The following is a 52329-nucleotide window of genomic DNA, read 5'->3' as shown; positions in this document are numbered from 1 at the left end:
GAAGCTAAGCCTTTCAGCGCCGATGGTACTGCAGGGGGGACCCTGTGGGAGAGTAGGACGCCGCCGAACAATCATTGTGGGAAAGCCCCGCACCTCATGGTGCGGGGCTTTTCTGCGTTTACGGGGCGGCCGGGGGCCGGGGGCCCCCGGCCCCCGGTAGGGGTCAGGAGCCGGCGGGGGGCTGGGCGGCGGCTGTGGTGGCTTCGTGGAGGGCTGTTTGGGCTCGGGCGGGGTTTACCTCGGTGCGGGCGATGACCGTGGGGACCGCGATGCCGGGCATCAGGAGGCGCCACATGCGGGTGACGCGGTCGACCAGGTCGGCGCGGTCCTCGCTCGCGACGGCCGAATAGGTCTGCATGCCCGTGCAGGACTCGACGACGAATTCGGCCAATTCCGTGGGCTCGATCCCCGACAGGAGTTCGCCCTTCTCGACCGCGACCCGGAGGCAGTCCGCCATGATGCGGCTCCAGTCCTGGTACGGGGCGATGTCACGGAAGCCGAAGGAGCCCTGCTCGCTCGTGAGGCGGACGCCGGCCCTCAGGAGGACGTCCGTCTGGAGCTGGTGGGCCCAGACCAGCGTGATGTCGACCAGGCGCTGGAGGCCCTCTGAGGTGAGCCAGGGGACGATCGAGTCCGGCTGCGCGTTCATCACGGCGCGGGCCAGGTCTTCCTTGGACTTGAAGTGGAAGTAGAGCGCGCCCGCCGTCAGGTCGGCCTCCGCCAGGATGCGGTTGATGCTCGCGCCGGCGAAACCCGACTTGTCGAAGACGACAGCCGCCGCCCGCAGGATCTCCTTGCGGGTCTGGATGGCCCTCTCCTGCTTCGGCTGCTGCGCCACGGTACCTCCTAGAACAAACAGAACATTTCTTATGTTACGCAGGGATTGATGGTGCTGCCAACCTCTGCGTGGGGGCGGGGTGTTCGTAGGGGGGTATTGGTGAGCATGTCCGGAAATCTAGGGTCTGGCTGAAAACGCTTGGGTAAGCAATGAGCCTTCCTTTACTATCTCTTTGCTCAAAACAAAACGAGCATTCTTTATTTTCGTCACTGGAACAGCGTCTGTCACTCGCACCAGCTCTATTCCATGCTTCTCAGGGGGAAACCGCATGTCCGTCACCGTCGCCAGCGAGAGCCCAAGCCACCTGCACGACCTGCTCGCCACCTCCATACCTCGGGAGTTCGTCCACAAGACCGTCCAGTCGGAGGTCCTGCTGACCGGCTGGTTCCCGGTCGCGCCCGACCGGTTCCGGGTCACCGCCGAGTGGCCGGTCGACCACTCCTTCTACGGGCCGGTCAACGGCCACCACGACCCGCTGCTCATTGCCGAATCCGTGCGCCAGACCGTGCCGTTGCTCAGCCACGTCGCGTACGGAGTGCCCTTCGGACACCGCCAGACCTGGAGCACCTTCCGGTACGAGATCGACCCCGCCGCCCTCGTCGCCACCGGTGGTCCGGCCCGGGTCGAGATGGACATCCGCTGCTCCGACGTCGTCCGGCGGGGCGGCCGGCTCGTCTCCGTGCGCATGTACGTCGAGATGGCCGTCGACGGGGTCCCGCTGGGGTGGGTCGAGACCGCGTTCTCCAACATGTCGCCGGCCGTGTACCCGCGGCTGCGCGGGCCGTACGCCGACATCGACGAGGCCGTCCGGCGGTCCGTGCCGCTCGCCCCGCCGATGGCTCCCGGCCAGGTCGCCCGCTCCCGCTTCGCCGACGTGGTGCTCTCGCCCACCAACGCCCCGCTCCGCACCGAGCTGCGCGTGGACCACTCTCACCCGTTCCTCTTCGACCACCCGGTCGATCACGCCCCCGGGATGCTGCTCCTCGAAGCCGCTCGGCAGGCCACCCACGCCGCCGCCGGCGACCGGGCCGTGATCGCCACCGCCATGGACGTCGTCTTCACCCAGTACGTCGAGTTCGACGCCCAGTGCTGGATCCAGGCCGATGTCGGGGAGGGGGAGGGTGTGGCTGCTGGGGGGCGGGTGCGGGTCAGTGCCGAGCAGAACGGGGTGTCCGCCTTCAGTGCCGTCGTCACCGCCACTCCGCTCCGGCCGTCCCGGCGGACCGGGAAGATTCCTGGGCCTCGCTCCTGCCGGGGTCGGTGACAGGATCGTGCCTGCCTTGTACGTCAGTTGAGTTCAACAGGGGGAAATTTCATGGGTCAGTCGCTCGGGCATCTGCGTCTCTGTGCCGTCAACATCGACGGGGTCATGCTGGAGGACACCTTCAGCCCGGTCATCCACCACTTCCTCGTCAGCCGGGGTGTCGCCTACACCGCCGACGTCGAGCGCAGCATCTTCTCCCAGCGGCGTGCCGTCGCCGGCCGGCTGATGGCCGAGGCGATCGGCGGGTCGATGACCGGGGAGCAGGCGCTGGAGGAGTACTTCGAGGAGCGGGCGCGGTTCGTCGCCGAGCATCCCGTGCGGATGAGTGACGGGGCCGTCGAGCTGCTCGGGCGGCTGCGGGCGGCCGGGCTCGCGACCGTTTGTTACGGCGGGCTCGCGAAGGATCACTTCGATACGTTCCTCGGTGCGCATGCGGGGCTCTTCGACGAGCCCGGCTACGTCTGCACCGACGGGTTCCGGCCCGGGCTGCGCGAGATCGCCACGGATCACTTCGGGCTCTCCTTCGACCAGGTGCTCGTCATCGACGACGTGGCCCGGGTGGGGGAGGAGGCCGGGCGGCTCGGGATGCCGTTCATCGGGCACCCGAGCTCCTTCGAGCACAGCTTCCAGCGGCAGTTGATGGGCGAGGCCGGGGTGCGGCACATCGTGGACTCGCTGCACGCGGTCGACGAGCGGCTGCTGAGGACGCTCGACGCGGAGGCGGCGGCCTCCGTGTCGGGGCAGTGATTCCGACGGTACGGGCGAGGGGCAGGGGGAGCGCATGAGCGGGATGGGCTTGCTGGACGGCAAGGTGGCCATGGTCACGGGGGCGTCGAGCGGCATCGGGGCGGCGGCCGCCCGGCTGTTCGCCGCCGAGGGGGCGGCCGTGGTCCTGGTGGCCCGGCGGAAGGAGCGGCTGGACGCGCTCGTCGGGGAGATCCGCGCGGCCGGCGGGCGGGCCGTCGCCGCGGTCGCCGACGTGACGGACTCCGTGGAGATCGAGCGGGCCGTCGCGACGGCCGTGGAGACCTTCGGCGGGCTGCACGCGGCCTTCAACAACGCGGGTTACGCCACGGCGGGGGTGCCGCTGCACGAGATCGACGACGAGACCTATGAGCGGACCGTCGACGTGAACCTGCGGGGGGTGTGGAACTGCATGCGGCATCAGGTGCCCGTCATGCTCGGCTCGGGGGTGGGCGGTTCGATCGTCAACACGTCCAGCGTCGCCGGGCTGAAGGCGACCGGGGCGTCCGCCGCGTACGTCGCCGCGAAGCACGCGGTGATCGGGGTGACCAAGGCGGCGGCCCTGGACTACGCCCGGCAGGGGATCCGGGTCAACGCGCTCGTCGTGGGCGCGACCAGGACCGAGATGATGGACGGCGTCCTCGACGCGTACCCCTCGCTGGAGGAGACCTTCCTGGCGGACTCGATGCAGCACCGTATGTCCTCGCCCGTCGAGGTCGCCCAGGCGGCTGCCTGGCTGTGCAGCGACCGGTCCTCCTTCGTCACCGGGACCGCGATGGCCGTCGATGGCGGGTCCACCGCCTTGTAGGGGGAGTGCGCGCGGCAGGGGCGGCCGGGGTTTCCCGGCCGCCCCTGCGTGCTTCCCGGGCCCCTTCGTTTTCCGTCAATGCCATCCGTGGCACACAAAAATACAGAACGCTTGCTATTTTTTGGGGGTCAGAAGAAGCGGGGGCATCGGAGGCTATGGAAGGGAAGCACGTGGATGGCGATCCAGGGGAGGGCCGTGCGGACGCGCGGCGCGCTTGTCCGGGCAGCGGCCGCGGAGTTCGACGAGGCCGGCTACGAAGGCGCCAGACTGTCGCACATCAGCGAGTTGGCGGCCTGCTCGATGGGGGCCCTGACCTTTCATTTTCCCGCGAAGGCGGCCTTGGCCGACGCCGTCGAGGAAGAGGGGCTGGCCATCACGAAAGCCCTGGTGGACCGCTTGTGCGAGGGCCGGGCGCCCGGGCTTGAGGCGGTCATCGGGCTGACCGTGGGGCTCGTCGGGCTGCTGGAGGAGGACCTCGTCGTGCGGTCCTCGGTCCGGCTCGCGCGGGAGCGGCCCGGGGGTGTGGGCCGGTGGGTGGAGGTCTGGCTGCCGGCCGTGCGGGACCAGCTCGGCCGGGCGTACGAGGGGGGCCGCTCGCCCCGTGTCGAAGAGGTCCGGCAGACCGTGGCGGACATGGTCGTGTATCTGCTCGCCGGTGCGGAATCGCAGGTCAGGGCGGGTTCGGGTGGGCCCGTCAGTGTCACGCGCACGGTCGCCGAGCGGCTGGAGCGGATCTGGCGGCTGGCTCTCGCCGGGGTCCTGTTCGACGACTCCTGACGCGTTCTGGTGGGTGCCCCCGGGGGGTTTCCTGGGGGCTCGCGGTCTGTGGGCGGCGCGGGAAACCACTAGAAAAACAAAGCGAACGTTCTGTATGGTTCAAGGCGTCGGGGGTGATCCGGCCTCCGGGGCGCGTGCCCATCGGGCGTTCGCTTGGCGCATCGCAGAGAAACGGGGAAGTCCGTGAAAGTAGCGGTGGTTGGGGCCGGCGGCATCGGCGGCTACTTCGGTGGCCGTCTCGCCGCGGCCGGACATGACGTCCGGTTCGTGGCGCGGGGACGCCACCTGGAGGCCCTCCGGCGCGACGGACTCACCGTCGAGGGGCCCGAAGGCGCCGGCTCGTCCGGTGGCTTCACCGTTCCGGCCGCGGCGCTGCGCGCCACCGACGACACCGCCGGGATCGGGCCGGTGGACTATGTCCTCCTCGGCGTGAAGACCTGGCAACTGCCGTCCGTCCTGCCCCTGTTGAAGCCGCTGGTCGAGGACGGTACGGGGGTCCTCACCACGCAGAACGGGGTCGAGGCGCCGGCCGAGGTCGCCGAGGCGGTCGGCCGGGGCGCGGTGCTGCCGGGCAGCGCGAAGATCATCACGTATCTGGCGGGGCCCGGGCGGATCCGCCACGTCGGCGGTCTCGGCTCGCTGACCTTCGGCGAGTGGGACGACCGTCCCTCGGACCGGGTGGAGACGCTGCGCCGGGCGCTCGACGAGGCCGGGGTGCTGGCCGTGGTGCCGAAGGACGTCTGGGCCGAGCTCTGGGCCAAGTTCCTCTTCGTCGCCCCGTTCGGGGGGCTCGGCTCGGTGACCGACGCGCCGATCGGCGCGCTCCGCTCCCGGCCGGGCACCCGGCGGCTGCTCGCGGACGCCATGACCGAGATCCACCGGGTCGCGCGGGCGGCGGGCACCGTTCTGCCGGACGACATCGTCACCACCACCCTCGACTTCGTCGACCGGCAGCCGGCCGAGGCGACCTCGTCGCTCCAGCGCGACATCGCCGCGGGTCTTCCCTCCGAACTGGAGGCGTGGACCGGTGCGGTGGTCCGGCTCGGCGGCAGCCACGGGGTCGCCACGCCGGTCAACGGCTTCCTCTACCAGGTCCTCGGTCTGCGCGAGGCGCGCGCGGCCGAGCAGCGTGCCGCGGAGCGGCGGGCCGCCGAGCGCCGGACCGAGGGGAGTGCGGCATGACGGCCCGTACCGGATCCGCCGAGACCACGGTGGACGTCGCGATCGTCGGGGCCGGGCCCGCCGGGCTCTACGGGGCCTATTACGCCGGGTTCCGCGGTCTTTCGGTCGCCGTGATCGACGCGCTGGACGAGCCGGGCGGTCAGGTCTCGGCGATGTACCCCGAGAAGCTGCTCTACGACGTGGCCGGGCACCCCGGCATCAAGGGCCGGGACCTGATCGACAACCTGCTGGAGCAGGCGGCGCCCTTCGGCACCACCCACCTTCTCGGGCGTACGGCCGTCAGCCTGACCCCGCGCGGGCCCGGCTGGACGCTCGGCGCCGACGACGGGACCCGGGTGCACGCGGGCGCCGTCGTGATCGCCGCCGGGCTCGGGCGCTTCGTACCGCGCAAGCTGCCGTGCTCCATCCCGTACGAGGGGCGCGGCGTCGCCTACCACGTGCCGCGGCTCGCCGACCACGCCGGGCGTGACGTGGTGGTCGTCGGCGGCGGTGACAGCGCGGTGGACTGGGCGCTGGCCCTGGCGCCGATCGCCCGGAGCGTGACGCTGGTGCACCGCCGGGACACCTTCCGCGCCCACGACTACAGCGTCCGGCAGTTGCACGCGTCCCCGGTGCGCGTGATCACCGACGCCCAGGTCGTCGCCTGCCACGGCGCGGACCGGCTCGAAGGGGTCGAGGTCCGCGCGGGCGAGGGGACCCTGGAGCTGCCGGCCGAGGCGCTGGTCGCGGCGCTCGGCTTCTCGTCCGGGCTCGGCCCCGTCGCCGACTGGGGCCTGGAGCTCGAACACCGGCGCGTCCGCGTCGACCAGTCCATGCGGACCAACCTGCCGCAGGTGTACGCCGTCGGGGACGGGTGCACCTACCCGGGCCGGGTCCCGCTGATCTCCGTCGGCTTCGGCGAGGCGGGTACCGCGGTCAACCACGCCGCGGTGGCCCTGCGGCCGGGGCAGCGACTCGCGCCGGAGCACTCGTCCGACACGACGCCCGGGAGCGTGCCGGGGGCGGCGGCGACGGCGGTCGCCGAGCCGACCCAGGGCGTCGGGACCGTGCCGCTCGTCGATGCCGCCCCGGTCGCCCCCGCCGTCGACACCCCGCCCGTCGCCGTTCCCGTCTGACCCGCCCCGTGGTGGATCCCACCACTTCGACCCGTCCAAAGGGGACTTGGAAGCGATGAAGCTCAACACACTCACGCTCATGCCGGACGGCGTGGAGATAGCCCTGCCGCAGGGATCGCCGTTGACGGACATCGAGTACGAGACGTCCGAGCCGTTGATTCCGTTCGGCTGCCGCTCCGGTGCCTGCGGGGCCTGTGTCGTCGAGGTCATCGACGGGGCCGAAGGGCTCGGGGAGAGCGATCCCGAGGAGACCGACTTCCTGGAGGACCTGGGGTGGGCGGACGGTAATCACCGTCTCGCCTGCCAGTGCCGCCTCCTGGACTCCGCGACCGTCCGTGTCGTGGACAACTGACCTGCCCACCGTACGTATTCGACGAGGAGAGTCATGAAGAACCGCGTGTCCCACGTGGGTTACGGAAACCGTAAGCCCTTCCTCAGCGCCGCCGCCGCGGTGGAGCTGCGGGCCGAGATGGACCGGCAGATCGACGCCCAGGTCGTGGAGTGGTACGCCAACGTGCCCGAGGCCGCGCACCTGGAGAGCAAGAACGTCGACTCCGCGTACTACAAGCGCAACCTCATAGAGACCGCCTGGCGCATCCGGCTGCTGCGCGTCGCCGAGTCGAAGGCGCTCACCGAGATCGCCAAGCAGAGCCCCGAGGCGGCTCAGGTCTGGGCGAACTACGAGATGGAGGAGATGCTCCACGACGAGCTCTTCATCCAGGACCTCGCCAAGGTGGGCGTCTCGCGCGAGGAGTTCCTCGCCACCGAGCCGTACCTCTCCACCAAGCTGCTCGCCGGCTACTTCTCGTACCTCCTCGATCACGAGGGTCCGCTCGGCGTCGTCGCGTACTCCTACCTGGTCGAGTACGTGAACGTGAAGCTGGAGCCGCGCAAGCTGGTCGCGCTGAAGGAGTCGATCGGCGAGAAGAACATCGGCGGCCAGATCAGCCACTCGCACACGGACATCAACGACGACCACCCCGGCGAGGTCTGGGCGGCCGTGCGCCACCTGATCCGTGACGAGCAGGACATCGCGGCCTTCCGGAAGTACCTGGAGGAGCACCAGACGGTGCTGGCCCTGTACTTCAAGGAGCTCGCCGACGACACCATCGGCGCGGACGAGAAGACGGCCGTCTGATCCCGCCCGGTCCGGCAGGCGCGTGACGCCGTCGCCCCACCGGCGGCGTCCGCGCCCGGCCCCTCCGTAGAGGAGCAAGGAGCATCGTGCACAAGCAGCACACGGGCGGGGGGATCCTCCTTCTCAGCCACGTCGGGTTCTCCTTCGTGGAGGACCTCGCCGAGGCCCTGCGCGCAAGGGGCCTGAAGACCTTCGTCCTCAGTTCGCGGCCCGAGCCGGCCCACCCCGGCAGGCTCGACGACCTGCGGCACCTCGCCGACCACCTGACCGCCGCCCCGGAACACGTCCTGACCCACCGGGACGTGGAGTCCTGCCTCGCGGAGCTGCGCGAGCGCGGCGAGTCCGTCCTCGCCTGCGTCACGGTCTGGGAGGGCTACCGCCATCTGATGGCCTTCGCCAACGAGACGCTCGGGGTGAGCGACCTCGGCGAGAAGCAGATCCTCGGACTGCGCGACAAACTCGCCCTGCGCAACCGGCTGTTCGACGCGGGCCTGACCCGCGTCCGGGCCGCCGAGCTCACCCCCGCCTCGCTCGCCGACCGCCAGCGCGCCGAGGGGCGCTACTTCGTCAAGCCGGTCAGCGGCATCGCCTCGTACGGGGCCTTCCCGCTGACCCCCCGTACCACCTGGGTGGACATCGAGCGGATCACGGCCGAGTCGCGCGACGACACCGTGTACGCCTCGGCCTTCGGCGACGACGGTCTGACCTTCCTCGTCGAGGACTACCTGCCCGGGCGGGAGTTCAGCTTCGAGGTGGTCGTGACCGACGGCACGGCCCATGTGGTCGCCCTGCACGAGAAGTGCGAGGTGACCGAGACGGCCGGCACCGTCCTGGAGAACGCCTGCACCAGCCCGCCGGTCGGGGTCGGCGAGGCGGAACGCGCCGCCGGGATCGGCTGGGTGCGCGGGCTGCTCGCCGAACTCGACCTGAACTGGGGCTGCTTCCACATCGAGGCCCGGTACGAGGACTCCCGCTGGGACCTCATCGAGGTCAACCCGCGGGTCGGCGGCAGCCTGATCTCCCACAGCACCAGGGAGCTCACCGGCGGCGCGAGCCTGCTCGACCTGTGGATCGACTCGCTCCTCGGGCCCGAGGGGTTCACCGAGCGGCTCGCCGCGCTCTCCTACACCGCCGACGGCGCGACGCCGACGCAGAACGCCACCTTCTTCCGGGTCTTCTTCGCGGAGAAGGGGCGTATCGCCTCGGTCCGGGTGAGCGAGGAGCTGCCGCTCGCGCCCGTGGTCACCCACCTGCTGCTCAAGGCGGGCGACACGGTCGAGGCCACCGCCCGCGAGGTCTTCCTCGGGCAGCTGCTGTGGAGCTACCCGCGCGGCGAGGCCGAGCGGATCCTCCCGGAACTGGCGCGCGCGTCCGCGCACGCCATCGACATCCAGTACGAGAGCCAGGAAAGAGGGGGTCCGCGGTGAGCCGATCGACCGGCCGGTTCCTGATCATCGACTACAACCTCTCCCGCGTGGACGACGTGCGTCACATGAGCGCGTACGCCCGCGAGCGGCACGGCACCGACGTCACCCTGATACGGGCCGACCCGGGCGCCGTCGACGCCGAGATCTGCGACGAGGTGATCGACCTCGACCCGCTGAGCCCCGACTTCGTCGAGACCGCGCTGCGGCTCCTCGGGCCGCGGCGCGCGGAGTTCCGGGCCGGGGTGGTCTTCTCCGACAACGCCGTGCAGAGCGGGGCCGTGCTCCTGGAGCGCCTCGGGCTGCGGATCGACTCGGCGGAGCTGGCGGGCGGGGCGTTCTGCAAGCACGAGTACCGGCTGAGCGAGGCGGCGCACCGCAAGCTGCTCGCCGCCCAGCGGCTGCTCGTGCCCGACTTCGTCACGGTCGACTCCCGGGACGGGCTCGCGGCCTTCGCCCGCAGCCACCCCGAGGGCTTCGTGGTGAAGCCGACGAAGGAGGGCAACAACCGGGGCGTGGTCGTGGTCCGGCCCGGGGACTCCCTGGACGCGGCGTTCGCGGAGGTGGGCCCGTACCTGGAGGGCGGGGTCATCTGCGAGGAACTGCTGCCGTACCGGCGGGAGTACTCCTTCGACGGGCTCGGCCAGGTCTCCTTCGTCACCGAGAAGGTCAGCGCCACCGGGCGCTACCCGGTGGAGGTCGCGCAGATCCTGCCCGCGCGGCTGAACCACGCCGAGCGGTCCGCCGTGGAGCGGGCCGGGCGGCAGGTCAACTGGCTGGTCGGGCAGGTCGACGGGCCGTTCCACAACGAGATCCGGCTCAGCGACGACGCCGGCGGCACGGCGGTCGTCGAGCCGAACCGGCGCCCGGCCGGCATGAAGATCTGGTCGCTCGCGCGCTGGGTCTACGGCATCGACTTCTACCACCGCTGGGTCGACGCGGCCTTCGGGCTCACCGCCGGCTCCGCGCTGCCCGAGCCGCTGTGCTCGGCCGCCACCGTGATGCTGGGCGTGCGGACCGACCGGTCCTTCGCCCCGGCGGACGTCGTCCCCGGCGCGGCCCCCTTCGAGGCGGCGGTCGCGGCGACCGCCGCCGCCCACGGGCTGCTCCCGCACGAGCTCGCCGTGAAGGAGTTCGGCTGGCTGTCCCAGGACCGGCGCGAGCTGCACGCCGTCGCCCGCGACAACGCGGACTTCGCGGCCCAGGGCTGCGTGGTCCTGACCGCCGCCGGGGCCGACATGGGGGAGATCGTGCGGACCCTGCGGGAGGCCTGGTCCGACGCGCTCGACGCGAGCAGCGGCCGGGGACCCGGCGCCCTGGAGCCGTCGGGCGCGGGATCCCGCGTCCAGGAGTCGCCGAGCGCGGCATCCCGTGCTCCGGAGCCGCCGGCCCCGGCACCCCTCGACCCGTTCACCATGATGGAGGCAGCCCGATGAGGATCCTGGTCCTGCACCGCGTGCCGTACCCGAAGATCGCCTACCACCGGGGGATCGACCACGACCTGCACGAGGTCACCTACTTCGGGAAGCGGGCCGCGCTCGACACCCTCCCGGACGGTCTGCGCTGCGAGCGGGTCGAGCGGGCCGGGACGGGCGCGCCGTACGACGAGGCGCGGGCGTGGCTCGACGCGGAGCCGCGCGGCTTCGACCGGGTGATCTCGATGTCGGAGTACGAGCTGCTCGACGCCGCCCGGCTGCGCGCCGACCTCGGGGTCGAGGGCGCCACGGTCGAGCAGGTCGAACTCGCCCGCGACAAGGTCCTGATGAAGCGGGCGGTCGACGCGGCCGGGCTGCGGGTGCCGCGCTTCCTGCCGGTCGAGGAGTTCCTCGCGGCCGGCGGGGCGTCCCCCTGGGCCGGGAAGACGGTGCTCAAGCCGCACCGGGGCGCGTCCAGCGTGGACGTGGTCGTCTTCGACAGCGCGGCCGAGGCCCACGCGGCCCTCGCCGGGCGGCGCAGCGGCGTCCCGTCGATCGACGAGGACGGGCGCGGGCTTGCGGAGTTCGAGGTCGAGGAGTTCGTCGAGGGACCGATCCTGCACTTCGACGGCCTGGTCGAGCGCGGCACCGTGCTCGCCGTGGGCGCCAGTGAGTACGTGGGGACCTGCCTGCGGTACGCGCAGGGCAGCCCGATGGGCTCCTTCCAGTTCGCGCTCACGGACGAACTGCGCGCCTGGGTGTCCGCCGCGCTCGCCGCCGTACGCATCGAGGACGGCAGCTTCCACCTGGAGGCGATCCTCGACGGGACCGACCCGGTCTTCCTGGAGGTCGGCAACCGGGTCGGCGGCGCCGACGTCGTCGACACCTTCGAGCTGGCCACCGGCATCCACCTGCCCTCCTTCGAACTGCGCGTGCTCACCGGCGAGTCCGTCGCGGGCACGCTGCCCGAGCCGCCCGCCGAGCGCTCCTGGTACGGCTGGTTCGTGCACCCCGGGCACCACCTCGGGGCCGGTTTCTTCGAGGGCTTCGACGGGGCCGGGTCCTTCCGGGCCGACCCGCGGACCGTCACCTGGTACGAGCTGCCGGCCGGAGCCCCGCTGCCCGACCACATCACGTACGGCGCGCACGAGACCGCGCTCGCCGGGATCGTCGGCACGAACTCGCCGGAGGAGACGAGGAGTTGGCTGACGCGTCTGTTCGCGTCGCTGGTCCTGCGGACCTCCGCGAGCCCGCGCGTGCCCGATCCGGTCGCGTAGAGCCCCGCCGGAACGCGCGACCACACCCGAGACCGAGAGAGAAGAAGGAAGATGTCCGAACTCAGGTTCCACTGGGGCTCTTCGCTGGACAGTGGGCAGAAGAAGTCGACGCAGAAGTACCGGTCCGACCTGCTCGACCTGGACGGCGCGGTCGAGTTCGCCCAGGACGCGGACGCGCTCGGGGTCGAGTCGCTGCTGATGGCGCAGAGCTACACCCTGCCGGACCCGCTGCCGATCATCGGCGCGCTGGCCCGGGAGACCGAGCGGGTCAAGTACATCCTGGCGTACCGCCCGGGGCTGCTCGCGCCGACGCTCTTCGCCCAGATCGTCAACACCGTGTCGTGGATCTCCGACGGCCGGGTCGCGCTCAACATCGTCGCCGGCACCTCCCCGGTCGAGCAGGGTTACTACGGCGACTTCCTGGCCCACGACGAGCGCTACGCCCGGGAGGGCGAGTTCCTCGACATCCTGCACCGGCTGTGGGGCGACGGGGGCCCGGTGTCCTTCACCGGCGAGCACTACAAGGTCGTCGACGCGCAGCTCGGTCTCGGCCACAAGGGCGGCGGCCGCCCCGAGATCTACATCAGCGGCAACTCGGCCGTCGCCCAGCAGACCGCGATCCGCTACGGCGACTGCTGGTTCCGCTACGGGGACACCCCCGAGGAGATCGCCAAGGCGGCCGCCCCGCTGGTCGCCGCGGGCACCGACGTGGGCCTGCGCATGCAGGTGCTGGCCCGCGAGACCCGCGAGGAGGCGCTCACCGAGCTCGCCGAGATCATGAGCGAGACCGACGAGAACCACCGCGCCTATGTGAAGGCCTTCGTCGAGGCCGGCGACTCCGAGGCGGTCAAGAACTCGATGCGGCTCGCCGAGCGGGCCGGGCACGGCTGGCTCTCGCCGGTCCTCTACTCCGGCGCCGTCGCCTACCGGGGCGGCCCGGCGCTCTGCCTGGTCGGCAGCTACGAGGAGGTCGCCGCCTACCTGCTGGAGTACAAGGCGGCGGGCGTCGGCCAGTTCATCCTCTCCGGCTGGCCGGCCCGCGACGAGATGCGGATCTTCTTCCGTAAGGTGCTGCCCGTCGTCCGCGCGTACGAGAAGGAGCGCGAAGGCTCCCTTGCGGGCGCCCGATGACCGGCGAGAAGGCGCGCCGGGGCCTGTTCGGCTCCGGTGTCCTGATCGGTCTGATGGCCGAGCAGGTGGTGATGTTCAGCGTCCCGCTGCTCATCTTCCAGCACACCCGCCAGGTCTCCTCGCTCGGCGTCGCCTACGCCGTCGAGTGGCTGCCGTGCCTCCTCGCGTACCCCTTCGCGGGGCTCGTCGCGGACCGGGACGGCGGCCCCCGGCTCTTCTCGCGGGCCAACACCGCCCGCGCGGTCGTCGTCGCCTGCGCGGTGCTGCTGGTCGCGCTGCGGCCGGAGTGGACGGTGCCGGTCCTGATGGCCACCGGCGCCCTGCTCTCCACGCTGGTCGCGCCGATCCGGATGTCCATCGAGAAGGTCGTCCCGCAGCTCGCGCAGGGCTCCGACCTGGCCAGGACCCAGTCCCTGGTGCAGAACATGGAGCTGCTGGCCATGGCGCTCGGGCCCGGCATCGCGATGGTGGCGGTGCTGTTCCTCGGCAAGATCTGGCTGCTCGCCCTCGCCGGCGCGCTGTTCGCGACCGCCGCGAGCTGCTGGCTGGTGCTGCCGCGCACGGCCGCCGCGGCACCGGGCGGAGCACCGGCCGAGGTCCGCGGCGCCGGGGCGATCGTCGCCGAACTGGCCCTCGGCTGGCGGCTCCTGGTGGGCAACCGGCCGGTCATCCTGCTGGCCGGCCTGAACTTCGCGATCAACCTGGTCTTCTCGACCGTCCTCGCCGCCAACGCGGCCGTGGTCACCGGCGTCCTGAAGGCCCCCGAGTCGCAGTTCGCCCTGCTCAACATGTTCGTCGGGGTCGTCGGCCTGCTCAACCTGCTGCTGACCCCGCTGCTCCTTCGGAAGTTCGACGTGAACTTCCTCGGCTGCCTCGGCTACACCGTCCTGACCGGCTGCCTGCTGCTGCTCGGCACGGCCTCGTCCTTCTGGCTGTACGCGGCGGCCTTCGTGGTCGCGATGTCCGGGGTCGCGTACTTCAACATCTTCAACCGCACCCAGCGGGTGAAGGCCATCCCCCGGGAGCACCTGGGCAAGGTGATGGGCCCGTTCTTCCTGGTCGGCCTGCTCTCCTACCCGATGGGCGGCCTGCTCATCAGCGCCTTCGGGGCGTCCGTAGGACCGCAGCGGCTCGTCGCCGCCCTGGCCGTCCTGCTCGGCCTGTACGGAGCGGTCTTCCTGCCGCTGACCATCCGCAGCTTCCGTGCGAAGGAGGTGTCCCGTGTCGGCGCTGGAACTGAGCCCGCCCTGTCCGGTGGACAGTGACACGTTCCGCGAGGCGATGGCGCACCTCGCGGCCCCGCTGACCGTGGTCACCACCCGCGACGCGACCGGCCGCCGCTGGGGCTTCACCGCCAGCGCGGTGACCTCGGTGTCGATGGACCCGCCGCTCGTCCTGGTCGGCCTGGGCAACGACTCCAGCTGCCGGGAGGCGATGGGCTCCTCGCCCGAGTTCGTGATCAACGTGCTGGGCGAGCAGCACACCGAGGTCGCCGGACGCTTCGCCCGCCGGGGCGTGGACCGCTTCGCCGAGGGCGGCTTCACCACCTGGCCGGAGAGCGGACTGCCGTACCTCGCCGACGCTACCGCCGCGTTCCGCTGCACGGCCGTCGACCTGATCCCGATGGGCGACCACCAGCTGCTCATCGGCGAGCTCACCGGTCTGCGCACCCACGGGGAGGCCAAGCCGCTCCTGTGGTACCGGCGGGGCTTCCGCGCCGCGGGCCCGACACCCGCGGGAGGTGCCCGATGACGGCCACCACGGCGGCGATCTCCGGGGTGGTGGACGGCACCGTCACCCCCACCGTGGACGCCGAGGGCAACCTCTCCCTCCACATCGAGGTCCGCCACGGACCCGGCCGAGCCGAGTGCGGCGACTCCATCGAGATCGTCCTCACCGGCGCCGACGCCCGCGCGCTGCTGTCCGCGCGGACCCCGGCCGGCACCCAGGTCTTCCCCTGCTCGGTCGGCGTGCGCCTCCAGTCCGGCCCCTCCCTCTCCCGCTAGGAGTCCTCATGTCCGTGATCAACCCGGAAGCGCCCGCCGCCCGCCGCACCGCCCCGGCACGGCCCCGGCCGCCCGCCGCCGTGGAGCCCCGGCAGAGCATGGCCGCGCTGCCCGGCTTCCTCCAGTACCCGCTCACGGTCTTCACCGGCCGGGCCCTGCCGCAGCAGCGCTCGCTCGGCTGGACGCCCACCTTCCACCTGGTGACCGCGACGGCCTCGCTGCTCCTCGGGCTCGCGGTCAGCGTCACGGGGTACGCGCTCGGCGGCCTCGGCCTGCTGTTGCTGCTGCCCGGCTGGGCGATGACCCTGCACGGGATGCGCAACCTCCGGATGATGATCTACCACCAGTGCTCGCACCGGAACATGTACCGGAGCCGAAAGCCCGACAAGGCCATCGGCCACGCGATATCGAGCCTGCTGGTCATCCAGAACTTCGCCCGCTACAGCCGTGAGCACGTCGCCGACCACCACGCCACCGGCCACATGACGCTCCAGGACCCCACCGTCCAGGCCTTTCTGGTCAGCCTGGACATGCACCCGGGCATGACCCGCCGCCAGATGTGGCGCCGGCTGCTGCTCAAGCTGGTCTCGCCGCGCTTCCACTTCGCCTTCTCCGTCTCCCGGATCCTCTCCTTCTCCAAGGAGTCGGCCCGCAGCGAGAAGGTCACCGCGCTCGCCCTGTACGGCACGGCCGTCGCCGCGACCGTCCTGACCGGCACCTGGCAGGCCCTGCTCGTCGTCTGGTTCGTGCCGCTGGTCCCGCTCTTCCAGATCAGCAACACCCTGCGCCTGTGCGTGAAGCACACCTTCCCGGTCAAGGGCCTGGAGGACCGCCGCAGCCGCGCCTACTTCACCTCGCTCACCAACGCGATCTTCATCGGCGACCGGGCCCCGTCGCCCGAGCTGCCGGCCGCCCGGCGCGCCCTGGCCTGGGGCCGCTGGACGCTGCGGATGCTGTTCGTGCACGCCCCCTCCCGCTACCTGGTGCTCACCGGCGACACGGTCGTCCACGACTACCACCACCGCCACCCGCGCAGCGCCGACTGGTCCAACTACATCTTCGCCCGCCAGCAGGACGCCGAGGAGGCCGCCGCCGCCGGCGACCCCAACCGGCCGCCGTACCACGAGGTGTGGGGCCTGGTGCCCGCGATCAGCTACGTCTTCGACTCGCTGGCCGTGGCCGACGCCGAGGAGTTCGACGTGAAGCGCCTGAAGTCGGTCAGCAAGCGCGAGCTGTTCGCCGCCTTCGACGACTGACCGTCCCGCCGCACCCCCGCCACCCACCGCCTCCCTCCGGACTCAGGAACCCATCGATGCGAACCACCTCCCACCAGGAACAAGCGGCTCGTACGGTCATCCTCGGCGTCGCCGCCAGCGACAGCCACGCCGTCGCCAACCACCTCATCGCCTACTCGCTGCGCGGCCTCGGCTTCGACGTCGTCAACCTCGGCACCTGCACCCCCGTCGACGAGTTCGCCGAGGCGTGCGCCAAGCACCCCGAGGCCGAGGCCGTCGTCATCGGCAGCCTCAACGGGCACGTCCACGAGGACCTGCGCGGCCTCGACCGGGCCAAGCAGTCCGGCCGGATCGGCTGCCCGGTGATAGTCGGCGGCAACCTGTCCGTCGGCAGCCACAAGGACGGCTCCTCGCACGAGCGTCTGTACGCGGCCGGGGTCGACCACATCCTCTCCGACCCCTCCGAACTGCCGGGCCTGCTCGACGCGTTGCGCGCCGAGCGGGAGCGCACGGCCGTCACGTCCGGAAGGGCGGCGTCATGAGCCTGACCTCGCTCCCGGCCCGGGGCACCGCCCCGCACCCCGACCTGGCGGCGGCCCCGCTGCCCACGCCGGCCGAGTCCGCCGCGTACATCCGCGCCCTCGGCAAGCCCACCGCGGCCGAGGTCCTCGACCGCTGCCGCGCGCAGGGCCGGGTGGCCATCCAGCCCCGCTGCGGCGTCGGCGGGCACGAGGAGATGAAGGCGCTCCTCGCGACCCTGGAGGCCGAGGCCTCGCCCGACATCCTGACCCTGACCATCGACTCGCACACCCGGCTGCTGCGCTTCGAGGAGGCGCTGCGCACCCTCAACCTGCGCCCCGGCGACCTCAACGGCTACCCGATGGTGGCGCACGGCTGGCGGCGCGGCCGCGAGCTCAACGAGCTGGTCGCGGCGCCGCTGGAGATCCGGCACGGCTCGCCGGATGCCCGCACCCTGTTCGACGTCTCCGTGGCCTCCGGCATCACCTCCTTCGAGGGCGGCGGCATCTCGTACAACCTGCCCTACTCGAAGGCGGTGCCGCTCGCCGAGTCGCTCGGCGCCTGGCAGGACGTGGACCGGCGCTGCGGCGAGCTCGCCGAGCACGGCGTGGTCGTCGACCGGGAGCTGTTCGGCACGCTCACCGCCGTGCTCGTGCCGCCGTCGATCAGCCTCGCCATCAGCGTCCTGGAGGCGGTGCTCGCCGCCCGGGCCGGGGTGCGCTGCGTCTCCGTCGCCTACCCGCAGGGCGGCCACCTCGCCCAGGACGTCGCGGCCCTGCGCGCCATCGCCGTGCTCGCCGAGCGCTACCTGCCGGCCGACGTCACCGTCCACGCGGTGCTCCACGAGTTCATGGGCGTCTTCCCGCGCGACCGGGGCAACGCCGAGGACCTCATCTTCTACGGCGCCCTGGTCGCCCGCCTCGGCGGCGCCTCCAAGCTGATCACCAAGACCCACCAGGAGGCGTACGGGATCCCCGACACCGCCGCCAACGTGGAGGGCCTGCGGCTCGCCGACCGCGCCAACTCGCCGCTGCTGGACTTCATCCGGGTCGACGAGGGGCAGGTCGCCCAGGAGCTGGAGTGGATCCTCGCGGAGGTCGCCGACCTCGTCGAGCCGCTGCTGGCCCGGCCCGACCTGATCGGCGCGGTCGTCGAGGCCTTCGCCGAGGGCCGGCTCGACATCCCGTTCAGCGCCAGCCGGTACGCCCGCTCCGACCTGATCCCGCGCCGCGACCGCTCGGGCGCCATCCGCTACCTGTCCACCGGCGCGCTGCCGTTCTCCGCCGCCCACGTGGCCCGCAACACCGAGCTGCTGCACGCGGTGGACGGCCCGGACCCGGCCCTGGACGCGCTGATGCGCGGACTGACCGGCGACATCAACCACTTCCGCCATGTGTTCCAGGAGGAGGAGCGGCCCCCGGCCGCTGCCGCCCCCGCCGCCCCCGTCCCCGCCGCCCCCGTCCCCGCCCCCGTGCTCACCGAACCGAGGAACTGATCCGATGCGAGCCGTCCATGTCACCGAGGCCGGTGCCCCCTCCGCCCTCACCCCCGCCGAGCTGCCCGAACCGGCCGCCCTCCCCGGCCAGGTCGTCGTCCGCAACGCCGCCATCGGCCTCAACTTCATCGACGTCTACTACCGCAACGGCACCTACCCCGCCGCCTACCCGCTCGTCCCCGGCCAGGAGGCCGCCGGCATCGTGACCGCCGTCGGCGAGGGCGTCGACGAGATCACCCCGGGCGACCGGGTCGCCTACGCCACCCAGCTCGGCGCCTACGCCGAGTTCACCGCCGTCCCGGCGGCCAAGCTGGTCTCCGTCCCCGAGAGCGTCACCCTGGACGACGCGGCCGCCGTGCTGCTCCAGGGCCTGGCCGCGCACTACCTCAGCCACACCACCCACCCGATCGCGGCCGGCGAGACCGTCGTCGTCCTCGCCGCCGCCGGCGGCCTGGGCCAGCTGCTCGTGCAGCTCGCCGCCCACCGGGGCGCCACCGTCGTCGCCGTGGCCTCCACCGAGGAGAAGCGCGCGACCGCGCTCGCGGCCGGCGCCCACCACGCCGTCCCCTACGAGGACTTCGCGGCGGCCGTACGCGGACTCACCGGCGGCGAGGGCGCGCACGTGGTCTACGACTCGGTCGGCGCCGCCACCTTCGAGACCAGCGTCAAGGCGCTGCGCCGCCGGGGCTCCCTCGTCGTCTGCGGGCTCTCCAGCGGCCCCGTACCGCCCTTCGACGTGGAGCTGCTGCGCACCTCGGGCTCGCTCTACCTCACCCGCCCGACCCTCGCCGACCACGTGCCGGACGCGGCCTCGCTGCGGGCGGCGGCGGCCGAGCTGTTCCGTTACGTGGCCCAGGGCGTCGTCCGCCCCGAGGTGCGGGCGCGGCTGCCGCTGGCCGACGCGGCGAAGGCCCACGAGCTGCTCGAAGGCCGTGGCACCACCGGCAAGGTGCTGCTGACGCCATGAGTGTCGACATCGGAACGAGCGCGCCTGCGGGCGTGAGCAGCGGAACCCCGGCGGGCCCGGCCGCCCGCCGGGGCCTCGGCCTCGGCGTGGTCCCCGCGCCGGTGCTCATGCTCATCGGCATGGTCAGCACCCAGCTGGGCGCGGCCTTCGCCAAGCAGCTGTTCGGCACGGTGGGACCGGCGACGGTCACCCTGATGCGGCTCGGCTTCTCGGCCCTGGTCCTGCTGCTGTGGTGGCGGCCCTCCATGCGCCTGGACCGGCGTACGGCGGGCGCGGTGGCGGCGCTCGGCGTGGCCATCGCGGGCATGAACATCTGCTTCTACCTGGCCATGGCCCGGATGCCGGTCGGCGTGGCGCTGACCGTCGGGATGGCGGGCCCGCTCGCCGTCGCGGGCTTCGCCTCGCGCCGCGCCGCCGACCGGCTGTGGATCGTGCTCGCCGCGCTCGGCATCGCGCTGCTCGGCTGGCAGGGCGGCGCGGCCGGGCTCACCGGCCTGCTGATCGCGCTGGCCTGCGCCGTCTTCTGGGGCTCGTACGTGCCGCTGTCGGCCAGGGTCGGCAAGGTGCTGCCGGGCGGCGGCGGGCTCGCGCTCGCCATGGCCTTCGGCACGCTCTGCTCCCTGCCGGCCGGGCTGGCCGAGGGCGCGGACGCGCTGGCCAGGCCCGAGGTGCTGGCGTTCGGCTTCGGTGTCGCGATGCTGTCCTCCCTCGTCCCGTACACCTGCGAGATGGAGACCCTGCGCCGGGTCTCCGCCACGGTCTTCGGGGTGCTGCTCAGCCTGGAGCCGGCGATCGGCGCCCTGGTCGCCCTGGCGGTGCTGAGCGAGACGCTCTCCCCGGCCCAGGTGGCGGGCCTGGTCGCGGTCGTCGTGGCCTCGATCGGCGTCATCCGGGGCTCGCGTAAGGCGCAGGCCTCCCCGCCACCCGAGCACGTCCCTCCCGCTCCTCCCACCCTCACCGAAGGAACCGACAAGTCATGATCTCCACCGGCAGCAACGCAGCCCTCGCGGGTCGTCCCGAGGGCCTGGAGCAGCTCAGGAGTCTTCTGGACACGGCGCTCGGCGCCCTCGGTGACGCCGCCCTCAAGCGCGGTGGCCCGGTCGCGCCCGGCGGGCCTGAGGCGGCGGTGGCCGCGGTGGGGGAGGTGCTGGGCGGGGGGCGTTTTCTCGCCGAGGAGCCGAGCGCCGAGCGGGTGACGGAGCTGTTCGAGGCGTACGCGCGCTGGTCCGTCGACCTCACGCACCCCTCGGCCGTGGCCCGGATGCAGTGCGCCCCGACGGCCGCCTCCGCCGCCGCCGAGCTGCTCGCCGCCTCCCTCAACCAGTCGCTGCACGCCTGGGAGAGCGGCCCCTTCGCGCTCGAACTGGAGCGGCGGCTCATCGCGGAGATGGCCTCCTGGGTCGGCTTCGGCCCGGAGGCGGGCGGCACCCTGACGCCCGGCGGCTCCATCTCCAACCTGATGGGCCTGCTCTTCAGCCGGGACCGCGCGCTCAAGGACAGCGGCGAGGTGTCGGCGACCGGGCTCGCGGGCCGGGCGGTCCGCCCCCGCGTCCTGTGCTCCGCCGCCGCGCACTTCTCGGTCGCCCGCGCCGCCGGATTCCTCGGCCTCGGCCGCTCCTCGGTGGTCAAGGTGCCGGTGGACGACCGGGGCCGGATGCTCGCCGACGAGGCCCGCCGGATCGTCGAGGGCTTCGCGCCCGACGAGGTGCCCGTCGCGATCGTCGCCACGGCCGGCACCACCGACCACGGCTCCTTCGACCCGCTGCCCGAACTGGCCGATCTGGCGGCCGAGTTCGGGATCTGGCTGCACGTGGACGCCGCGTACGGCATCGGCGCGCTGTTCTCGCCGAGCCTCGCCCCGCTCCTGGACGGTCTCGGCCGGGCCGACTCGGTCGCCTTCGACCTGCACAAGTTCGGCTGGGTGCCGGCCTCTTCGAGCGTGGTCGTGGTGCGCGACCGGCGGCACATGGAGTGCCTCGACGAGCAGGCCGTCTACCTCAACCCGTCCGACGACGAGGCCCTCGGCTTCACCGCCCTGCTCGGCACCTCGCTCCAGACCACCCGCCGCTCCGACGCCCTCAAGATGGCCGCCACGCTGCTCACCGTCGGCCGCGAGGGCATGGGCGCCTGGGTGGACGCCTGCCACGAGCAGGCCCGCTACGCCGCGCGCCGGATCGCCGCGACCGACGGCCTTGAGCTCGTCGCGGACCCGCTGCTCAGCACCGTCATCTTCCGCTGCGCGCCCGCCGAAGGGAGCCCGGTGGACGACGAGAGCGCCTGGAACGCGGCGGTGCGCCGCAGGCTGATGACGGACGGCCGCGCCCTGCTCGCCCGTACGAAGATCGCCGGCCCGGACGGCACCCCGCGGGTGCATCTGAAGCTGGTCTTCCTCAACCCGACGACCACCGAGGACGACATCGACGCCCTGCTCGCGGACGTCTCGGCCGCGGCCCGCGGGCTCGCCCAGGAGGCGGCAGCGGGGCGTTAGCGGTACGCAAGCGGGACGGCAGGACCGGGCGGGAAGGTAGATGGTGTCGGCATCGAACGCGGTGCCGGCGGACCGACCGACCTTCTGTTCAACGGGGGAGCTCCACCATGCGTACCAAGCGTCAGAACACCGTCCTCGCCGTCACCGCCGCCGCCGTCCTCTCGCTCGGCCTCAGCGCCTGTGGCGGCGGCGACGCCGGAAGCCGCGACGAGGGCGCCGCCGCCCAGTCCCAGGGTCAGGCGGGCGGCACGGCCGGCGGCACCGGGGGCAGCACCACCGGCGCCTCCACGAAGGGCGCGTCCTCGACGGGCGGCTCCACCGGCGGCTCCACGGCGGGCGGCTCGACCGGCGGTTCGACCGGTGGTTCGACCGGCGGGGGCACCGCGAAGACCGCCGCCGCCTCCAAGTCCTCGGCCAAGGCCTGCGCCTACAACGATGTGAAGATCACGGCGGCCAAGGCCGACGAGACGCCCACCGAGCACATCACCCTCACCGCCACCAACACCTCGGGCAAGGCCTGCCGCCTCGACGGCTACCCGCTGATCGCCTTCGGCCCGATCCAGACCGCCAAGGACGTCCCGGCCGTCGCCAAGAGCAAGCCCGCCGCCCCGGTCGTCCTCCAGCCGGGCGCGCCCGCGTACGCCAACGTGCGGATCGCGCTGGGCGGCGCGCACGAGGACAACAAGGTCGTCACCAGCTTCAACGTGAACCTCTTCGCGGGCACCGACCCGGCCGAGGGCAGCGTCGTCGTCAAGGCCCCGGCGGGCGGCCTGGCCGTCGACGAGGCCGTCGCGAAGACCGGCTACTGGACGTACGAGCTCCGCAACGGCGCCGACGAGTTCTGACCGGTCCCCGCCCGGGGCCCCGCAAGGGCCTCAGGCGGCGAGCCCCGTCTTCGCCCCCGCCCCGCACAGCGGCAGGACCGTGCTGCCGGGGCGTTCGGCGGCGGCGCGGACGGCCGCCCAGCAGGCGACGCCGGTCGGCTCGACGTACAGCCCGCGGCGGGCGAGGTCGAGCTGCGCGGCGCGGATCTGCTCCTCCGTCACGGTGCGGAAGGTGCCGCCGGAGGCCCGTACCGCGCGCAGGATCTGGGCGGCCCTCGGCGGCGCGGGGATGGCGATGCCCTCCGCGAGGGTGGGGCGCACGACGGCCGGTCCGGCCGGCTCCTCGGCGCCCGCGTGGAAGGCGGCGGCCAGCGGGGAGACGGCCTCGGCCTGGACGGCGACGAGGGCGGGGCGCCGCTCGATCAGCCCGTGGCCGTACAGCTCCTCGACGGCGAGGGCCGCGCCGAGCAGCAGGGTCCCGTTGCCGACGGGCAGGAAGAGGGTGTCGGGGAGCAGGCCGCCGAGCTCCTCCCAGAGCTCGTAGACATAGGTCTTCGTGCCGTGCAGGAAGTGCGGGTTGTACACGTGCGAGGCGTAGAAGACCCCGGGCGCGTCGGCCGCCGCGCGGGCGGCCCGGGCGGTGGCCTCGCGGTCGCCGGGGACGACGACGGTACGGGCGCCGTGGGCGCGGATCTGCTCCAGCTTCTTGGCGGAGGTCCCCTCGGGGACGTACACGGCGCAGTCGAGTCCGGCGCGGGCGCAGTACGCGGCGACGGCCGTGCCCGCGTTGCCGCTGCTGTCGGCGATCACGGTGTCGGGACCGAGGCGGCGGGCGAGTTCGGCGAGCATCACGGCGCCCCGGTCCTTGAAGGACAGGGTCGGCATGAGGAAGTCGAGTTTGGCCGAGACGGTGCCGCCTGCTGTGGCGCCTTCGGTGCCGGTGAGCGGGACCAGGGGCGTGCGGCCCTCGCCGAGGGTGACGTGGGGCGCCTGGGGCGGTTCGGTCGCGAGGGGCAGGACCTCCTCGTAACGCCACAATGAATTCACACGTGACGTGAGGGACGCGAGGGACACCGGTGCTCCGGTGAACTCCAGGTCCCACGGGCCGCGGCACCGCGGACAACACCAGGTGAGGGCGGTTCCAGGGGCGCGGACCCGGCAGCGGGGGCACACGTAGTCGCTCATGGGCGCCAGCATGGCAGCGGTGTGACGCGCGTGTGGCGTGGCGTCATGCGCTCTTGTGCGTTGCGTATGGATCAGGCAAATTTTCGGTCGGCACCCCGGCACGACCCACGGACGGCCTCCTTCGGCCGTTGTTTGTCATGCCCCTGCCGTGCACCCCCCACATCGCAGCGCACCACCAATGAGGAGGACCCCTCACATGTCCGTGATGCGTGATTCCAGGCGCAGGCTGGCCGCCGCGAGCGCCATCGCCGTCGCCGCCCTGGCGCTCGGCTCCCTCTCCGCCGTCCCGGCCACCGCGGCCGGATCCGCGCCCGAAGGCGTCATCCTGAACGCCGGGGCCGAGGGCACCGTGGCCAACAGCTACATCGTCACCCTCCGCGAGTCCGCCGCCCAGGCGGAGACCGCGCGGGGCCGGGCGGTCGCGGCGAAGTTCGGCGCGAAGATCAAGCGCACGTACACCGCGGCCCTCAACGGCTACGCCGTCGAGCTCTCCGAGGCGCAGGCCAGGAAGCTGGCCGCCGACCCGGCCGTCGAGACCGTCAGCCAGAACCGCGTCTTCCACATCGACGCCACCCAGCCCTCCCCGCCGTCCTGGGGTCTCGACCGGATCGACCAGAAGGCCCTCCCGCTCAACCAGAGCTACACGTACCCGGACAGCGCGGGCCAGGGCGTCACGGCGTACATCATCGACACCGGCGTACGCATCACCCACGGCGACTTCGGCGGGCGCGCCTCCTACGGCTACGACGCCATCGACAACGACAACACCGCCCAGGACGGGCACGGCCACGGCACGCACGTCGCCGGCACCGTCGCGGGCGCGTCGTACGGCGTCGCCAAGAAGGCGAAGATCGTCGGCGTCCGGGTCCTCGACAACTCCGGTTCCGGCACCACCGACCAGGTCGTCGCGGGCATCGACTGGGTGACGGCGAACGCGGTCAAGCCGGCCGTCGCCAACATGAGCCTCGGCGGCGGGGTCGACACCGTCCTCGACGACGCGGTGCGCCGCTCCATAGCCTCCGGCGTCACCTACGGCGTCGCCGCGGGCAACGAGACCGACAACGCGGCCAACCACTCGCCCGCCCGGGTCGCCGAGGCCATCACGGTCGGCGCCACCACCTCGACCGACGCCAAGGCCAGCTACTCCAACTACGGCGCGGGACTCGACCTGTTCGCCCCCGGCTCGTCCATCACCTCGTCCTGGAACACCAGCGACTCGGCGACCAACACCATCTCGGGTACGTCGATGGCGACCCCGCACGTGGTCGGCGCCGCCGCCCTCTACCTGGGCGCCAACCCGACGTCCACCCCGGCGCAGGTCGCCACGGCGCTGACGAGCGCCGCGACCCCGAACGTCGTCACCAGCCCCGGCACCGGCTCGCCGAACCGGCTGCTGTTCGTGGGCGGCGGCACCACCACGCCGCCCGGCCCGAAGTTCGAGAACACCGCGGACTACGCGATCAACGACAACACGACCGTCGAGTCCCCGGTCACCGTCAGCGGCGTCACGGGCAACGCCCCGGCCGCCCTCCAGGTGCCGGTGAACATCGTGCACACCTACATCGGTGACCTCCAGGTCCAGCTGATCGCCCCCGACGGCTCGGCGTACACCCTGAAGGCCTTCGGCACCGGCGGCAGCGCGGACAACATCAACACCACCTACACCGTCAACGCCTCCTCCGAGGTCGCCAACGGGACCTGGAAGCTGCGGGTCACGGACAACGCGGCCGCCGACACCGGAAAGATCGACTCCTGGGCGCTGCAGTTCTGACGCGAGGTCTGACGCGGCTCACGAGCGGGTGAGGGGCGGTCGCCGGGATCCGGCGGCCGCCTCCCGGCTGTCCGGCAGCGCCACCCAGCCCGCCGTCAGGACCAGCCCCGAGGCGCGGTGGACGGCCAGGAAGCCGAAGGGGCGGTCGAGCTCCACGACGACGATCCTGACCGTGTACGGGGAGGGCGGCGCACCCGCGCCGACCGCGCCGAAGGCCGTCGCCGTCGCCGCCTCGAAGCCCCGCGCCGTGAACTCCGCCGTCGCCGCCTGCCGGCCCTGCCCGATCGCCAGCGGGGCGTCGGCGACACCGGGGAAGTGCCCGTGGCCGGTGTCCCGCGCGGTGGTCAGGCCGAACAGCCCGTGGTGCGCCAGCAGGTCGTGCCCGGCGGAGAGCGCGAAGGCCGGGACCGACGCCACGAGGCGCGGGTCGGGCGTCGTGCGGCGCACGGTGCGGACCTCCAGGCCCGGGCCCGGGGAGCCGGCCGGGAGCCGGTCGCCGGGGACGGCGGGGGCGCGGCCCTCCAGGACGTCGATCCCGGCGCGCAGGACGGCGCCGGACGCGGCCGCCGGCTCGCCCAGCAGGAGGTGGACGTCGACGCCGGTGTCGCCGCGCACCCGGAGCACCGTGAGCGGACCGGCCTCGGTCTCGGCGAGGGCGGCGTCGTCGAGCGCGGGCGTGGAGCGGTGCAGCCACATCACCCTCCGGCCCGACCAGGGGCCGCTCGCCATCCGGGTCGTGCGGGACCAGAACGGCTCGGTCCAGGCCGTCCGCACCGTCTGGGCCGAGGCGAGGACGAACGGCGTCTCCTCGTCCAGGGCGACCGGCAGCGCCGGGACCAGGCCGCCGGTGCGCTCGGCCGCCCAGGTGTCCAGCGTCTTCCGGTCGGCCTCGGGGTCGCCGGTGAGCCGGCCGAGCGCCGCGTCGGGCAGGCCCGCCACCCAGGAGTCGCGCAGCGGCAGGTCCGCGCGGGCCCACAGGCCGGTGGCCGAGGCCACCCCGGGGATCGCGCCGAGTCCGGCGGCCAGTTCGCGGGCCGCCCCGGCGGCCTCCTCCGCCGGCAGGCCGAGCGCGTCGGCGAGTTCGGCCCGGGCGGCTCCGGCGGCGCCGTCCGCGAGAGGGGCCAGCAGGGGCCAGACGCCCGCCGCCGACAGGACGGTGCCGGCGCCCGGCGGCAGGGCCGCCGCCCAGCGCGCCGTCATCCGGTTGACCGCCCGTACCGTTCCGCCCCGCATATCGCCCCCGTCCCCCGGACCACGTACGATGCGCGCGCCCGTTCGATTGCCCGTGCCGTGTCTGTCGCGGCCGTCGCAGTCGACGCGGCCGTCACCGTCGTCGCCGCCGTCCCCGCCGTCCCGATCAGGAGCACCGTACTCGTGGACCCGTCCCAGCCGCCCCAGGATTCTCCGGCCCCGGGGACCCCGACCCCGCCCCCCGCCGGACCGCCCGCCGGGCCGCCCTTGCCCGGACCGCCCGCGCCCGGGCCGTACGGTGCCCCCGGGCCGTACAACGCTCCGGGGCCCTACACGCCCTACGGCCCCTACGGTCCTCAGGGGCCCGGCGGCGTCGGCCCGTACGGGGAGCCCCGGCCCGGCACCAACGGTCTGGCCGTCGCCTCCTTCGTCTCCGGCATCGTCTGCTGTCTGCCGCCCCTCGGCCTGATCCTCGGTCTGGTCGCCCTGCCGCAGATCAAGAAGAAGGGACAGAAGGGCAAGGGCTTCGCCATCGCGGGCATATCCCTGTCGGCGGTGAGCTGCCTCCTGATCGCCCTCGGCTTCGCCACCGGCGGCTTCAACTCGTTCTGGGAGGGCTTCAAGAGGGGCATGGACGAGGCGGGCTCCTCCAAGTCGGCCCTCTCGCTGCGCAAGGGCGAGTGCTTCAATGTGCCCGGCGCGATGGAGTCGTACACCGCGTCCGTCGACATCGTCGACTGCGCGAAGCCCCACGAGGGCGAGGTCACCGGCAACTTCAAGATCACCGGCCATGACAAGTGGCCCGGCGAGAAGGCCCTCGACGGCCTCGCCGAGGAGCGCTGCCAGCAGATCAACGACGCGTACACGCTGGACAAGTGGGCCGTCCCGGACGACGTCTGGACCTACTACTACCTGCCGAGCAGCCTCTCCTGGAAGGGCGGCGACCGCACGGTGACCTGCACCTACGGCACCGACAAGAAGCGCTTCTCCGGCTCCCTGCGCCGGGACGGGCTTACCCTGAACGCCGACCAGCACGCCTTCCTGCTGGCCGTCAACGCGATCGACGCCGCCGTGATGAAGGAGCCCGAGGAGGACGTCGACGCCGACCTCGCGGGCAACAAGACCTGGGCCCGGGAGGTCCTGTCGACGGTCACGAGGGAGAGCCAGGGGCTGCGCACCCGCGGCTGGCCCTCCACGGCGACCCCGTCCGTGACCGAGCTGGCGGGGAAGCTGGACGCCGCCGGGAAGAAGTGGCGGAAGCTGGCCGAGGCCACGGACGCCGAGACGTTCTGGGCGGAGTACGACAAGGCCTACGACGCGCTCGACCCGACGATCGAGTCCGAGGCCCGCCGGGCGCTCGGCCTCGCCGCCACCCGCGTCCACGACAGCGAGAAGGTCTGACGGCCGCCCGCACCCGTAGGTAGGGGCCCGGTCTCGCACGAGACCGGGCCCCTTCCTGCTAGCTGTCCCCTAGGGATCTCAGGGATCTCAGCGGCGGCCGCCCAGCACACCGTTCACCGCGCTGATCAGCTCGCCGTCCGGGGTGTCCCCGTCCAGCGACCAGAACATCGCGCCGCCGAGCCCCCTGGCCCGTACGTACGCCGACTTGGTCCGCAGGACCTGCGGGTCGTCGTACGTCCACAGGGTCGTGCCGTCGAAGAGCCAGGCGTGGCCGTTGCGGCGGTCCCGGTGGACGGTGGACGCCCCCGATGCGGCCAGCTTCTTCAGAGCCTCGTAGTCCTCGGATCCCGCGCCCCAGGTGCCGGCGGCGGGGCCGGTCGCGGGCTTGCCGAGGCCGTTGCCGCCGCCGGTGACACCGGTCCAGCCCTGGCCGTAGAACGGCATGCCGACCACCAGCTTGCGGGCGGGCGCGCCGCGCCGCAGCCAGTCGTTCACGGTCTGGTCGACGCTGAAGTCGCCCTCGGGGGCGAAGAGCGCGGACTGCTGGGCCGTGGTCGACTCCCAGCTGCCGTGGAAGTCGTAGCCCTGGAGGTTGACGAAGTCGAGGTCGCGCATGATCTTCGGGACCTCGAAGCCCGCGTCGATCTTGGCGGGCGCGGTCGGCACGAACGCCGAGAGCTCATAGTGCTTCCGCTTCCGCTCGGTCTTCGCGTACGCGTCGAGCTGGGTGCGGAACTCCCGTACCAGAGCGGTGAAGTTGGGCTTGTCCTCCGGCCGGAAGACGGTGTCGGTGTCGCCCGCGGAGCCGGGCCACTCCCAGTCGATGTCGATGCCGTCGAAGAGACCGGCGGCGGCTCCCGCGCCGCCCCGGGCGCCGTCGACGGGCAGGTTGCCCTTGATGTAGAGGTCGACGCAGGAGGCGACGAGCGCCTTGCGGGAGGCGGGGGTGCGGGCCGCGTCCGAGAAGTGGGTGGACCAGCCCCAACCGCCCAGCGAGATCATGACCTTGAGGCCGGGGTGCGCGGCCTTGAGCTCGCGCAGCTGGTTGAAGTTGCCGGCCAGCGGCTGGTCCGGGGTGTCGGCGACGCCGTCGACGGATCCCGCCGCGTCGATCGGGCGCACGTAGTCGGCCCAGGGGTCGGCCTCGCCGGGGACGTTCCCGGTGAAGCACTTGCCCTCGGCGCTCACATTGCCGAAGGCGTAGTTGATGTGGCTCAGCTTGGCGGCGGTGCCGCTGGTCTCCAGGTCCTTGACCTGGAAGTTCCGCCCGTAGACGCCCCATTGGGTGAAGTAGCCGACGCGCTTGTACGCGGGCTTGGCGGGCTTCTCGTGCGTGGGGGCCGCGCCCGCTGCGGGGGCGAGGGCGGCGAGCAGGCCGAGGGAGACGGCGGCGACGGACATCCGGGAAAGGCTTCTGCGACGCATGGGGCGGAAACTATTGGTCTGGACCATCAACGTCAAGGATTCCGACGGGAGTTCGGTTGCTATACCCGCGGTAAGCGCCTGCGTAAAGGCATGTCATCACTTCGAGTGAATCCTTGGCCCATGCTTGCGGTCGCGCACCCTCGGTTGTCACTCTGTAGCTGTAAGTCAACCTGAGGGGAGTGTCCAGTGACGTTCGGTGAGCAGCCGGCCTATCTACGTGTGGCGAGCGATCTGCGGGAGAAGATCGCCAACGGCTCGCTTCCCCCGCACACCCGGCTCCCCTCCCAGGCGCGCATCCGCGAGGAGTACGGGGTGTCGGACACCGTCGCGCTGGAGGCGCGCAAGGTCCTGATGGCCGAGGGCCTGGTCGAGGGGCGTTCGGGCTCGGGGACCTATGTGCGCGAGCGGCCCGTGCCCCGCCCCATCGCCCGCTCCGGCTACCGGCCGGCCGCCGGCGCCACCCCCTTCCGGCAGGAGCAGGCCGCCGAGGGGGCGCGCGGCACCTGGGAGTCGACCAGCGAGCAGGAGCCGGCGAGCGCCGAGACCGCCGCCCGGCTCGGCATCGCGCCAGGGGAGCGGGTGATGCGCACGCGGTACGTCTACCGGGACGCGGGCGAGCCGATGATGCTCTCCACCTCCTGGGAGCCGCTCTCCGTCACCGGCCGCACGCCGGTGATGCTGCCCGAGGAGGGGCCGCTGGGCGGCTGCGGGGTGGTCGAGCGGATGGCCGCGATCGACGTGGTCGTGGACAACGTGGTGGAGGAGGTCGGCGCCCGCCCCGGCCTCGCGGAGGAGCTGCTGACCCTCGGCGGCGTCCCCGGCCATGTGGTGATGGTGGTCGAGCGGACGTACTACGCCTCCGGGCGGGCGGTCGAGACCGCCGACGTCGTCGTGCCCGCCGACCGCTACCGGATCAACTACCACCTGCCCGTGCGGTAGGCGGCGCCCATGGCATGACCACCGGCCGCCCTCCGCCGGTTACTGGCCAGATAGATGTCTCTTCGTGAAAACCCGTATCCGCTGTGTAAGGGTCAGGCGTAAGCTCCGGCATATGCGGATTGCGATTTCCTGGAGATCGTCAGAGATGCCCGGCCCGGCGGAGGGAGAAGCGCGATGAGCGACAGCGGCCCCGTCCTTCCCTGGCTGGTCATACGGCAGGACGACAACGGCAACCGCTACCGCGTCGGTCGGTACGCGACGGAGGCCGAGGCCCAGCGGATCGCCGACAGTCTCGACGACCGAGGTCACAAGCAGCTCTACTGGGTCGAGCGGATCGGCGAGCCCGCGCTCTGACCGGGTTACGCTCCGCCCCATGACCGAACGCCCCGCCCGTCCCGCCGCCCCTACCCCCGCCCCCGTGGTCGTCGTGGCCGGGGCGCTCTGCGACCGGGGGCGGCTGCTCGCCGCCCGCCGCAGCGCCCCCGCCGAGCTCGCCGGCCGCTGGGAGCTGCCCGGCGGCAAGGTGGAGCCGGGCGAGAGCCCGGAGGAGGCCCTGGTCAGGGAGCTCCGTGAGGAGCTGGGCGTCGAGACCGAGCCGGGCGAGCGGATCCCCGGCGAATGGCCGCTGAAGCCCGGCTACGTGCTGCGGGTGTGGACCGCCCGCCTGCTCTCCGGCGAGCCGCGCCCGCTGGAGGACCACGACGACCTGCGCTGGCTGGCCCGCCATGAGCTGGACTCCGTCGACTGGCTCGACCAGGACCGGCCCGCCGTCGCCGAGGCGGCCCGGCTGCTGCCCGCGATCCCCGCCGAGGGCGCGCGCGACTGAGCCCTACGCCGTTCGTGCCACCGTGCGCCCAGGCGGCCGCCCGGCGCGATATCCCACTCCGAATATCGGGTATGTGCTGATTAACCCCCCGAAATAGGACGTGGGCCTCGTGATCGACACCGAAGGCGACTGCGCCGAGTGGCACTTTCCGGCGGAGGCCAACGCCGTGCGCACGGCCCGCCACGCGGTGCGGGACACCCTGAGGGCCTGGCAGCTCGATTCGGTGATCGGTGACGTGACGATCCTGCTGGTCAGCGAGCTGGTGACCAACTCCCTGCGGTACGCGTCGGGGCCCATCGGCGTCCGTCTCGTCCGGCTCGGGCCCGACGGAACCGGCCCAGGACACGGTCCCGCGCTCCTCGTGGAGGTCTCCGATCCGCTTCCGGATGGACCCACCGAGCGCCCCGCGGGACCCGAGGACGAGGGGGGGCGCGGACTCCAGCTCGTGGCTTGTTCCGCACGTCGCTGGGGCACCCGCGCGGGCAGGACGGGGAAAACCGTGTGGTTCGAGCTGGCCCTGCCTGGTGAGTAAAGAAGGTGGGACGACGATCAGCGGGCCTCGGCCGGAGACGAACGAGACCACCCTGTGATCGTGAACGTCGTGCCGACGGGGGCCATGGTGCTGAATACTGCGGTCATGGCCGGTCCGGTGCGGTGAGCTGGAGGGGACGGTCGCGTGAGCGAGATACCTGAGACGCCGAGCGGTGTCGTGTGGCAGAGCAGCCCGCCCGGGTCGATCTACGACTACATCCGGGTCGCGTCCTTCTCGATAGGCCCCGACGGGCTCGTCGACCAATGGAGCAGACGGGCCGTCGAGCTGTTCGGCGTGACCGCCGAGGACGCCAGGGGCAAGGATCCGGTCGAGGCGTTCATGCCCGCCGACCTGCGTGAGCGCGGCCATCGCAGGGTCAGGGAGATCCTCGACGGCAAGGAGTGGACGGGCCTGGTCCCGTTCCGCATGCCGGGGGAGGACCGCCCGCACGGCATCGCCGAGATGTACGTGATGCCGAGCGAGACCGAGTCCGGTGAACGGGCCGCCCTCTGCATCGTCGTGGATGTGCGCGCGCTGCGCAGGATCGAGACCGACCTGGCCGCCTCGCAGGCCATTTTCGGCCAATCCCCGTTCGGCTTTCTCCTCTTCGGCACCGACCTGACGGTCAAGCGGGCCAACCGGCGCTTCGCCACCGTCTTCGGCGGCTCCGCCGACGACCACCGCGGCCGCACCGTCCACGACTACCTGCCCCGCGCCGAGGCCGACCGGATGACCGACGCGCTGCGCAGGGTCCTGGAGACCGGGGAGTCCGTCGCCGACCTCCAGATCGTCGGCGCCGCCCCCGGCTCCACCGACCGGCGCCAGTGGTCGATCAACCTCTACCGCGTGCACAGCGGCTCCGGCCGCCCCGTCGGCGTCGCCGGCCTCGGCATCGACGTCACCCGCCGGCACAACGCGGCCCGCGAGGCCGCCAGCGCCCGCCGCAACCTCGCCCTGCTCAACGAGGCCGGCGCCCGCATCGGCACCACCCTCGACCTGGAGGCCACCGCCCGCGAGCTGCTCGACGTCGCCGTCCCCGGCTTCTGCGACCTCGCCGCCGTCGACCTCTACCAGGGCCTGCTCACCGGGGACGAGGCCCCGCCCGGCCGCATGGGCAGCCCCCACGACGTCGGCTACGGCGCCGGCAGCGCCGAACTGCGCAGGGTCGCCGTCGCCAGCGCCGTCTCCGACCGGCGCGTCCAGATCGGCAGACCGCGGGCCGCCGGGGACGACACCGCCGCCCGGACCGCCGGGGCGGACCGGGAGATCTGCTGCGACGACGGCCCGATCGAGGTCGGCTCCGTCCACCGCTACCCGTTCAACTCGCCGTGCGCCGACGCCCTGCGCGCCGGCCGGATCCGCACCGTCCCCGGCGCGGACGGCAGCCTCGTCCAGTCCACCCTCGTCGTCCCGATGGTCGCCCACGACACCGTCGTCGGACTCGTGCAGTTCTCCCGCGCCAGGGGCAGCGAACCCTTCGGCGAGCGGGACCGGGCCCTCGCCGTCGAGCTGGCCGCCCGCGCCGCCGTCTGCATCGACAACGCCCGCCTCTACCGGCGCGAGCACGAGCGGGCCCTCATCCTCCAGCGCAGCCTGCTGCCGCCCGGCGACCCCGAGGCGGCCGGCCTCGACATCGCCTGCCGCTACCTCCCCGGCACCACCGCCACCGAGGTCGGCGGCGACTGGTTCGACGTGATCCAGCTGCCCGGCCACCGCACCGCCCTGGTCGTCGGCGACGTCATGGGCCGCGGCCTGCGCGCCGCCGTCGCCATGGGCGAACTGCGCACCGCCGTCCGCACCCTGGCCCAGCTCGACCTCGAACCCGCCGAGGTGCTGTCCCACCTCGACGAGATCGCCCGCGGCCTCGGCGCCCCCGGCGGCGCCCAGCAGTCCGCCCGCGCGCACAAGGCACGCGGCCCCGAACTCTCCGAGGTCTACCTCGCCACCTGCGTGTACGCCGTCTACGACCCGGTCACCCGGCGCTGCACCTTCGCCAACGCGGGCCACCTGCCGCCCGTGCTCGTCGAACCCGGCGAGGAGGCCCTGCTGCTCGACGTACCGCCCGGGATGCCGCTGGGCGTCGGCGGCGAGCCTTTCGAGGAGGTCGAGGTCGAGCTCCCCGAGGGCGCGCTGCTCGCCCTCTACACCGACGGGCTCGTCGAATCCCGCGACCATCCGCTCGACGAGGGCCTGAGCGCGTTCCGCAGCGCCCTCAGCGACCCCGGCCGGCCCCTGGAGGACGTCTGCGACCACGTCCTCAGCACCCTCGACACCCGGCACGGCGAGGACGACATCGCGCTCCTGATGGCCCGTATCCAGGGACTGCCCGCCGAGGCCGTCGGCGACTGGCGGCTGCCCAGGGAGCCCCGCTCCGTCGGCCGCGCCCGCGAGCTGGCCCGCGCCCAGCTGACCGCCTGGGAGCTCGAACCCCTGGTGGACACCGTCGAACTGCTCGTCAGCGAGCTCGTCACCAACGCCCTGCGCTACGGCGAGGGGGAGATCAGGGTGCGGCTGCTGCGCGACCGGACCCTGGTCTGCGAGGTGTGGGACGCGGGCCTGGTCCAGCCCCGGCGCCGCCGGGCCAAGGACACCGACGAGGGCGGCCGCGGGCTCCAGCTGGTCGGACTGCTCAGCGCCGGCTGGGGCTCGCGCCGCACCCCGCGCGGCAAGACCGTCTGGTTCGAGCTGGCGCTGCCGGACGGCGACGGCCTCGCCGAGCCGACGGTGGACCAGCTGCTCAGCATGTTCTGACCGGCCGGCCACCGGGCCCGGCTCAGCCCTTCAGGGCCGCGAGCCGGGCCTCGATCTCGGCCTGGTCGCCGAGCGCGTCCAACTGCTCGAACTGCGCGTCCAGGGAGGAGGCCGCGAGCTCCTGCTTGCCCTGGGCCCTCGCCTCCTCGCGCCGGACCTTGTCCTCGAAGCGGTTCAGCTCGCTCGTCGGGTCGAGCACGTCGACGCTCTTCACCGCGTCCATCATCCGGTTCTGCGCCTGCGCCGACTTCGCCCGCGCGACCAGCTCGTCCCGCTTGGCCTGGAGCTCGCCCAGCTTGGCCTTCATCTGCGTGAGCCCGCTCTTGAGCTTCGCCACCACCTCGGTCTGCGCGGCGATCGTCGGCTCCGCCGTCCGCGCCTCCTTCTCCGACTGGAGCTGGCGGCCCAGCGCCACCTTCGCCAGATTGTCGAAGCGGTCCGCCTCGGCCGCCTGCCCGCCCGCGCGCAGCTCGTCCCCCTTGCGGCTGGCCGCCAGCGCCTTGCCGCCCCACTCCTTCGCCGCGTCCACGTCCTCCTGGTGGTCCTGCTCCATCAGCCGCAGATTGCCGATGGTCGCGGCGACCGCCTCCTCCGCCTCCGCGATGTTGCTCGCGTAGTCGCGGATCAGCTGGTCCAGCATCTTCTGCGGATCCTCGGCCTGGTCGAGGAGCGCGTTGATGTTGGCCTTCGCGAGCTGGGCGACCCGGCCCAGGATGGTCTGCTTGCTCATGGTCGGTCTCCTTGGGATGGGACAACAGGGGGGACGCGCGAGCGCGCGGTCAGAAGCGGCCGCCGCCGCCCAGCCGGCCGCGGGTGCCCCCGCCGCCGAAGCTGCCGGGGCCGCCGCCGAAGCCGCCGCCCCCGAACCCCCCGCCGTGCCCGGCCCCGCCGTGCCCGCCCCCGCCCCGGCCGCCGCCGAACAGTCCGCCGAGGATGATGCCGCCGAGCACCGCGCCGCCGAGCCCGCTGCCGCCGATGCCGCCGGCCCCGCCCGCCCCCGTGGCCCCGCCGAGCCCGTCCGGGTTCCCGTACGTCCGGACGTCCCGCTCGGCCAGCTCCTGCGCCCGCCGGGCCAGCGCGTCCGCCTGGGACGCCTCGGACAGGGCGGTCACCGGGTCGCCCTCGGCGAGCCCGGCCGCCCGGTCCAGTCGCCGCTGGGCCTCGGCCAGCCGGGTGCGGGCCTCGGCGCCGACCGCGCCCCGGTGCGTCGTCACGTAGTCGCCGGCCGCGCCGATCGCGGACCGGGCCGTCAGCAGGGCCTGGTCGAGCAGGGCCCGGGCGCGCCGGGTGCCCGACTCGCGCTCCCTGGCCCCCTCCAGGGCCTCGTCGAGGGCGGCGTCCGCCTGTTCGACCCGGCGCAGCGCGTCGATCGGGTCGTACCGCCCCGAGTCCACGGCCGCGCGCACATCGGCGAGTACGGACTCGGCCCGGCCGATCCGGCCACGCAGGTCCGCCGTCGGCACGTCCTGGGCCGTGCCCTGGAGCAGTCCGCGGGCGTCGGCCAGGTCGGCCTCGGTCTCGGCGAGCGCGCCCGGCAGCCCGCCGACCGCCTCCGCCAGCTCCTTGGCCCGCCGGTCCACCGCCTCGATCAGCCGGGCCGCCTGGTCCACGGCGCCCTCGGCGGCCCGGATCTGCACGGCGGCGGCGCCGTTGTCGCCCGCGTCGAGGTGCTGCCGGGCCTGGTTGACGGTGGCGGTGGCGAAGACGAGCCGGTCCTTGGCCTGCTCGACGTCGCCGGAGACCGGGGCCGCGGCGGACTCGGTGTACCGCTCGCGCATCGCGGCGAGCGCCGCCTGCGCCGTGCCCATCCGGCCGGTCTGCTCACGGAACGCCGCCTCGACGGCCGCCAGGGCCGCCGGGGCGTTGTGCTCCAGGGCGCGCAGCCGGTCGAAGTCCTCGGACTCGGCGTCGAGCCGGGCGTTCACGTCGGCGCAGCGCCGCAGGATCTCCTCCAGCATCGAGCGGCGGGTGGCGTCGTCCTCCGGGAACGCGTCGTCGAGCTGCTGGCGCAGCCGGAACGCGGCCGTCAGCTCGCCCTCGGCGTACCGGACGGCCGCGGTGAACGGCTCGGCCGCCTCGTCGCCGAACTGGGCGGTCGCGAAGCCGAGCTCCTCGGTGCTGGTGCGGACGGCGTCGTCGGTGGCGACCAGCGCCTGCCGCGCCTGGCCGTCCAGCTCCTCCAGGGTCGGCCCGGCGGGCGCCTTCGGCGGGCCCCAGCCCGGGGCGGCGCCGGGCGGCGGCGTGCGGGGGCCCGCCTTGCGGCGGCGCCTGCTGTACGCGTACGCCGCCACCGCGCCTGCGCCGCCGACCAGGACGACGGGCAGGACGAGGTCGCTCGCGGAGGTGGAGCCGGTGGAGCCGGTGCCGGGGTCGGCGGGGCCCGGGGTGACCGCCGGGGTGGGCACCGGCTGTCCGGCGAGGACGGCGGCGTAGCCGTTCGCGGCGCCGATCGCCGCGCCCGCCCAGTCGTTCTGCCGCAGGGCGGGCTCGATCGCGGTCCTGGCCACGTCGTCGAGCTGGGCCTGCGTGAAGCGCGAGTCGGGGTCGGCGGAGTAGCCGTACCGCCGGTCGTGGGTGGCGACGGCGAGCAGGACGTCGTCGCGGCCGAGACCGTTGCGCTCGGCGGTGGCGTCGGCCCAGCCCTGGGCCGGGCGGCCGGAGAAGTCCCGTACGTACACGACGAAGAGCTGCACCCGGCGGGCCTCGTAGAGCGCGTCGAGGGCCCGCACCACCTCGGGCCGCCGGTCGCCCAGCGCTCCCACCCGGTCGGTGATCTGCCCCTCCCGCTCCAGCGTGACCGGGTCGTCGGCGCGGGCGCCGGGGACGGCGGGCACGAGCAGCCACACCACCGCCACCAGCGCCGCGAGCAGGGCTCGGCTGGCTGTTCGCGTCACAGGAGCGAGGCTATGTCCGGTCCGCACCCGCCGCGACCGGGCCGCCCCGGGCGCCGTGGCCGGTGCCCTACGCCTGCGCTAGCCGGTGCCCTACGCCTTCCTGCGCCGGATCCGGCTCCCCAGCCACACCACCGGGTCGTACTTCCGGTCCACCACCCGTTCCTTCATCGGGATCAGCGCGTTGTCCGTGATCCGGATGGATTCGGGGCACACCTCCGTGCAGCACTTGGTGATGTTGCAGTAGCCGAGGCCGTGCTCGTCCTGGGCGGTGCGGCGGCGGTCCAGGCCGGTCTCCTCGGCGGCGTCGAGGGGGTGCATGTCGAGTTCGGCGATCCGCATGAGGAAGCGGGGCCCCGCGAAGGCGGCCTTGTTCTCCTCGTGGTCGCGGACGACATGGCAGGTGTCCTGGCACAGGAAGCACTCGATGCACTTGCGGAACTCCTGCGAGCGCTCGACGTCCTCCTGCCGCATCCGGTACTCGCCCGGGGCGAGCCCGGGAGGCGGGACGAAGGCCGGGATCTCCCGTGCCTTCGCATAGTTGAAGGAGACGTCCGTGACCAGGTCGCGGACGACGGGGAAGGCGCGCATCGGGGTCACCGTGATGGTCTCCTCGCGCGTGAAGACCGACATCCGGGTCATGCACATCAGCCGCGGCCGCCCGTTGATCTCGGCCGAGCAGGAGCCGCACTTGCCGGCCTTGCAGTTCCACCGCACGGCGAGGTCCGGGGCCTGGGTGGCCTGGAGGCGGTGCACGATGTCGAGGACCACCTCGCCGTCGTGCACCTCCACGGTGTAGTCGGTGAGGTCACCGCCGTCCGCGTCGCCCCGCCAGATCCGGAAGCGGGCCTGGTACGTGCTCATGACTCCAGCTCCTCCGCTGACAGGTACTTGGCCAGCTCCGCCCGCTCGAAGAGCGCCAGGAGATCGGCCCTGATCGGTTCGGTGCCCACCCGTTCCAGGGCGATCCCGCGGTCCGCCGTCCGGCACAGCAGGTTCACCGGGCGCCAGGAGCGGTCCATCGCCGGGTGGTCCTCGCGGGTGTGGCCGCCCCTGCTCTCGGTGCGCTCCAGGGCCGCCCGCGCCACGCACTCGGAGACCAGCAGCATGTTCCGCAGGTCCAGGGCCAGGTGCCAGCCGGGGTTGAACTGCCGGTGGCCCTCCACGGCGACCCGGTCGGCGCGCTCGCGCAGCTCCGCGATCCGCTCCAGCGCCTCGGCCATCTCGCCCTCCCGGCGGATGATCCCGACGAGGTCGTTCATCGTCTGCTGGAGCTCCTGATGGAGGGTGTACGGGTTCTCCGCGGCCGTCGCGCCGGTCCCGGCGGCTCCATCGAAGGGGGCCAGGGCCTCGGCCCGCGCCGCGGTCACGGCCTCCTCGGACACCTGGCCCGCGCCGCCCTCCGACGCGTACTCCGTCGCGTGCTCCGCCGCGTGTTCCGCCGCGTGCAGCCCCGCCCGGCGGCCGAACACCAGCAGGTCCGACAGCGAGTTGCCGCCAAGCCGGTTGGAGCCGTGCATCCCGCCCGCGACCTCACCGGCCGCGAACAGACCCGGGACGCCGACCGTCGCCGCCGACTCGGAGTCGACGGCCACCCCGCCCATCACGTAGTGGCAGGTCGGCCCGACCTCCATCGCCTCGGCCGTGATGTCGACGTCCGCCAGCTCCTTGAACTGGTGGTACATCGAGGGCAGCCGGCGCCGGATCACCTCCGCCGGCATCCGGGTCGACACGTCGAGGAAGACCCCGCCGTGCGGGGAGCCCCGCCCCGCCTTGACCTCGGAGTTGATCGCGCGGGCCACCTCGTCGCGCGGCAGCAGCTCGGGCGGGCGGCGGTTGTGCTCGGGGTCCTCGTACCAGCGGTCGCCCTCCTCCTCCGACTGCGCGTACTTCTCCTTGAAGACCTCGGGGACGTAGTCGAACATGAAGCGGCGGCCCTCGGAGTTCCTGAGCACCCCGCCGTCGCCGCGCACCGACTCGGTGACGAGGATGCCCTTCACCGACGGCGGCCAGACCATCCCGGTCGGGTGGAACTGCACGAACTCCATGTTGACCAGCGGCGCCCCCGCGAGGAGCGCGAGCGCGTGCCCGTCGCCCGTGTACTCCCAGGAGTTGGACGTCACCTTGAAGGACTTGCCGATCCCGCCGGTCGCGAGGACCACCGAAGGCGCCTCCAGGACGAAGAAGCGGCCGGTCTCCCGCTCGTAACAGAAGACGCCGCCGACCCGCTCCCCGGCAGCGTCCTTGAGGACCCGGGTGACCGTGCACTCCTGGAAGACCTTCAGCCGGGACTCGTACTCCCCGGTCTCCCGGAAGTCCTCCTGCTGGAGGGAGACGATCTTCTGCTGGAGGGTGCGGATCAGTTCGAGCCCGGTCCGGTCGCCGACGTGCGCCAGGCGCGGGTACTCGTGGCCGCCGAAGTTGCGCTGCGAGATGCGCCCGTCGGGCGTCCGGTCGAAGAGCGCGCCCCAGGTCTCCAGCTCCCACACCCGCTCGGGCGCCTCCCGCGCGTGCAGCTCCGCCATCCGCCACTGGTTGAGGAACTTCCCGCCGCGCATGGTGTCGCGGAAGTGCACCTGCCAGCTGTCGTGGGGATTGGCGTTGGCCATGGAGGCGGCGATGCCGCCCTCGGCCATCACCGTGTGGGCCTTGCCGAAGAGGGACTTGCAGATCACCGCGGTACGGGCGCCCCGGCGCCGCGCCTCGATCGCCGCGCGCAGCCCGGCGCCACCGGCGCCGACCACGATCACGTCCCACCGCTGTCGTTCCACAGGACTCATCTCAGAAGAACCTCGGGTCGTCGAAGGCACCGGTGGCGAGCAGGTACACGTACAGGTCGCAGACGGCGACGCTGATCAGCGAGGACCAGGCGAGCAGCATGTGACGCCGGTTCAGCCGGCCCACCCAGGTCCACAGCCGGTAGCGGACCGGGTGCTTCGAGAAGTGCCGCAGCCGCCCGCCCACGACATGCCGACAGGAGTGGCAGGAGAGGGTGTACGACCAGATGAGCGCGATGTTGACGACGTACAGCACCGTCCCGAGCCCCGCGTGGCCCCAGGCGTAGGAGGAGTCCCGGAAGGTGAGCACGGTGTCGTACGTGAGGATTCCGGCCACCGGGAGCGCCAGGTAGAAGAAGTACCGGTGCGCGTTCTGGAGGATCAGCGGGAGGCGGGTCTCGCCGGTGTACGCGCGGTGGGGTTCGGCGACCGCGCAGGCCGGGGGAGAGGCCCAGAAGCCCCGGTAGTACGCCTTGCGGTAGTAGTAGCAGGTCAGCCGGAAGCCGAGCGGGAAGACCAGGATGAGCAGCGCGGGGGACAGGCCCCACCAGCTCCCGAAGAGCGCCCAGTTCGGCCCGCCGCGCATGGGGACGCAGTTCTCCGCGAGGCACGGCGAGTAGAACGGCGACACATAGGGGGCGGCGTAGTAGTCGGCGTTGGCGAAGGCCCGCCATGTCGAGTACGCGACGAAGGCGAGCAGTCCTGCGGCGGTGACGGCGGGCGCCAGCCACCAGCGGTCGGTGCGCAGATGGCGGGCGGCGAGGGCGGCGCGCCCCGGGGAGCGCACCCCCGTCGCGGCTTCGTTTCTCGTCGGGGGTCGGGTACCTGTGGCCAACAGGGTCTCCTCGGCTCTACGGCGCGTGGCGGTCGCGTGCTCCCAGGCCCTCGTCGTCGGTGTCGGTCCACTTCTGGGCGTCGTACGGGGTGTCGGGGATCGTCACCATGCTCTCGGCACGGCCCCCCGTCGGGACCTTGGGCGCGCCCCGCTCGACTCCGACGCGGTGTTCCAGCTCTTCGACCGTGTGTTCCAGGTCTTGCAGGCGGCGCTTGACGGCTGCGAGATCGTCCTGAACGGACATGGCTGCCCTCACCTTCCGGAGCGCGGGACACACGCGAGAGTGTCGCGCGTCACATCCCGCTTGTGAAGCCGTGTGCACGGGATTCCACTCGTCCGGAGCGTCCCGGTCCTCCGGAGGTTGGGCCGCACGAGTGGGGTTTGCCGTCCGTGCCGCCGTGTCGCCGTGGCCGGATCCGCTCCGTCCATTTCAGTGTATGAGCAATAGGTGTGATCATCTCCAAATGGCATAAAACTGGACGAAGGGGTACAAGTCATGTCCCAGGTCGGCGCCCCTCGCGGGAGGACATGCTCCAGGAGCCCCCGCTCCCGCACGCTCCGTTCCGTAGCCACCCTCAGCAGTGCCGTGCTCGCCCTCGCCGTGCTCTCCGGATGCGGCTCCGGCGACAGCGCCGACGAGAACCCGGCCGCCGCCCAGGACAACGCGCCGGCCGGCCGCGACCAGGTCGCCGACGGAGGGACCCTGCGCTGGGCCGTCGACGCGCTGCCCACCACCCTCAACGCCTTCCAGGCCGACGCCGACGGCGCCACCAACCGCATCGCCGGAGCCGTGCTCCCCGCCCTCTACACCCTCGACGGCCGGGGGCGGCCGCAGCAGAACCCGGACTACCTGGAATCCGCCCAGGTGGTCGAGACCGAGCCGAAGCAGGTCGTCCTCTACAAGCTCAACCAGCAGGCGGTCTGGAGCGACGGGCGCGAGATCGGCGCCCCGGACTTCGTCGCCCAGTGGCGGGCGCTCAGCGGCCGGGACACCGCCTACTGGACCGCGCGCAACGCCGGCTACGAGCGGATCGAGAAGATCGAGCGCGGCAAGAACGACCTGGAGGTACGGGTCACCTTCGGCAAGCCGTACGCCGACTGGCGGTCGCTCTTCACCCCCCTGTACCCGAAGCAGGTGATGGGTTCCCCCAGCACCTTCAACGACGGCGCGCGGGCCACCCTGAAGGCCACCGCAGGACCGTTCCTGCTGAAGACGGTGGACCGGAAGACCGGTGACATCACGCTCGCCCGCAACCCGCGCTGGTGGGGCCAGACGGCCAAGCTGGACTCCCTCGTCCTGAAGGCCGTCCCCCGCGCCGACCGGGCCGCCGCGCTCGCCGCGGGCAAGCTGGACCTGGCCGAGATCGACCGTTCCGCCGCCGACCGGATCGCCCTCGCGGTACGGGACGCCCAGGCGGGCCGCACCGGGGGGCAGGCCCTCACCCACGGGCCCGGCGCCGGGATCACCCCCGCCGCCGCCCTGCGCTCCTGGGCCCTGGCGCACGGCTCCGACGAGGAGAAGGCGGCCGAGGTGCAGGCCGCCCGCGAGAAGAACCAGCAGGCCATCGCGCGGTACGCGGCCGAGCAGGACGGTCTGGCCCGGTTCGTCGTCCGCAAGTCCCTGGAGCCCGCGTACACCCAGCTCTCCCTCAACGGGGAGTCCGGCGCGCTGTCCGACGAGCGGGTCCGCCGGGCGGTGGCCCGCGCGATCAACCGCCAGGAGCTCGCCGAGACCGTGCTCAAGCCGCTCGGCCTCCCCGCCAGGCCCCCGGGCAGCCACCTGGCGCTCGCCGGGCAGGCCGCCTACGCCGACAGCAGCGACGCGCTCGGCGACCAGGACACCAAGGAGGCGCGGGCGCTCCTCGCCGACGCGGGCTGGGTGCCGGGCGGCGCGCTGAAGAAGCCGGCCGGGGCGAAGGCGGGCAGCACCGCCACGCAGAAGGAGAAGGAGAAGCAGAAGGGGCAGGAGGAGGGCGCCGAGAAGGAGGGGAAGGACGGCGAGGCCGGCCCCGGGCGGAAGAAGGAGAGCGACACCGCCTCCGACGACGGCCTCTACGTCGTCGGCGACGACAAGCCCGGCGCGCGTCCGGCCGCCCCGCCGCTCGGCCCCACGGGCCCGGAGGACGGCATCGAGATCCTCGCCCCCGCCCCCGCCGCCGCCTTCCAGAGCGCGGCCCTGCTCCGCCAGGCCGAGGCGCTGGACACCGGCAGCGGCGCGCGGGCGCGCACCGCGTCGGAGGCCAAGGGCGCGGCCGGCGCCTACGCCCCGCGCGGCTCCGCCGCCCCCGCGGTCGTGGACGCGGCCTCGCAGGCGCTGGGCAAGGACGGCAAGCCGCTCAGCCTCCGCTTCGTCCTGCCCTCGGGGCCGGGCTCGGAGTCGCTGCGGGCGGTCGGCGACCGGATCGTCCGGATGCTCGACGCGGTGGGCATCCGTACCGCGGTGACCAAGGTCTCCGACGAGAGCTTCTTCAAGGACCACATCGCCTCCGGCGACTACGACCTGGCCCTGTACTCCTGGCCCGCCAGCGCCTTCCCGGCGACCGACGCCCGGCCGATCTTCGCCAAGCCGGAGCCCGCCTCGGACGGCTCACTGATGGTCGAGCAGAACTACGCGCGGGTCGGCACCGACCGTATCGATCAGTTGTTCGATCAGGCGGCGGGCACCCTGGACGAGGACGAGGCCCGCGACCTGGTCCGCCAGGCCGACGCCCGGATCTGGGCCGCGGCCGGTTCCATCCCCCTCTACCAGCGCCCCCAGCTGGTCGCGGCCAAGAGCGACGTGGTGAACGCCGGCGCCTGGGGCCTGGCCGCCCCGCGCTACCAGGACATCGGCTACAAGAAGCCCGCGTCCGCACAGGGACCGGAGCGCAACACCCGCAAGTGAGCGCAATACCCTAAAGCCGCCGAAAGTCCAAGTCGCAAGCTCAGAAGCAGCTCAAGTTCCTTGCCCGCCGGTGATCCCGGCGGGCAGGATCGCGTCGGCCCCTTGACCCGGCCGCACGACCTCCTCGCCGTATGTCCACGCGGCGGACCACACCCATGCCAGGCGCCTCCCCAGGCACCCCGGCACCAGCGAAACCCCCCAGTAGAACCCCTCGGATCCCGGGTGGGGAAGCCCCTTGCACGGCAGCCCCGTACCATAGGACATAGCCGTGGCGCGTCCGCCCGGCGGGCGTAAGAGGAACTGACGCCGCATCCCACGATCCGAGAGAAGCGCAAGCACCCATGCCCACGCGCCACGACATCCGTAACGTTGCCATCGTCGCCCACGTCGACCATGGCAAGACGACCATCGTCGACGCCATGCTCAAGCAGGCCGGTGCCTTCGCCGCCCACCAGCAGCTCGACGACCGCATGATGGACTCGAACGACCTGGAGCGTGAGAAGGGCATCACGATCCTCGCCAAGAACACGGCGGTGAAGTATCACCCCAAGGACGGCGGGGCCCCGATCACGATCAACATCATCGACACCCCCGGCCACGCCGACTTCGGTGGCGAGGTCGAGCGCGGTCTGTCGATGGTGGACGCGGTCGTCCTCCTCGTGGACGCCTCCGAGGGTCCGCTCCCGCAGACCCGCTTCGTGCTGCGCAAGGCCCTCCAGCAGCGCAAGCCCGTCATCCTCTGCATCAACAAGACGGACCGCCCGGACTCCCGGATCGACGAGGTCGTCAACGAGACCTACGACCTCTTCCTCGACCTGGACGCCGACGAGGACCAGATCGAGTTCCCGATCGTCTACGCCTGCGGCCGTGACGGCATCGCCTCGCTGACCAAGCCGGAGAACGGCACCGTTCCCGCGGACAGCGACAACCTGGAGCCGTTCTTCAGCACCATCCTGGAGCACGTCCCGGCCCCGTCGTACGACGAGGAGGCCCCCCTCCAGGCGCACGTCACCAACCTGGACGCCGACAACTTCCTCGGCCGTATCGCGCTGCTCCGCGTCGAGCAGGGCGAGCTCCGCAAGGGCCAGACGGTCGCGTGGATCAAGCGTGACGGCACCATCTCCAACGTCCGCATCACCGAGCTGATGATGACCGAGGCGCTCACCCGCAAGCCGGCCGAGGTCGCGGGCCCCGGTGACATCTGCGCCGTCGCCGGTATCCCCGACATCATGATCGGCGAGACCCTGGCCGACCCGGAGAACCCGATCGCGCTGCCGCTGATCACGGTCGACCAGCCGGCCATCTCCATGACCATCGGTACGAACACCTCGCCGCTCGTCGGCCGTGGCGGCACCGGCAAGGGCGCGGACGCCAAGTCCGCGGTCAAGCAGCGCAAGGTCACCGCCCGCCAGGTCAAGGACCGTCTGGACCGCGAGCTGATCGGTAACGTCTCGCTCCGCGTCCTCGACACCGAGCGTCCGGACGCCTGGGAGGTCCAGGGCCGTGGTGAGCTCGCGCTCGCCATCCTGGTCGAGCAGATGCGCCGTGAGGGCTTCGAGCTCACCATCGGCAAGCCCCAGGTCGTCACCAAGGAGGTCGACGGCAAGACCCACGAGCCCGTCGAGCGCCTCACGGTCGACGTGCCCGAGGAGCACATGGGTGCCGTCACCCAGCTCATGGGCGTCCGCAAGGGCCGCATGGACAACATGTCGAACCACGGCTCCGGCTGGGTCCGCATGGAGTTCGTCGTCCCGTCCCGCGGCCTCATCGGCTTCCGTACGGAGTTCCTGACCAACACCCGCGGTACGGGCATCGCCCACTCGATCCACGAGGGCCACGAGCCGTGGTTCGGCACGCTGACGACCCGTAACAACGGTTCGCTGGTCGCCGACCGCGCCGGTGCGGTCACCGCCTTCGCGATGACCAACCTCCAGGAGCGCGGTGTCCTGTTCACCGACCCCGGCACCGAGGTGTACGAGGGCATGATCGTCGGCGAGAACTCGCGCTCCGACGACATGGACGTGAACATCACCAAGGAGAAGAAGCTCACCAACATGCGCTCCTCCTCCGCCGACTCCTTCGAGGCGATCGTCCCGCCCCGCAAGCTGTCCCTGGAGCAGTCCCTGGAGTTCTGCCGCGACGACGAGTGCGTCGAGGTGACCCCGGAGGCCGTGCGCATCCGTAAGGTCATCCTGGACCAGAACGCGCGTGGTCGCGCCTCCTCGCGCGCCAAGAACGGCTGACGCGACGCCTGACCGAAGGGCCCGGCCCCCCGCCTGAAGAGGCGGGGGGCCGGGCCCTTCTTCAACGTTTAGTCAAGTTCATTACGGAACCCCACTGTCCGGATATCGGTCGTCGCTCTCCGGAACGTGTGTTAACGGTCCGTTTCGTCGGTGTCTGTCTGTGCTCGCTTTGTCCGGATTTCGGTCTTCGGTGGCTTGGCGATGTTGTCAAACCGAGACCACTTAAGTGTGGTTTACGGCCCGGACGTACTTAATAGTTGGCTCCATTGAGCTCGGGTCAATGGGTCACGCACTGTGGGGAGTGCCGACTCACGAGCACACTCGGGGCACTTGAGTGCAACGCCGTCAGGGGTGTCGGCAGAACTCGAAGTGCCCCTCTTGTAGTGACAAGTGGACTCATGAGGAGGAACCCATGCGCGGTGCCAAGAGCGCCAAGTGGGTAGCGGGCGCGATCGTCGTCGCCCTGGCAGCGACCGCCTGTGGCGGGGGTAAGAGCGACGGCGGCAGCGACGCCAAGGGCGCTGTTGACCCGAACGGCATCTTCTCCATCGAGCTGGGTGAGCCTGAGAAGCCCCTGCTCACCGGCGACACGATGGAGTCCAACGGCTCCGCCGTCATGGCCGGCCTGTTCTCGACCCTGGTCGACTACAAGCCGGACGGCTCGCTCGAGATGATCAACGCCGAGTCGGTCACCACGACGGACTCGAAGACGTGGACCGTCAAGCTCAAGCCGGGCTGGACCTTCCACGACGGCACCCCGGTGACCTCGAAGTCCTTCGTGGACGCGTGGAACTGGAACGCCAACGTCAAGAACGCTCAGGGCCTCTCGTCCTGGTTCGAGGACGTCAAGGGCTACGAGAACGTCCACCCCGAGGGCGAGGGCGCCAAGCCCACCTCGGACAAGATGGACGGCCTCAAGATCGTTGACGACAACAGCTTCACGATCGAGCTGAAGAAGCCGGTTCCGTACTTCGCGCACAAGCTGGCGTACATCGTCTTCGCCCCGCTGCCGGAGTCCTTCTACAAGGACCCCAAGGCCGGCGGCGAGAAGCCGGTCGGCAACGGTCCCTACAAGTTCAAGTCGTGGGACCACAAGAAGCAGATCGAGATCACCCGCTTCGACGGCTACAAGGGCCCGAACAAGGCGAAGAACGGCGGTGTGGTCTTCAAGAACTACACCACCCTCGAGGCCGCGTACGAGGACCTGAAGTCGGGCAACGTCGACGTTCTGCGTCAGCTCGCCCCGAAGGACCTGCCGGTCTACCGCCAGGACCTCGGCGACCGCGCGGTCGACCAGGCGTACTCCGCGATCCAGACGATCGCCGTCGCCTTCTACGCCGACCAGTGGAAGAAGCCGAAGCAGGTCGACCCGAAGGTCATCCAGGGCCTGTCGATGGCGATCGACCGTGCCACCATCACCAAGACGGTGCTGAACGGTACGCGTGAGCCCGCGACCGGCTGGGTCGCCAAGGGCGTGCTCGGCTACCAGCCGAACGCGGTCGAGGTCACCAAGTTCGACCCGACCAAGGCCAAGGACCTGATCAAGGCCGGCGGCGGTGTCCCGGGCAACAAGATCTCCATCCAGTACAACGCGGATGGCGGTCACAAGGAGTGGGTCGAGGCTGTCTGCAACAGCATCACCCAGTCCACCGGCGTCCAGTGCGTCGGCGACGGCAAGCCGGACTTCCAGGCCGACCTGACCGCTCGTAAGACGAAGCAGGTCAAGTCGCTGTACCGCTCCGGCTGGGTGCTCGACTACCCGGTGAACGCCAACTTCATCTCGGACCTGTTCCGTACGGGTGCGGGCGGCAACCAGGGCGACTTCTCCAACAAGGAGCTGGACGCCAAGATCGCGGCGGCCGACTCGGTCAAGACGCTCGACGAGTCGGTCAAGGCGTACCAGGCCATCGAGAAGGACCTGGTCAACTACATGCCGTCGATCCCGCTCTGGTACTACAAGGTCAACGCGGGCTACTCGGAGAAGGTCACTGGCGTGGCCTACGGTCAGGACGGCGACCCGATCCTGACCGGCGTCGAGGTCAAGAAGTAATCACCCAAGCGTAGTCCGCTCGCCGCAGCGCGGGGCTGACGGATCGTCAGCCCCGTCTCGGTGCCTTACGCAGTGGCTGGGGGGCCCTTCCGCGACATCAGCATGCCCGCACGCGGGCATGCTCTGTCGAGGGAGGGCCCGTCGGCTGCGGCCGTCACATCTCAACGGAGGCATGATGGGGCGCTATGTCGCACGACGACTGCTCCAGATGATCCCGGTTTTCCTCGGGACAACCCTGCTGATCTTCCTCATGGTGCACAGCCTGCCCGGTGACCCCGTGCTGGCCATGTTCGGTGACAAGGGCGCGGATCCCGCGACCCTCGCCGCGAAGCGTCATGAGCTGGGTCTCGACAAGTCGCTGCCGGAGCAGTACTACGTCTATATGCGGGACATGATCCTGCATTTCGACTTCGGTACCCAGATCCGCAACGGCCGACCGGTCACCGAGGTGCTGGGTGAGGCGTTCCCCGTCACGCTCCAGCTGGCCTTCCTGGCCTTCACGTTCGAGCTGATCTTCGGTATCGGCCTCGGCATCATCGCCGGTCTGCGCGCCGGCCGCCTGGCCGACAACGCCATCCTGATCTTCACGCTGCTGATCATCTCGATCCCGGTCTTCGTGCTCGGCTTCCTCATCAAGATGCAGTTCGCGTTCAACCTGGGCTGGATCGCGCCGAACGTGTCCACCGAGGTGAACTGGGACGAGCTGATCGCCCCGGCCATCGTGCTCGGTGGTCTCTCGCTCGCCTACGTGGCGCGCCTGACCCGGACGACCATGGCGGAGAACCTGCGCGCCGACTACATGCGCACGGCCATCGCCAAGGGCCTGCCGAAGCGCCGCATCATCGGTGTCCACCTGATGCGCAACTCGATGATCCCGGTGATCACCTTCCTGGGTACGGACATCGGCGCCCTCATGGGCGGTGCGGTCGTCACCGAGAAGATCTTCAACATCAAGGGCGTCGGCGGTCTGATCGCCGAGTCGATCTCCCGTCGCGAGGGCGGCACCCTGGTCGGCCTCGTCACGATCCTGGTGATCGTCTACCTCCTCACCAGCCTTCTCATCGACCTGCTGTACGCGGTCCTGGACCCGAGGATCCGTTATGCCTGACGTGACCAAGACCGCGGCCGCCGTCGACAGCGCCGTCGCCTCCCCCTCTGCCGACGCGCCCGTCCAGGCCTCGAAGCCGGAGAAGGCCCGCAGCCTCTGGGGCGACGCGTGGTCCGACCTGCGCCGCAACCCGTACTTCATCATCTCGGCAGTGATGATCTTCTTCCTGCTGCTGATCGCCTTCTTCCCGAGCATGTTCACCAGCGCCTCGCCGACCAGCGGTGACCTGGTGAAGCACTTCCTGGGCAAGCCCGAGCTGAGCCACATCGGTTCGCCCGAGTGGCTCGGTTACGACGGCCAGGGCCGTTCCGTGTACGCCCGACTGATCCACGGCACCCGTGCCTCGATCATCGTCGGCGTCTGCGTCACCCTGATCGTCACGATCTTCGGCGGCCTCGTCGGCATGATCGCCGGCTACTTCGGCGGCTGGCTCGACGCGCTGCTCTCCCGGATCACCGACGTCTTCTTCGGCATCCCGTTCCTGCTCGGCGCCATGGTCGTGCTCCAGTCCTTCACCGAGCGCACGGTCTGGGTCGTCGTCGGCGCGCTGGCCTTCCTCGGCTGGACCCAGATGGCCCGCGTCATGCGCGGTGCCGTGATCACGGTCAAGCAGGCCGACTACGTCCACGCCGCCACGGCGCTGGGCGCCGGCACCACGCGGATCCTGTTCCGGCACATCCTGCCGAACGCCATGGCCCCGCTGATCGTCGTCGCGACCATCTCGCTCGGCGGCTACATCTCGGCCGAGGCGACCCTGTCCTACCTGGGTCTGGGCCTCGCCTCCCCGACCGTCTCCTGGGGCGTCGACATCTCCACCGCCGTCGACCAGATCCGAGTGTCCCCGCACATCCTGCTGTGGCCCTCGATCATGCTGAGCATCACCGTGCTGGCATTCATCATGCTCGGCGAAGCGGTCCGCAACGCCCTCGACCCGAAGATGCGCTGAGGAGGGCGTACGTGACCATCATCGACAACACCGCGACGGTCCCCGCGCCGCGTGGCGGCGACCAGACCGGTCCGCTGCTCGAAGTCCGCGACCTGCACGTCGAGTTCCACACCCGTGACGGTGTGGCCAAGGCGGTCAACGGAGTCAACTACTCCGTCGACGCCGGTGAGACGCTGGCCGTGCTCGGCGAGTCCGGCTCCGGCAAGTCCGTCACCGCCCAGGCCATCATGGGCATCCTCGACATGCCGCCCGGCAAGATCCCGCAGGGCGAGATCCTGTTCCGCGGCCAGGACATGCTCAAGATGTCCAACGAGGAGCGCCGGCAGATCCGCGGCCGGAAGATCGCGATGATCTTCCAGGACGCGCTGTCCTCCCTCAACCCGGTCCTCTCCGTCGGCTACCAGCTCGGCGAGATGTTCCGCGTGCACCACGGCCTGTCCAAGAAGGACGCCAAGCTCAAGGCCATCGAGCTGATGGACAAGGTCAAGATCCCCGCCGCCAAGGCGCGGGTCTCGGACTACCCCCACCAGTTCTCCGGCGGTATGCGCCAGCGCATCATGATCGCCATGGCGCTCGCCCTGGAGCCCGACCTGATCATCGCGGACGAGCCCACCACGGCGCTCGACGTGACGGTCCAGGCCCAGGTCATGGACCTCCTCGCGGAGCTCCAGCGCGAGTACAACATGGGTCTGATCCTGATCACCCACGACCTCGGCGTGGTCGCCGACGTCGCGGACAAGATCGCGGTCATGTACGCGGGACGGATCGTCGAGCAGGCGCCGGTGGGCGAGCTGTACAAGCGCCCGGCCCACCCGTACACCCGCGGTCTGCTGGACTCGATCCCGCGTCTGGACCAGAAGGGCCAGGAGCTCTACGCGATCAAGGGTCTGCCGCCCAACCTGCTCCACGTGCCCACCGGCTGCGCCTTCAACCCGCGCTGCCCGAAGGCCGAGGACATCTGCCGTACGGAGATCCCGGCGCTGGCGCCGGTCGCCGAGCAGGACGGCACCGATCTGCCGGGCCGCAAGAGCGCCTGCCACTTCTGGAAGGAGACGATCCATGGCTGAGCTCAGCAAGAACGAGGAGGCCGTGGCCGCGGCTCTCGACGCCCCCGTCGAGCGCGGTGAGCCGATCCTCCAGGTGCGCAACCTGCAGAAGCACTTCCCGCTGACGCAGGGCATCCTGTTCAAGAAGCAGGTCGGCGCGGTCAAGGCCGTGGACGGGGTCTCCTTCGACCTCTACCAGGGCGAGACGCTGGGCATCGTGGGCGAGTCCGGCTGTGGCAAGTCCACGGTCGCCAAGCTGCTGATGAACCTGGAGCGGGCCACCGCCGGCGAGGTCTTCTACAAGGGCCAGGACATCACCCGGCTGTCGGGGCGCGCCCTCAAGACCGTGCGCCGCAACATCCAGATGGTGTTCCAGGACCCGTACACCTCGCTGAACCCTCGTATGACGGTCGGCGACATCATCGGCGAGCCCTTCGACATCCACCCCGAGGTGGCCCCGAAGGGCGACCGGCGCCGCAAGGTGCAGGAGCTGCTGGACGTCGTCGGTCTGAACCCGGAGTACATCAACCGGTACCCGCACCAGTTCTCCGGCGGTCAGCGCCAGCGCATCGGCATCGCCCGCGGCCTCGCGCTCAACCCCGAGATCATCATCTGCGACGAGCCGGTCTCGGCCCTGGACGTGTCCGTCCAGGCGCAGGTCATCAACCTGATGGAGAAGCTGCAGGACGAGTTCAACCTCTCCTACATCTTCATCGCGCACGACCTGTCGATCGTCCGGCACATCTCCGACCGCGTCGGTGTGATGTACCTCGGCAAGATGGCCGAGATCGGTACGGACACGCAGATCTACGAGCACCCGACCCACCCGTACACGCAGGCGCTGCTCTCCGCGGTGCCGGTGCCGGACCCGGAGGCCCGCG

The 52329-nt window shown here is 71.9% G+C and carries 46 protein-coding genes and 1 rRNA gene (1 of these 47 only partly in view); 37 read left to right on the top strand and 10 right to left on the bottom strand.

Annotation, left to right across the window (positions count from 1 at the left end):
* Nucleotides 1–69, top strand: a 5S ribosomal RNA gene (gene rrf / locus ABTZ54_RS35740); the annotation flags it as partial.
* Between the two features lie 94 nt (nt 70–163).
* On the opposite strand, the gene ABTZ54_RS29790 is transcribed toward rrf, so the two are convergent.
* A complete protein-coding gene (locus ABTZ54_RS29790) occupies nt 164–838 on the bottom strand; it encodes a ScbR family autoregulator-binding transcription factor (protein WP_351669028.1) in 675 nt (224 codons plus the stop codon).
* A gap of 268 nt (nt 839–1106) precedes the next feature.
* On the opposite strand from ABTZ54_RS29790, the gene ABTZ54_RS29785 reads away from it, so the two are divergent.
* The 22 genes from ABTZ54_RS29785 (at nt 1107) to ABTZ54_RS29680 (ending at nt 22668) form a co-directional block, all read left to right on the top strand.
* Entirely contained in the window at nt 1107–2102 is a 996-nt protein-coding gene (locus ABTZ54_RS29785; protein WP_351669026.1) for a ScbA/BarX family gamma-butyrolactone biosynthesis protein, read from the top strand.
* Nucleotides 2103–2153: 51 nt separating this feature from the next.
* A complete protein-coding gene (locus ABTZ54_RS29780; RefSeq protein WP_351669024.1) occupies nt 2154–2849 on the top strand; it encodes an HAD family hydrolase in 696 nt (231 codons plus the stop codon).
* A 34-nt stretch (nt 2850–2883) separates the two neighbouring features.
* Entirely contained in the window at nt 2884–3654 is a 771-nt protein-coding gene (locus ABTZ54_RS29775) for an SDR family NAD(P)-dependent oxidoreductase (RefSeq protein ID WP_351669022.1), read from the top strand.
* Nucleotides 3655–3828: 174 nt separating this feature from the next.
* Nucleotides 3829–4431 carry a TetR family transcriptional regulator gene (locus tag ABTZ54_RS29770; RefSeq protein WP_351669020.1) on the top strand — a complete coding sequence of 201 codons (603 nt, stop codon included), beginning with the start codon at nt 3829–3831 and terminating at the stop codon, nt 4429–4431.
* A gap of 183 nt (nt 4432–4614) precedes the next feature.
* Nucleotides 4615–5613, top strand: coding sequence for a 2-dehydropantoate 2-reductase (locus tag ABTZ54_RS29765; RefSeq protein WP_351669018.1), 999 nt, complete (start codon nt 4615–4617; stop codon nt 5611–5613).
* Nucleotides 5610–6728, top strand: a complete 1119-nt coding sequence (locus ABTZ54_RS29760; RefSeq protein ID WP_351669016.1) for an NAD(P)/FAD-dependent oxidoreductase — start codon at nt 5610–5612, stop codon at nt 6726–6728. The genes ABTZ54_RS29765 and ABTZ54_RS29760 overlap by 4 nt, the downstream gene beginning before the upstream one ends.
* A 55-nt stretch (nt 6729–6783) precedes the next feature.
* The gene (locus ABTZ54_RS29755) at nt 6784–7080 is read left to right on the top strand and encodes a 2Fe-2S iron-sulfur cluster-binding protein (RefSeq protein WP_351669014.1); all 297 of its coding nucleotides are present in this window, start codon (nt 6784–6786) and stop codon (nt 7078–7080) included.
* A gap of 33 nt (nt 7081–7113) precedes the next feature.
* Nucleotides 7114–7866 carry a hypothetical protein gene (locus ABTZ54_RS29750; protein WP_351669012.1) on the top strand — a complete coding sequence of 251 codons (753 nt, stop codon included), beginning with the start codon at nt 7114–7116 and terminating at the stop codon, nt 7864–7866.
* Between the two features lie 86 nt (nt 7867–7952).
* Nucleotides 7953–9293 (top strand): ATP-grasp domain-containing protein, encoded by a 1341-nt coding sequence (locus tag ABTZ54_RS29745; protein WP_351669011.1) that lies wholly within the window; start codon nt 7953–7955, stop codon nt 9291–9293.
* On the top strand, nt 9290–10726 hold the full coding sequence (locus ABTZ54_RS29740; protein ID WP_351669009.1) for a biotin carboxylase: 1437 nt from the start codon (nt 9290–9292) through the stop codon (nt 10724–10726). Before ABTZ54_RS29745 ends, ABTZ54_RS29740 begins: the two co-directional genes overlap by 4 nt.
* On the top strand, nt 10723–11982 hold the full coding sequence (locus ABTZ54_RS29735) for an ATP-grasp domain-containing protein (protein ID WP_351669007.1): 1260 nt from the start codon (nt 10723–10725) through the stop codon (nt 11980–11982). The genes ABTZ54_RS29740 and ABTZ54_RS29735 overlap by 4 nt, the downstream gene beginning before the upstream one ends.
* Nucleotides 11983–12033: 51 nt before the next feature.
* On the top strand, nt 12034–13113 hold the full coding sequence (locus tag ABTZ54_RS29730; RefSeq protein WP_351669005.1) for an LLM class flavin-dependent oxidoreductase: 1080 nt from the start codon (nt 12034–12036) through the stop codon (nt 13111–13113).
* Nucleotides 13110–14378, top strand: coding sequence for an MFS transporter (locus tag ABTZ54_RS29725; protein ID WP_351669003.1), 1269 nt, complete (start codon nt 13110–13112; stop codon nt 14376–14378). The genes ABTZ54_RS29730 and ABTZ54_RS29725 overlap by 4 nt, the downstream gene beginning before the upstream one ends.
* Complete coding sequence (locus tag ABTZ54_RS29720) at nt 14335–14865, top strand: flavin reductase family protein (RefSeq protein ID WP_351669001.1); 531 nt, start codon at nt 14335–14337, stop codon at nt 14863–14865. Before ABTZ54_RS29725 ends, ABTZ54_RS29720 begins: the two co-directional genes overlap by 44 nt.
* Nucleotides 14862–15119: a hypothetical protein gene (locus ABTZ54_RS29715; protein ID WP_351668999.1), complete on the top strand. Its 258-nt coding sequence runs from the start codon at nt 14862–14864 to the stop codon at nt 15117–15119. Before ABTZ54_RS29720 ends, ABTZ54_RS29715 begins: the two co-directional genes overlap by 4 nt.
* 8 nt (nt 15120–15127) lie before the next feature.
* Nucleotides 15128–16375: a fatty acid desaturase gene (locus ABTZ54_RS29710; RefSeq protein ID WP_351668997.1), complete on the top strand. Its 1248-nt coding sequence runs from the start codon at nt 15128–15130 to the stop codon at nt 16373–16375.
* A gap of 56 nt (nt 16376–16431) precedes the next feature.
* Complete coding sequence (locus ABTZ54_RS29705; RefSeq protein ID WP_351668995.1) at nt 16432–16896, top strand: cobalamin-dependent protein; 465 nt, start codon at nt 16432–16434, stop codon at nt 16894–16896.
* On the top strand, nt 16893–18368 hold the full coding sequence (locus ABTZ54_RS29700) for a methylaspartate mutase (protein WP_351668993.1): 1476 nt from the start codon (nt 16893–16895) through the stop codon (nt 18366–18368). Before ABTZ54_RS29705 ends, ABTZ54_RS29700 begins: the two co-directional genes overlap by 4 nt.
* Before the next feature lie 4 nt (nt 18369–18372).
* Entirely contained in the window at nt 18373–19335 is a 963-nt protein-coding gene (locus ABTZ54_RS29695) for a quinone oxidoreductase family protein (RefSeq protein ID WP_351668991.1), read from the top strand.
* Nucleotides 19332–20315 carry an EamA family transporter gene (locus ABTZ54_RS29690; protein ID WP_351668989.1) on the top strand — a complete coding sequence of 328 codons (984 nt, stop codon included), beginning with the start codon at nt 19332–19334 and terminating at the stop codon, nt 20313–20315. Before ABTZ54_RS29695 ends, ABTZ54_RS29690 begins: the two co-directional genes overlap by 4 nt.
* On the top strand, nt 20312–21823 hold the full coding sequence (locus ABTZ54_RS29685; RefSeq protein WP_351668987.1) for a pyridoxal phosphate-dependent decarboxylase family protein: 1512 nt from the start codon (nt 20312–20314) through the stop codon (nt 21821–21823). The genes ABTZ54_RS29690 and ABTZ54_RS29685 overlap by 4 nt, the downstream gene beginning before the upstream one ends.
* Before the next feature lie 107 nt (nt 21824–21930).
* A complete protein-coding gene (locus ABTZ54_RS29680) occupies nt 21931–22668 on the top strand; it encodes a DUF4232 domain-containing protein (protein ID WP_351668985.1) in 738 nt (245 codons plus the stop codon).
* A 30-nt stretch (nt 22669–22698) separates the two neighbouring features.
* Here ABTZ54_RS29680 and ABTZ54_RS29675 read toward each other — a convergent pair whose 3' ends face one another.
* Nucleotides 22699–23844, bottom strand: a complete 1146-nt coding sequence (locus ABTZ54_RS29675; RefSeq protein WP_351668983.1) for a threonine synthase — start codon at nt 23842–23844, stop codon at nt 22699–22701.
* Nucleotides 23845–24028: 184 nt separating this feature from the next.
* Between ABTZ54_RS29675 and ABTZ54_RS29670 the strand changes: the two genes are divergently transcribed.
* Nucleotides 24029–25603: a S8 family peptidase gene (locus ABTZ54_RS29670; protein ID WP_351668981.1), complete on the top strand. Its 1575-nt coding sequence runs from the start codon at nt 24029–24031 to the stop codon at nt 25601–25603.
* A gap of 18 nt (nt 25604–25621) precedes the next feature.
* On the opposite strand, the gene ABTZ54_RS29665 is transcribed toward ABTZ54_RS29670, so the two are convergent.
* Nucleotides 25622–26836: a serpin family protein gene (locus ABTZ54_RS29665; protein ID WP_351668979.1), complete on the bottom strand. Its 1215-nt coding sequence runs from the start codon at nt 26834–26836 to the stop codon at nt 25622–25624.
* 57 nt (nt 26837–26893) lie between these two features.
* Here ABTZ54_RS29665 and ABTZ54_RS29660 point away from each other — a divergent pair, with 57 nt between their 5' ends.
* Nucleotides 26894–28195 carry a DUF4190 domain-containing protein gene (locus ABTZ54_RS29660; protein WP_351668978.1) on the top strand — a complete coding sequence of 434 codons (1302 nt, stop codon included), beginning with the start codon at nt 26894–26896 and terminating at the stop codon, nt 28193–28195.
* Between the two features lie 87 nt (nt 28196–28282).
* Here ABTZ54_RS29660 and ABTZ54_RS29655 read toward each other — a convergent pair whose 3' ends face one another.
* A complete protein-coding gene (locus ABTZ54_RS29655) occupies nt 28283–29620 on the bottom strand; it encodes a glycoside hydrolase family 18 protein (protein WP_351668976.1) in 1338 nt (445 codons plus the stop codon).
* Nucleotides 29621–29806: 186 nt separating this feature from the next.
* Here ABTZ54_RS29655 and ABTZ54_RS29650 point away from each other — a divergent pair, with 186 nt between their 5' ends.
* The 5 genes from ABTZ54_RS29650 to ABTZ54_RS29630 all read left to right on the top strand — a co-directional run bounded on the left by ABTZ54_RS29650 (nt 29807) and on the right by ABTZ54_RS29630 (nt 34668).
* Complete coding sequence (locus ABTZ54_RS29650) at nt 29807–30559, top strand: GntR family transcriptional regulator (protein ID WP_351668974.1); 753 nt, start codon at nt 29807–29809, stop codon at nt 30557–30559.
* Between the two features lie 174 nt (nt 30560–30733).
* The gene (locus tag ABTZ54_RS29645) at nt 30734–30913 is read left to right on the top strand and encodes an SPOR domain-containing protein (protein WP_351668972.1); all 180 of its coding nucleotides are present in this window, start codon (nt 30734–30736) and stop codon (nt 30911–30913) included.
* 19 nt (nt 30914–30932) lie between these two features.
* Entirely contained in the window at nt 30933–31385 is a 453-nt protein-coding gene (locus ABTZ54_RS29640) for a (deoxy)nucleoside triphosphate pyrophosphohydrolase (RefSeq protein WP_351668970.1), read from the top strand.
* Nucleotides 31386–31494: 109 nt separating this feature from the next.
* Complete coding sequence (locus ABTZ54_RS29635; RefSeq protein ID WP_351668968.1) at nt 31495–31917, top strand: ATP-binding protein; 423 nt, start codon at nt 31495–31497, stop codon at nt 31915–31917.
* A gap of 144 nt (nt 31918–32061) precedes the next feature.
* Nucleotides 32062–34668 (top strand): SpoIIE family protein phosphatase, encoded by a 2607-nt coding sequence (locus ABTZ54_RS29630; RefSeq protein WP_351668966.1) that lies wholly within the window; start codon nt 32062–32064, stop codon nt 34666–34668.
* A gap of 22 nt (nt 34669–34690) precedes the next feature.
* On the opposite strand, the gene ABTZ54_RS29625 is transcribed toward ABTZ54_RS29630, so the two are convergent.
* From ABTZ54_RS29625 to ABTZ54_RS29600, 6 genes are all read right to left on the bottom strand, one after another.
* Nucleotides 34691–35398, bottom strand: a complete 708-nt coding sequence (locus tag ABTZ54_RS29625; RefSeq protein WP_351668964.1) for a PspA/IM30 family protein — start codon at nt 35396–35398, stop codon at nt 34691–34693.
* A 49-nt stretch (nt 35399–35447) separates the two neighbouring features.
* Nucleotides 35448–37562 carry a TPM domain-containing protein gene (locus ABTZ54_RS29620; protein WP_351668962.1) on the bottom strand — a complete coding sequence of 705 codons (2115 nt, stop codon included), beginning with the start codon at nt 37560–37562 and terminating at the stop codon, nt 35448–35450.
* Nucleotides 37563–37652: 90 nt separating this feature from the next.
* Nucleotides 37653–38423 carry a succinate dehydrogenase/fumarate reductase iron-sulfur subunit gene (locus ABTZ54_RS29615; RefSeq protein WP_351668960.1) on the bottom strand — a complete coding sequence of 257 codons (771 nt, stop codon included), beginning with the start codon at nt 38421–38423 and terminating at the stop codon, nt 37653–37655.
* Nucleotides 38420–40339 carry a fumarate reductase/succinate dehydrogenase flavoprotein subunit gene (locus tag ABTZ54_RS29610; protein WP_351668958.1) on the bottom strand — a complete coding sequence of 640 codons (1920 nt, stop codon included), beginning with the start codon at nt 40337–40339 and terminating at the stop codon, nt 38420–38422. Before ABTZ54_RS29610 ends, ABTZ54_RS29615 begins: the two co-directional genes overlap by 4 nt.
* Before the next feature lies 1 nt (nt 40340).
* Nucleotides 40341–41171, bottom strand: coding sequence for a succinate dehydrogenase subunit SdhC (sdhC, locus tag ABTZ54_RS29605; RefSeq protein WP_351668956.1), 831 nt, complete (start codon nt 41169–41171; stop codon nt 40341–40343).
* Between the two features lie 16 nt (nt 41172–41187).
* The gene (locus tag ABTZ54_RS29600; RefSeq protein WP_351668954.1) at nt 41188–41415 is read right to left on the bottom strand and encodes an Rv0250c family protein; all 228 of its coding nucleotides are present in this window, start codon (nt 41413–41415) and stop codon (nt 41188–41190) included.
* 252 nt (nt 41416–41667) lie between these two features.
* Between ABTZ54_RS29600 and ABTZ54_RS29595 the strand changes: the two genes are divergently transcribed.
* The 7 genes from ABTZ54_RS29595 to ABTZ54_RS29565 all read left to right on the top strand — a co-directional run.
* A complete protein-coding gene (locus ABTZ54_RS29595) occupies nt 41668–44055 on the top strand; it encodes an ABC transporter family substrate-binding protein (protein WP_351668952.1) in 2388 nt (795 codons plus the stop codon).
* Nucleotides 44056–44396: 341 nt separating this feature from the next.
* Nucleotides 44397–46298 (top strand): translational GTPase TypA, encoded by a 1902-nt coding sequence (typA, locus tag ABTZ54_RS29590; protein ID WP_351668950.1) that lies wholly within the window; start codon nt 44397–44399, stop codon nt 46296–46298.
* 412 nt (nt 46299–46710) lie between these two features.
* Nucleotides 46711–48348 (top strand): peptide ABC transporter substrate-binding protein, encoded by a 1638-nt coding sequence (locus ABTZ54_RS29585; protein WP_351668920.1) that lies wholly within the window; start codon nt 46711–46713, stop codon nt 48346–48348.
* A gap of 175 nt (nt 48349–48523) precedes the next feature.
* Nucleotides 48524–49456, top strand: a complete 933-nt coding sequence (locus ABTZ54_RS29580; RefSeq protein ID WP_351669034.1) for an ABC transporter permease — start codon at nt 48524–48526, stop codon at nt 49454–49456.
* Complete coding sequence (locus ABTZ54_RS29575; RefSeq protein ID WP_351668918.1) at nt 49449–50402, top strand: ABC transporter permease; 954 nt, start codon at nt 49449–49451, stop codon at nt 50400–50402. Before ABTZ54_RS29580 ends, ABTZ54_RS29575 begins: the two co-directional genes overlap by 8 nt.
* A gap of 11 nt (nt 50403–50413) precedes the next feature.
* The gene (locus ABTZ54_RS29570; protein ID WP_351668916.1) at nt 50414–51469 is read left to right on the top strand and encodes an ABC transporter ATP-binding protein; all 1056 of its coding nucleotides are present in this window, start codon (nt 50414–50416) and stop codon (nt 51467–51469) included.
* A protein-coding gene (locus ABTZ54_RS29565) for an ABC transporter ATP-binding protein (RefSeq protein WP_351668914.1) crosses the window boundary here: on the top strand, nt 51462–52329 show its 5' portion. Its footprint extends 218 nt past the window's final position; only the first 868 of its 1086 coding nucleotides appear in the window; the start codon lies at nt 51462–51464; its stop codon lies off the right edge, out of view. Before ABTZ54_RS29570 ends, ABTZ54_RS29565 begins: the two co-directional genes overlap by 8 nt.

The organism is Streptomyces sp. NPDC094032, assembly GCF_040303965.1.
Lineage (GTDB): Bacteria > Actinomycetota > Actinomycetes > Streptomycetales > Streptomycetaceae > Streptomyces.
Note: the sequence above shows the minus strand (reverse complement) of the source record. Positions and strands in the feature narration are given on the sequence as shown.

Bases quoted from the DNA above. Each gene is read 5' to 3' on its own strand.
- ABTZ54_RS29705 (WP_351668995.1), top strand. From the start codon at position 16,432: ATGCGAACCACCTCCCACCAGGAACAAGCGGCTCGTACGGTCATCCTC.
- ABTZ54_RS29710 (WP_351668997.1), top strand. From the start codon at position 15,128: ATGTCCGTGATCAACCCGGAAGCGCCCGCCGCCCGCCGCACCGCCCCG.
- ABTZ54_RS29625 (WP_351668964.1), bottom strand. From the start codon at position 35,398: ATGAGCAAGCAGACCATCCTGGGCCGGGTCGCCCAGCTCGCGAAGGCC.
- ABTZ54_RS29770 (WP_351669020.1), top strand. From the start codon at position 3,829: ATGGCGATCCAGGGGAGGGCCGTGCGGACGCGCGGCGCGCTTGTCCGG.
- ABTZ54_RS29665 (WP_351668979.1), bottom strand. From the start codon at position 26,836: ATGCGGGGCGGAACGGTACGGGCGGTCAACCGGATGACGGCGCGCTGG.
- ABTZ54_RS29725 (WP_351669003.1), top strand. From the start codon at position 13,110: ATGACCGGCGAGAAGGCGCGCCGGGGCCTGTTCGGCTCCGGTGTCCTG.
- ABTZ54_RS29735 (WP_351669007.1), top strand. From the start codon at position 10,723: ATGAGGATCCTGGTCCTGCACCGCGTGCCGTACCCGAAGATCGCCTAC.
- ABTZ54_RS29685 (WP_351668987.1), top strand. From the start codon at position 20,312: ATGATCTCCACCGGCAGCAACGCAGCCCTCGCGGGTCGTCCCGAGGGC.
- ABTZ54_RS29670 (WP_351668981.1), top strand. From the start codon at position 24,029: ATGTCCGTGATGCGTGATTCCAGGCGCAGGCTGGCCGCCGCGAGCGCC.
- ABTZ54_RS29785 (WP_351669026.1), top strand. From the start codon at position 1,107: ATGTCCGTCACCGTCGCCAGCGAGAGCCCAAGCCACCTGCACGACCTG.
- ABTZ54_RS29640 (WP_351668970.1), top strand. From the start codon at position 30,933: ATGACCGAACGCCCCGCCCGTCCCGCCGCCCCTACCCCCGCCCCCGTG.
- ABTZ54_RS29580 (WP_351669034.1), top strand. From the start codon at position 48,524: ATGGGGCGCTATGTCGCACGACGACTGCTCCAGATGATCCCGGTTTTC.
- ABTZ54_RS29775 (WP_351669022.1), top strand. From the start codon at position 2,884: ATGAGCGGGATGGGCTTGCTGGACGGCAAGGTGGCCATGGTCACGGGG.
- ABTZ54_RS29680 (WP_351668985.1), top strand. From the start codon at position 21,931: ATGCGTACCAAGCGTCAGAACACCGTCCTCGCCGTCACCGCCGCCGCC.
- ABTZ54_RS29730 (WP_351669005.1), top strand. From the start codon at position 12,034: ATGTCCGAACTCAGGTTCCACTGGGGCTCTTCGCTGGACAGTGGGCAG.
- ABTZ54_RS29655 (WP_351668976.1), bottom strand. From the start codon at position 29,620: ATGCGTCGCAGAAGCCTTTCCCGGATGTCCGTCGCCGCCGTCTCCCTC.
- ABTZ54_RS29645 (WP_351668972.1), top strand. From the start codon at position 30,734: ATGAGCGACAGCGGCCCCGTCCTTCCCTGGCTGGTCATACGGCAGGAC.
- ABTZ54_RS29575 (WP_351668918.1), top strand. From the start codon at position 49,449: ATGCCTGACGTGACCAAGACCGCGGCCGCCGTCGACAGCGCCGTCGCC.
- ABTZ54_RS29595 (WP_351668952.1), top strand. From the start codon at position 41,668: ATGTCCCAGGTCGGCGCCCCTCGCGGGAGGACATGCTCCAGGAGCCCC.
- ABTZ54_RS29675 (WP_351668983.1), bottom strand. From the start codon at position 23,844: ATGCTGGCGCCCATGAGCGACTACGTGTGCCCCCGCTGCCGGGTCCGC.
- ABTZ54_RS29700 (WP_351668993.1), top strand. From the start codon at position 16,893: ATGAGCCTGACCTCGCTCCCGGCCCGGGGCACCGCCCCGCACCCCGAC.
- ABTZ54_RS29760 (WP_351669016.1), top strand. From the start codon at position 5,610: ATGACGGCCCGTACCGGATCCGCCGAGACCACGGTGGACGTCGCGATC.
- ABTZ54_RS29715 (WP_351668999.1), top strand. From the start codon at position 14,862: ATGACGGCCACCACGGCGGCGATCTCCGGGGTGGTGGACGGCACCGTC.
- ABTZ54_RS29755 (WP_351669014.1), top strand. From the start codon at position 6,784: ATGAAGCTCAACACACTCACGCTCATGCCGGACGGCGTGGAGATAGCC.
- ABTZ54_RS29750 (WP_351669012.1), top strand. From the start codon at position 7,114: ATGAAGAACCGCGTGTCCCACGTGGGTTACGGAAACCGTAAGCCCTTC.
- ABTZ54_RS29615 (WP_351668960.1), bottom strand. From the start codon at position 38,423: ATGAGCACGTACCAGGCCCGCTTCCGGATCTGGCGGGGCGACGCGGAC.
- ABTZ54_RS29585 (WP_351668920.1), top strand. From the start codon at position 46,711: ATGCGCGGTGCCAAGAGCGCCAAGTGGGTAGCGGGCGCGATCGTCGTC.
- ABTZ54_RS29600 (WP_351668954.1), bottom strand. From the start codon at position 41,415: ATGTCCGTTCAGGACGATCTCGCAGCCGTCAAGCGCCGCCTGCAAGAC.
- ABTZ54_RS29695 (WP_351668991.1), top strand. From the start codon at position 18,373: ATGCGAGCCGTCCATGTCACCGAGGCCGGTGCCCCCTCCGCCCTCACC.
- typA (WP_351668950.1), top strand. From the start codon at position 44,397: ATGCCCACGCGCCACGACATCCGTAACGTTGCCATCGTCGCCCACGTC.
- ABTZ54_RS29780 (WP_351669024.1), top strand. From the start codon at position 2,154: ATGGGTCAGTCGCTCGGGCATCTGCGTCTCTGTGCCGTCAACATCGAC.
- ABTZ54_RS29690 (WP_351668989.1), top strand. From the start codon at position 19,332: ATGAGTGTCGACATCGGAACGAGCGCGCCTGCGGGCGTGAGCAGCGGA.
- ABTZ54_RS29610 (WP_351668958.1), bottom strand. From the start codon at position 40,339: ATGAGTCCTGTGGAACGACAGCGGTGGGACGTGATCGTGGTCGGCGCC.